The 55,857-nt window shown below is 62.0% G+C and carries 39 protein-coding genes, 1 tRNA gene, 2 pseudogenes and 1 riboswitch; of the genes and pseudogenes, 16 read left to right on the top strand and 26 right to left on the bottom strand.

Translation table 11 applies throughout. The features are described 5' to 3' along the window. Positions 1-146 (bottom strand): annotated as a pseudogene (gene glyA / locus DIE16_RS31280) (serine hydroxymethyltransferase); the annotation flags it as partial. Positions 147-283: 137 nt separating this feature from the next. Continuing rightward, a riboswitch (ZMP/ZTP riboswitch) is annotated at positions 284-384 on the bottom strand. A 180-nt stretch (positions 385-564) separates the two neighbouring features. Between glyA and DIE16_RS31270 the strand changes: the two are divergent. From DIE16_RS31270 to DIE16_RS31230, 9 genes are all read left to right on the top strand, one after another. Further along, positions 565-1,311 carry an SDR family NAD(P)-dependent oxidoreductase gene (locus DIE16_RS31270; protein WP_124551582.1) on the top strand — a complete coding sequence of 249 codons (747 nt, stop codon included), beginning with the start codon at positions 565-567 and terminating at the stop codon, positions 1,309-1,311. Positions 1,312-1,419: 108 nt separating this feature from the next. Further along, positions 1,420-1,908: a tol-pal system-associated acyl-CoA thioesterase gene (gene ybgC / locus DIE16_RS31265; RefSeq protein WP_044844093.1), complete on the top strand. Its 489-nt coding sequence runs from the start codon at positions 1,420-1,422 to the stop codon at positions 1,906-1,908. 144 nt (positions 1,909-2,052) lie between these two features. Then, positions 2,053-2,730, top strand: coding sequence for a protein TolQ (gene tolQ / locus DIE16_RS31260; RefSeq protein ID WP_010091489.1), 678 nt, complete (start codon positions 2,053-2,055; stop codon positions 2,728-2,730). 10 nt (positions 2,731-2,740) lie between these two features. Beyond that, positions 2,741-3,190, top strand: a complete 450-nt coding sequence (gene tolR / locus DIE16_RS31255) for a protein TolR (RefSeq protein WP_124487921.1) — start codon at positions 2,741-2,743, stop codon at positions 3,188-3,190. Next, positions 3,187-4,254 (top strand): cell envelope integrity protein TolA, encoded by a 1,068-nt coding sequence (tolA, locus tag DIE16_RS31250; RefSeq protein WP_124894061.1) that lies wholly within the window; start codon positions 3,187-3,189, stop codon positions 4,252-4,254. Before tolR ends, tolA begins: the two co-directional genes overlap by 4 nt. A gap of 109 nt (positions 4,255-4,363) precedes the next feature. Next, positions 4,364-5,659, top strand: a complete 1,296-nt coding sequence (gene tolB / locus DIE16_RS31245; RefSeq protein ID WP_044844090.1) for a Tol-Pal system beta propeller repeat protein TolB — start codon at positions 4,364-4,366, stop codon at positions 5,657-5,659. Between the two features lie 17 nt (positions 5,660-5,676). Then, the gene (pal, locus tag DIE16_RS31240) at positions 5,677-6,186 is read left to right on the top strand and encodes a peptidoglycan-associated lipoprotein Pal (protein WP_044844089.1); all 510 of its coding nucleotides are present in this window, start codon (positions 5,677-5,679) and stop codon (positions 6,184-6,186) included. 19 nt (positions 6,187-6,205) lie between these two features. Continuing rightward, complete coding sequence (gene ybgF / locus DIE16_RS31235) at positions 6,206-6,955, top strand: tol-pal system protein YbgF (protein WP_124571165.1); 750 nt, start codon at positions 6,206-6,208, stop codon at positions 6,953-6,955. A gap of 109 nt (positions 6,956-7,064) precedes the next feature. Beyond that, positions 7,065-7,141 (top strand) — tRNA-Lys (locus DIE16_RS31230). Positions 7,142-7,328: 187 nt separating this feature from the next. On the opposite strand, the pseudogene DIE16_RS37335 reads toward DIE16_RS31230, so the two are convergent. Further along, positions 7,329-7,539: pseudogene (locus DIE16_RS37335) on the bottom strand (YiaA/YiaB family inner membrane protein); the annotation flags it as partial. Between the two features lie 93 nt (positions 7,540-7,632). Next, complete coding sequence (locus DIE16_RS31220; RefSeq protein WP_124894060.1) at positions 7,633-8,583, bottom strand: AraC family transcriptional regulator; 951 nt, start codon at positions 8,581-8,583, stop codon at positions 7,633-7,635. A gap of 130 nt (positions 8,584-8,713) precedes the next feature. Between DIE16_RS31220 and DIE16_RS31215 the strand changes: the two genes are divergently transcribed. The 6 genes from DIE16_RS31215 to rfbD all read left to right on the top strand — a co-directional run bounded on the left by DIE16_RS31215 (position 8,714) and on the right by rfbD (position 14,022). Continuing rightward, positions 8,714-9,043, top strand: coding sequence for a carboxymuconolactone decarboxylase family protein (locus DIE16_RS31215; RefSeq protein WP_124551367.1), 330 nt, complete (start codon positions 8,714-8,716; stop codon positions 9,041-9,043). Positions 9,044-9,192: 149 nt separating this feature from the next. After that, positions 9,193-10,026: a class II glutamine amidotransferase gene (locus tag DIE16_RS31210; protein ID WP_044844085.1), complete on the top strand. Its 834-nt coding sequence runs from the start codon at positions 9,193-9,195 to the stop codon at positions 10,024-10,026. A 582-nt stretch (positions 10,027-10,608) separates the two neighbouring features. Beyond that, the gene (gene rfbB, locus DIE16_RS31205) at positions 10,609-11,670 is read left to right on the top strand and encodes a dTDP-glucose 4,6-dehydratase (protein WP_124487933.1); all 1,062 of its coding nucleotides are present in this window, start codon (positions 10,609-10,611) and stop codon (positions 11,668-11,670) included. 11 nt (positions 11,671-11,681) lie between these two features. Next, positions 11,682-12,575, top strand: coding sequence for a glucose-1-phosphate thymidylyltransferase RfbA (gene rfbA, locus DIE16_RS31200; RefSeq protein WP_124894059.1), 894 nt, complete (start codon positions 11,682-11,684; stop codon positions 12,573-12,575). Then, the gene (gene rfbC, locus DIE16_RS31195) at positions 12,560-13,111 is read left to right on the top strand and encodes a dTDP-4-dehydrorhamnose 3,5-epimerase (RefSeq protein ID WP_044844082.1); all 552 of its coding nucleotides are present in this window, start codon (positions 12,560-12,562) and stop codon (positions 13,109-13,111) included. The genes rfbA and rfbC overlap by 16 nt, the downstream gene beginning before the upstream one ends. An 8-nt stretch (positions 13,112-13,119) precedes the next feature. Then, positions 13,120-14,022 carry a dTDP-4-dehydrorhamnose reductase gene (rfbD, locus tag DIE16_RS31190; protein ID WP_124894058.1) on the top strand — a complete coding sequence of 301 codons (903 nt, stop codon included), beginning with the start codon at positions 13,120-13,122 and terminating at the stop codon, positions 14,020-14,022. 9 nt (positions 14,023-14,031) lie between these two features. On the opposite strand, the gene DIE16_RS31185 is transcribed toward rfbD, so the two are convergent. From DIE16_RS31185 to DIE16_RS31075, 23 genes are all read right to left on the bottom strand, one after another. After that, positions 14,032-14,709, bottom strand: a complete 678-nt coding sequence (locus tag DIE16_RS31185; RefSeq protein ID WP_124894064.1) for an N-acetyltransferase — start codon at positions 14,707-14,709, stop codon at positions 14,032-14,034. Beyond that, complete coding sequence (locus DIE16_RS31180) at positions 14,709-16,037, bottom strand: aminotransferase class I/II-fold pyridoxal phosphate-dependent enzyme (protein WP_124894057.1); 1,329 nt, start codon at positions 16,035-16,037, stop codon at positions 14,709-14,711. The genes DIE16_RS31185 and DIE16_RS31180 overlap by 1 nt, the downstream gene beginning before the upstream one ends. Before the next feature lie 37 nt (positions 16,038-16,074). After that, a complete protein-coding gene (locus DIE16_RS31175; protein ID WP_124894063.1) occupies positions 16,075-16,989 on the bottom strand; it encodes a UDP-3-O-acyl N-acetylglycosamine deacetylase in 915 nt (304 codons plus the stop codon). Then, positions 16,986-24,599: a type I polyketide synthase gene (locus DIE16_RS31170; protein ID WP_124894056.1), complete on the bottom strand. Its 7,614-nt coding sequence runs from the start codon at positions 24,597-24,599 to the stop codon at positions 16,986-16,988. The genes DIE16_RS31175 and DIE16_RS31170 overlap by 4 nt, the downstream gene beginning before the upstream one ends. A gap of 2 nt (positions 24,600-24,601) precedes the next feature. Next, positions 24,602-26,134 carry an LTA synthase family protein gene (locus DIE16_RS31165; protein ID WP_260434491.1) on the bottom strand — a complete coding sequence of 511 codons (1,533 nt, stop codon included), beginning with the start codon at positions 26,132-26,134 and terminating at the stop codon, positions 24,602-24,604. Position 26,135: 1 nt separating this feature from the next. Next, positions 26,136-26,921 carry an SDR family oxidoreductase gene (locus DIE16_RS31160; RefSeq protein WP_044844076.1) on the bottom strand — a complete coding sequence of 262 codons (786 nt, stop codon included), beginning with the start codon at positions 26,919-26,921 and terminating at the stop codon, positions 26,136-26,138. 1,104 nt (positions 26,922-28,025) lie between these two features. Next, positions 28,026-29,501: a glycosyltransferase gene (locus DIE16_RS31155; protein ID WP_044844075.1), complete on the bottom strand. Its 1,476-nt coding sequence runs from the start codon at positions 29,499-29,501 to the stop codon at positions 28,026-28,028. A gap of 15 nt (positions 29,502-29,516) precedes the next feature. After that, positions 29,517-30,602, bottom strand: a complete 1,086-nt coding sequence (locus DIE16_RS31150) for a glycosyltransferase (protein ID WP_124894054.1) — start codon at positions 30,600-30,602, stop codon at positions 29,517-29,519. Further along, on the bottom strand, positions 30,583-31,923 hold the full coding sequence (locus DIE16_RS31145; RefSeq protein WP_260434489.1) for a glycosyltransferase: 1,341 nt from the start codon (positions 31,921-31,923) through the stop codon (positions 30,583-30,585). Before DIE16_RS31145 ends, DIE16_RS31150 begins: the two co-directional genes overlap by 20 nt. Beyond that, positions 31,920-32,984 carry a polysaccharide deacetylase gene (locus DIE16_RS31140; RefSeq protein WP_235879350.1) on the bottom strand — a complete coding sequence of 355 codons (1,065 nt, stop codon included), beginning with the start codon at positions 32,982-32,984 and terminating at the stop codon, positions 31,920-31,922. Before DIE16_RS31140 ends, DIE16_RS31145 begins: the two co-directional genes overlap by 4 nt. Further along, the gene (locus DIE16_RS31135; RefSeq protein WP_124894053.1) at positions 32,897-33,448 is read right to left on the bottom strand and encodes a hypothetical protein; all 552 of its coding nucleotides are present in this window, start codon (positions 33,446-33,448) and stop codon (positions 32,897-32,899) included. The genes DIE16_RS31140 and DIE16_RS31135 overlap by 88 nt, the downstream gene beginning before the upstream one ends. Then, on the bottom strand, positions 33,445-34,557 hold the full coding sequence (locus tag DIE16_RS31130; protein WP_124894052.1) for a glycosyltransferase: 1,113 nt from the start codon (positions 34,555-34,557) through the stop codon (positions 33,445-33,447). The genes DIE16_RS31135 and DIE16_RS31130 overlap by 4 nt, the downstream gene beginning before the upstream one ends. Beyond that, complete coding sequence (locus DIE16_RS31125; RefSeq protein ID WP_044844069.1) at positions 34,554-35,723, bottom strand: nucleotide sugar dehydrogenase; 1,170 nt, start codon at positions 35,721-35,723, stop codon at positions 34,554-34,556. The genes DIE16_RS31130 and DIE16_RS31125 overlap by 4 nt, the downstream gene beginning before the upstream one ends. Positions 35,724-36,068: 345 nt before the next feature. Beyond that, positions 36,069-37,460 carry a BNR-4 repeat-containing protein gene (locus DIE16_RS31120; protein WP_082088461.1) on the bottom strand — a complete coding sequence of 464 codons (1,392 nt, stop codon included), beginning with the start codon at positions 37,458-37,460 and terminating at the stop codon, positions 36,069-36,071. Between the two features lie 127 nt (positions 37,461-37,587). Beyond that, positions 37,588-43,326 (bottom strand): glycosyltransferase, encoded by a 5,739-nt coding sequence (locus DIE16_RS31115; protein ID WP_124894051.1) that lies wholly within the window; start codon positions 43,324-43,326, stop codon positions 37,588-37,590. A 12-nt stretch (positions 43,327-43,338) separates the two neighbouring features. Then, positions 43,339-45,195, bottom strand: a complete 1,857-nt coding sequence (locus tag DIE16_RS31110) for a BNR repeat-containing protein (RefSeq protein WP_124894050.1) — start codon at positions 45,193-45,195, stop codon at positions 43,339-43,341. Continuing rightward, a complete protein-coding gene (locus DIE16_RS31105) occupies positions 45,192-47,909 on the bottom strand; it encodes a hypothetical protein (protein WP_124894049.1) in 2,718 nt (905 codons plus the stop codon). Before DIE16_RS31105 ends, DIE16_RS31110 begins: the two co-directional genes overlap by 4 nt. 6 nt (positions 47,910-47,915) lie before the next feature. Beyond that, positions 47,916-49,184: a UDP-N-acetyl-D-mannosamine dehydrogenase gene (gene wecC, locus DIE16_RS31100; protein ID WP_044844067.1), complete on the bottom strand. Its 1,269-nt coding sequence runs from the start codon at positions 49,182-49,184 to the stop codon at positions 47,916-47,918. Continuing rightward, positions 49,178-50,296, bottom strand: a complete 1,119-nt coding sequence (gene wecB / locus DIE16_RS31095) for a non-hydrolyzing UDP-N-acetylglucosamine 2-epimerase (RefSeq protein ID WP_124894048.1) — start codon at positions 50,294-50,296, stop codon at positions 49,178-49,180. Before wecB ends, wecC begins: the two co-directional genes overlap by 7 nt. A gap of 15 nt (positions 50,297-50,311) precedes the next feature. Beyond that, entirely contained in the window at positions 50,312-51,484 is a 1,173-nt protein-coding gene (locus DIE16_RS31090) for a chain-length determining protein (protein ID WP_260434487.1), read from the bottom strand. Continuing rightward, positions 51,481-52,143 carry an ABC transporter ATP-binding protein gene (locus DIE16_RS31085; RefSeq protein ID WP_044844064.1) on the bottom strand — a complete coding sequence of 221 codons (663 nt, stop codon included), beginning with the start codon at positions 52,141-52,143 and terminating at the stop codon, positions 51,481-51,483. Before DIE16_RS31085 ends, DIE16_RS31090 begins: the two co-directional genes overlap by 4 nt. Further along, positions 52,140-52,955, bottom strand: a complete 816-nt coding sequence (locus DIE16_RS31080) for an ABC transporter permease (RefSeq protein ID WP_124894047.1) — start codon at positions 52,953-52,955, stop codon at positions 52,140-52,142. Before DIE16_RS31080 ends, DIE16_RS31085 begins: the two co-directional genes overlap by 4 nt. A gap of 6 nt (positions 52,956-52,961) precedes the next feature. Then, complete coding sequence (locus tag DIE16_RS31075; RefSeq protein ID WP_124894046.1) at positions 52,962-54,128, bottom strand: polysaccharide biosynthesis/export family protein; 1,167 nt, start codon at positions 54,126-54,128, stop codon at positions 52,962-52,964. A gap of 715 nt (positions 54,129-54,843) precedes the next feature. Here DIE16_RS31075 and DIE16_RS31070 point away from each other — a divergent pair. Continuing rightward, positions 54,844-55,656 carry a mechanosensitive ion channel family protein gene (locus DIE16_RS31070; RefSeq protein ID WP_124487949.1) on the top strand — a complete coding sequence of 271 codons (813 nt, stop codon included), beginning with the start codon at positions 54,844-54,846 and terminating at the stop codon, positions 55,654-55,656. Positions 55,657-55,857: the final 201 nt, after the last annotated feature.

Genomic DNA, 55,857 nt, shown 5'->3' with positions numbered 1-55,857 from the left:
CCCTGTGCGGCCATCACGGCCGGGCTCGTGTAGTTTTCCGACGCGATCAGCTCGATGTGATCTTCCTGGCGGCGGTTTTCCTGCTCGATAGCTGCAAAGAGTTCGGGATCGACGTTCGCGATGGTGCTTTGGGCTCTGTCAAACATACGGTTTCCGTTAAGTGTGTACAGGTTGACCGGGGCGGCCGAGTACATTGCGCTGCTGGCGGAACCAGCTCGACGTGGCGGAAGAATCCGTATGACGCGAGACAGGACAGCCACCGGCGATGCACGCAACGGCGCACAACGGCTGCCCAGGCGAACGGCAAAAACGGCGCCCCGCGCTTCACGGTGGGATGCTCCACCTTGAACCCGAAGGGTTCTATCGCCAGTCACGCAGGGGTGATGAGCGCGTTAGTTTATTGGATGCGTCATGAATAGGCAACCGCGCGCCCGTGGCCCCGAAACAATAAGGGCCAGACTTTACGCACCCGTGCCGACGCGCTTTGGCGCCTTGCCGCGGTGCGGCAATCTCAGTAGGCTTGCGGGATACTATCCGCTACTTTGTTACCGACCAGGAGCAGCAATGATCGTGTTCGTCACAGGCGCGTCCGCCGGCTTCGGCGCCGCAATCGCCCGAGCCTTCGTCAACGGCGGCCATCGCGTCGTCGCAACCGCGCGCCGCAAGGATCGTCTCGATGCGCTCGCGGCCGAACTCGGCGAGGCACTGCTGCCGCTCGAGCTCGATGTGCGCGACCGCGCCGCAGTAGAAGCCGTGCCGGCCGCCCTTCCCGCCGAATTCGCGGCGCTCGACGTGCTCGTCAACAACGCCGGTCTCGCGCTCGGTGTCGAGCCGGCCCACAAGGCCAGCCTCGACGAGTGGCAAACCATGATCGATACGAACTGCTCGGGCCTCGTGACCGTCACGCACGCGTTACTGCCCGGCATGATCGAGCGCGGCCGCGGCCATATCTTCAACCTCGGTTCGGTGGCCGGCACCTATCCGTATCCGGGCGGGAACGTATACGGTGCAACCAAGGCTTTCGTCAGACAATTCAGCCTGAACCTGCGCGCCGACCTGATCGGCACGCCGTTGCGCGTAACCGACATCGAGCCGGGCCTCTGCGGCGGCACGGAATTCTCGAACGTCCGCTTCCGCGGCGACGATGCGAAGGCGGCGAACGTCTACCAGAACGTCCAGCCGCTCACGGCCGAGGACATCGCCGACACGATCTACTGGATCGCGACGCGCCCCGCGCACGTCAACATCAACACGATCGAGATGATGCCGGTCGCCCAGGCTCCGGCCGGCCTCGCGATCCATCGCGGCTGACACGACGGGCGCAGCCGCGGGCCCGCCTCCGGCCGGCCCGCGGCATGCTGCGCCGTACTACATTCCGTTACGAATCGGTTACGAATCCGGCCTCGGCCTTCCGGTAAAATGCGCGCCATGACTCAGCCTACCCGCTCCCCGGACGCGCACTCCGGCTTCACCTGGCCGGTACGCGTGTACTACGAGGACACCGACGCAGGCGGCATCGTCTTCTATGCCAACTACCTGAAATTCTTCGAGCGCGCTCGCACCGAATGGCTGCGCGCGTGCGGCATCGACCAGCGTCGGCTCGCCGACGACACGGGCGCGATCTTCATCGTCCGCAGCACGTCGCTCGACTACCGCGCGCCGGCGCGACTCGACGACACGCTGACGATCACGAGCCGGCCCGGACGCATCGGCCGCGCCTCGGTGGAATTCACGCAGGAAGCATGGCGCGGCGACACGCTGCTCGTCGCCGGGCACATCCGCCTCGGCTGCGTCGAACAGATCGGCATCCGGCCCGCGGCGATCCCGCCGGTCGTGCTCGACGCGCTGCAACGCGGGCCCGTCATCGACGCCGGGCAGACTGCCGTACTGTCAACGAAGCTCGGATGAGCACCGTTTAGACAAGGCCCATGAACTTGCCTTCCTGAATCGATACTAAGCAAGGTTCGGCGCCAGGCCAGGCCGGCGCGCCGCGCCACACGCATACCGTGCGCCCTCGCCGGACACCCCCGAAGGGACGTTACTCAAACCTCTATGAACACTTCTCAAGACCTGTCGATCATTTCCCTCGTCCTCAACGCGAGCGTGCTGGCCCAGGCCGTGATGGGGCTGCTGTTGCTGCTGTCGCTGATGTCGTGGACCTTCATCTTCCGCAAGTGGTTCGCGATCCGCCGCGCACGCGCGCAGACCGAACGCTTCGAAAGGGATTTCTGGTCGGGCGGCGACCTGCAGGCGCTGTATCAGAGCGCGGCCAACAACCGTCACACGATCGGCGCGCTCGAGCGGATCTTCGAATCGGGGATGCGTGAATTCCTGAAGGCGAAGGAAAAGCGCATCAGCGACCCGGGCCTCGTGCTCGACGGGGCACGCCGCGCGATGCGCGCGTCGTTCCAGCGCGAAATGGACGTACTCGAAGCGAACCTCGCGTTCCTCGCGTCGGTCGGCTCGGTCAGCCCGTACATCGGCCTGTTCGGCACCGTCTGGGGGATCATGAACTCGTTCCGCGGCCTCGCGAACGTGCAGCAGGCGACGCTCGCGAACGTCGCACCGGGCATCGCCGAGGCGCTCGTCGCCACCGCGATCGGCCTGTTCGCCGCGATTCCGGCGGTGGTCGCGTACAACCGCTACGCGCACGACATCGACCGCCTCGCGATCCGCTTCGAGACCTTCATCGAAGAGTTCTCGAACATCCTGCAGCGCCAGGCCCAGTAAGGAGCACGCCATGGCAGGAAGCCCCATTCGATCCAGCATGCGCGGCGGCCGCTCGCGCCGCGCGATGGCCGACATCAACGTCGTGCCGTACATCGACGTGATGCTGGTGCTGCTCGTGATCTTCATGGTCACGGCACCGCTCGTCGCCCCGTCGATCATCAATCTGCCGACCGTCGGCAACGCAGCACCGCAGGAACAGACGCCCCCCGTCGTCGTCAACATCAAGGCCGACCGCACGATGAGCGTCAAGTACAAGAGCGACGCCGGCGCGACGCAGGAAGACACGATGACCAAGGCCGAGCTCGACAGCTTCATCTCGGCCCGGCAGGCCGATCATCCCGACCAGCCCGTCGTGATCGCGGCCGACAAGACCGTGCAGTACGATGCGGTCATGACCGTGATGTCGGATCTGAAGGCGCGCGGCGTCAAGCGCGTCGGCCTCCTCGTCAAATCGCAATGAACCGGCAGCAATCCACGCGCGGCAACGCCTACCCGTCTCAGCCCCCGCGCGAGCGCGGCACCTGGCGCGCGTTCGCGCTCGCCGCGCTGATGCACGTGCTGCTCGCGCTGTTCCTCTATCACGGCGTGCAATGGCAGAACAGCACGCCGGCCGGCTCCGAGGCCGAGCTGTGGACCGAGGTGCCCGACGTGCCCGCGCCGCGGCCCGTCGTCACGCCCGCGCCGCCCGAGAAGCTCGCACCGCCCCCTCCCCCGATCCGGGACGAGCAGGCCGACATCGCGCTGCAGCAGAAGAAGCGACAGCAGGAAGCGGCCGCGCGGGAAGCGCTGCTCGAGCAGCAGCGCCGCGCGCAGCAACTGAAGGCCCAGCAAGAGGAAACCCGGCGCGAGCAGCTCGCGGCCCAGCAGGCTGCCGCGCTCGCCGCGCAGAAGGCCGCCGAGCGCGAACGGCAGAAGCAGGCGGACAAGCTCAAGCAACAACAGCTCGTGGAGCAGCAGAAGCTCGAACAACAGAAACTCCAGCAGCAGAAACAGCAGCAACAGAAGCAGGCGCAGCTGGAAGCGCAGCAGGCAGCGAAGGCCAGGGCCGACGCGGCCGCGAAGGCGAAGGCGGAAGCCCAGGCCAAGGCGAAGGCTGAAGCGACGGCGCGCGCGAAGGCCGACGCGGCAGCGAAGGCGAAGCTCGACCGTGAGCGCAACGCGCGCCTCGCGCAGATGCAGGGCATGTCCGGCGCCGGCGAAGGCGGCGGCGAGGGCCTCGCGAAAAGCGGCACCGGCACGGGCTCCGGCGGCAATGCCGCATCGCCCGGCTATCCCGACAAGGTGCGTCGCCGCGTGAAGCCGAACATCGTCTGGGGCGGCGAGCGCGCGGGTCTGACGACCGTCGTCGCGATCCGCTGCACGCCGTCGGGCGACGTGCTCAGTGTTTCGATCCGCCGTTCGAGCGGAAATTCGGGGTGGGATCAAGCCGTGGTCAATGCGATCCAGTCGTCGGTCCCATTGCCGCCCGATTCTAACGGTCGTACCCCGTCCGACATTACGATTACCTTCAAGGCGGCGGAGTGATCGCAAATGCGCTTACACTCCGTGCGTCGCTGCCGGACGGGAACGAATCGGGTATTTTTACTGTCTCTGCGGTTGCGCAGCGATCTAAGTCACATGGGAAGCAAGAAGCATGAGTTTGATGACGAAACTAGGTTTCAGGGCACTCGTGGCCTCGTGTCTGATTGCGGCCGGCGGCGCCGCTAACGCGCAGGTCAACGTGCTGATCACCGGCGTCGGTTCGACCCAGTTCCCCATCGCCACCGCGAACTTCGCGAACGAGGCAGGCCTGCCGCAGCAGGTCACGTCGATCGTCCGCTCCGACCTCGCCCGTAGCGGCAAATTCACCAACATCGACGCGGGCAGCACGCCCGTGCCCGAGACCGCATCGGTCGATCTCGGCGCATGGAAGGCCAAGGGCGCGAATGCGTTCGTCGCCGGCAGCGTGAACCGCGAAGCGAACGGCCAGTACAAGGTGAACTTCATCCTGTACGACACCGTGAAGCAGCAAAGCCTCGGCGGCCTGTCGCTGACGGCCACCGACACCACGCTGCGCACGGCCGGCCACAAGATCGCCGACTACATCTACCAGAAGCTGCTCGGCGTGCGCGGCGTGTTCGCCACGCGCCTGTCGTACGTGATCAAGACGGGTAACCGCTACCAGCTGCAGATCTCGGATTCGGACGGCCAGAACCCGCGCATCGCGCTGTCGAGCACCGAGCCGATCATCTCGCCGTCGTGGTCGCCGAGCGGCACGAAGGTCGCGTACGTGTCGTTCGAGCGCAAGAAGCCGATCGTCTACATCCATGACCTGCCGACCGGCCGCCGCTACATCGTCTCCGACCAGAAGGGCAACAACAGCGCGCCGGCGTGGTCGCCGGACAGCAACACGCTGGCCGTTGCCCTGTCGCTGACGGGCAATACGCAAATCTATACGGTCAATGCAACCGGTGGCGGTCTGCACCGGCTCACGCAGAGCAGCTCGATCGATACCGAGCCGTTCTACTCGCCGGACGGCCGCTGGATCTATTTCACGAGCGATCGCGGCGGCGCGCCGCAGATCTACCGGATGCCGGCGCAAGGCGAAAGCGCCGGCGCGGCACAACGCGTGACCTTCACCGGCAGCTACAACACCAGCCCGCGCATCAGCCCGGACGGCAAGCTGCTCGCCTACATCTCCCGCACGGGTGGGGGGTTCAAGCTGTACGTTCAGGATCTGCAATCCGGGGCGGCGAACGCCGTCACGAATACCAATCGCGACGAATCGCCGAGCTTCGCGGCAAACGGCCAGTACCTTCTCTACGCGACCCAGTCGGGTGGTCGTAACGTGCTGGCAGCAGTGCCCTCCGACGGCAGCGCGCCGCCGCAAATCCTGTCCGTCCAGGGCGGCTCCGTTCGTGAGCCGTCGTGGGGGCCCTTCATGCAATGACCACAAGGAGAGTAACCATGATGTCGAATAAAGCTCGTCTGGCCCTGGCCGTGATGATGATCAGCGCGCTCGCAGCGTGCAAGTCGGGTGTGAAGCTCGACGACAAGGCCAACGCAGGTGCGATGAGCACGCAGCCGAGCGCCGACAACGTCGCGCAAGTGAACGTCGATCCGCTGAACGACCCGAACAGCCCGCTCGCAAAGCGCAGCATCTACTTCGACTTCGACAGCTATTCGGTGAAGGACGAGTACCAGCCGCTGATGCAGCAACACGCTCAGTACCTGAAGAGCCATCCGCAGCGTCACGTGCTGATCCAGGGCAACACCGACGAGCGCGGCACGAGCGAGTACAACCTCGCGCTGGGCCAGAAGCGTGCGGAAGCTGTCCGCCGCGCGATGGCACTGCTCGGCGTGAACGACTCGCAGATGGAAGCCGTGAGCCTCGGCAAGGAAAAGCCGCAAGCAGCGGGTCACGACGAAGCATCGTGGGCGCAGAACCGTCGCGCCGACCTCGTCTACCAACAGTAAGTAACGGAAGAGTTGCCGTATGACGCACCGTGTATCCTGGCTGCGCATCGCCGCAGCGTTCTGCGTCGTCGGCGCGGCGTGGTCGGCCGCGCCGGCGCACGCCGGCATGTTCGACGACAACGAGGCGCGCCGCGCCGTGCTCGATCTGCGCAGCAAGAGCGACAACCTGTCCAGCCAGCTGTCGGCCGCCCAGCGTACGATCCTCGATCAATCCGGCCGTATCGACCAGCTGAACCAGCAGGTCGCGACGCTGCGCGGCGAGAACGAGGATCTGACGAACCGGCTGACGACGCTCGAGCGGCAGCAGAAGGAGTATTACCAGGATCTCGACACGCGGCTCAAGAAGTTCGAGCCGCAACAGGCGACGATCGATGGTGTCGAAGGCACCGTGCAGCCGGGTGAAACGGATGCGCTCAGCGCGGCGCAGCAGCAATTCCGCAACGGCAACTTCAAGGCGGCCGCGACCTCGTTCCGCAGCTTCATCGCGAAGTACCCGCAGAGCCCGTACCAGCCGACCGCGCAGTACTGGCTCGGCAATGCGCAATACGCGCTGCGCGACTACCGCGGCTCGACCGCGACGTGGCAAGCGATCGTGAGCAAGTATCCGCAGCATCCGCGTGCGGCCGACGCGCTCGTCGCGATCGGGACGAACCAGCTCGAGCAAGGCCAGAAGGCGGCCGCGAAGAAGACGTTCGAGCAGGTCGTGTCGCAGTACGCCGGATCGAACGCTGCGCAGACTGCGCAGGGCAAGATCGAGAGCATCAAATAAATTACCGTGTCGAATTGTTGACAGCCCTTCAATTCGCCGATATAATCTTTTGCTCTTTGGGTCGTTGAGCAAGTTGTCAGCGCAACGGACCAACCGGTTTCAAGAACGTGGGGTGGTAACTCAGTTGGTTAGAGTATCTGACTTTTAATCAGAGAGTCGAGGGTTCGAGTCCCTCCCACCCTACCAACTATCTTTGATAGTGCAATAAAAGCCTCCCGAGTGGAGGCTTTTTTGCGTCTGCTTCCCGCAGTATTGCGCTCGGCATCTCGATGATGCTCGCGCCGCTTTCGACGAAGTCGATCGAACGCGGAGCCGGCGCGTGTCATGCGACACAGGCGGCCCGCTCGGGCGCCCGCTTCGCGTGGCGTCACCGTCACTCCTGAACGGTCGGCGCGGAATCCGCGTCGGTGAAGCGCGGCTTGGCGCGCTGCATGTCACGCGTATTCTTCTGCACAGTCACCGCGCCGAACGAACAGCACCAGCGCGAACGACAATTCGCGTAGAAGCCCTTCTCACTCAGTTGCAGCGTCGCATTGAAGAATGCCGACGACCAGCAGCGCGATCGCGATCAACAGCGCGACCCAGCCGTTGTGTCTTGTTCGAAATCGTTTTCATCGGAATACATTTCGCGCATGGTAGCCGCGTTGCCGCGCCACACGACGATTGCACTGCCGGACTTACGTGCCCCGCTGCGCGCGCCGCCAGCGCCCCGGCGTCGTGCCGAGCACCGCGCGAAACGCCTTGCCGAACGCCGCCTCGGACTGATAGCCGACCGCCTGCCCGATCTCCGCCTGGCCGCGCTGCGTGTCCTGCAGCAGCGCGCATGCATGCATCATCCGGATCTGCGCGACGAACGCGCCGACGCTCATCCCGGCCTTCTCGCGGAAATGCCGCGCATAGGTCGCGCGCGACATCGCGGATGCCGCGCCGAGCGATTCGACCGTCCACGCTTGCGCCGGCGCCTGCAGCACGGCCTGGACCGACGGGCCGAGCCGCGCATCGGCAGCCAGCGCGAGCCAGCCGGCCGGCACGCGCGCATCGCGGCCGTACGCACGCAACGCGTAGGCGAGCAATGCCTGCCCCAGCGCATTCACGATCGCGCGCGCACCCGGCTGCGCGCTCGATGCCTCGGCACGCAGCACGCTCGTCAGCAGTTGCAGCGACGCGGGCCCCGACGCCGCGCGCAGCCCGACATGCAGCACGCGCGGTAACGTACGCATCAGCAATTCACCGGCGCCGCGCGCATAAATGAAGCGCCCGCAGAGCAGGTCGACGCTCGCATCGGCCGGATCCGCGGGATCGCGATTCGACTTGACCGGCAGCACCGCACCGCCGGCCACGCCCGGCTCGCGCAGCGACGCGACCGGCGGCCGCGCGCCGCCACCCCCGACATCGGACAAATCGTGCGCGTCGCCCGCCGGCAGCAGCACGAAGTCGCCGTCGGCCAGCCGCAGCGTGCGCCCGTCGGCCGTGCGCAGCCGGCACGTTCCGGACAGCAGCAGGTGAAACGCCGCCTCGCCGGGCGGCAACGGATCGTGCGGCATCGCGAACGGGCCGTCGAGCAGGCAGCGCACGTCGAGCTCGACATGGCTACGGCCCAGCGACAACAGTTGACTCAATGCGTCCATGAGACGTTTGCGCTAAAAATTGACACTCTAGCGTATCGAAACCCTCAGCGCGAACGCTCAGAATAAGTCCTGCATCGCCCGAGATCGCGGCATCCGCCGCCTGATCCACCTCTTCTCGAAAGGACGCATCATGCTGAACTGGAACGAATACCGGAAGGAACTCTCGACGCGCATCGGCGACATCGCGAAGCTCTCGCCCGACACGCTGGCCGGCTACAAGGCGCTGTCCGGCGCCGGCGCCAAGACAGGCCATCTCGACGCGAAGACGCGCGAACTGATCGCGCTCGCGGTGGCCGTCACGACGCGCTGCGACGGCTGTATCGCGGTGCACACGGCCGAAGCCACGAAGCATGGCGCAACCAAGGAGGAAGTGGCCGAGGCGCTCGGCGTCGCGATCGCGCTGAATGCGGGCGCGGCGCTCGTCTATTCGGCCCGCGTGATGGACGCGCTCGGCGAGTGACGCGCACCTGAAGGGTGTGGCGCCCGCCGCATCCTTCGCGGACGATCGCCGGCGCAGCCGGCCAGCCGGCGGACGCGCCGCGGTCGCGTACGCCGGCGCCGCGAAGTCGGCTACCATGCGCGAGAAGCTTCATCGCGAAGGAGCGCTCCATGTGCCGCTGGCTCGCCTATACGGGTAATCCGATCCATCTCGAGACCGTCCTGTTTCGCGCGAAGCATTCGCTGATCGACCAGAGCCTGCATTCGGAGCTGGGCGCCACGACCACCAACGGCGACGGGTTCGGCATCGGCTGGTACGGCCGCCCCGAGGAACTGCCGTTCCGCTATCGGTCCGTGCATCCCGCATGGAACGACCGCAACCTGCGCGAAGCCGCGCGCGCGATCCGCTCGCGGATGTTCATCGCACATATCCGCGCGGCAACCGACACGCCCGTCCAGGAAACCAACTGCCATCCGTTCCGCCACGGCCGCTGGCTGTTCGCGCACAACGGGCTGATTCGCGATTTCCACAAGCTGCGCCGCGACCTGACGATGAAGGTCGACCCGGCACTGTTCCCGACGATCGAAGGGACGACCGACTCCGAGCTGATGTTCCGTCTCGCGCTGACCTTCGGCCTGGAGCAGACGCCGCTGCCGGCGCTCGAACGGATGGTCGGCATGGTCGAGGAAACCGCCGCGCGATACCGCGTTGCCGAGCCGCTCAACATGACGATCTGCGCGACGGACGGTGAGCGGATCATCGCGGTGCGCTACTCGAGCGAACGGCAATCGCGCTCGCTGTTCCACAGCACGTCATTCAAGCATCTGCACGAACTCTATCCGCACAACCCGCGCATCGCGGAAGCGGGCGACGACGCGTTCATGGTTGTGTCGGAGCCGCTCGTCGACTTGCGCGGCGCATGGGAGGAAGTGCCGGAAAGCATGGCGATCGTCGCGCAGGGGGCGGATGTGCAGCAGCGGCCGTTCAATCCGCGGCATAAGTAGGTTGAAGCTGCGTTTCAACTCCTGCCGCCACGGCGAAATGTGTCCGAATCAAACCGGATTTAGCGAATAAACTGACAGGCGTGCCAACGACCACGGCACCACCAGCCGTGACGGCAAAGCAAAAACACGGCAATGCTAAATCACGATATAAAACGAGTGATTCGCACCGACTGAATCGAGCATGGTATAGTTATCGCCGATTTCAAGTATCGCAAAAACCATCACCGCATTCGACATCCACTCCCGCTTGCCGTTTCTTTGCTGCGGTTCGCGCAAATGTTTGCGCGAGATTGCATGTCTGATGAATTCCCCGCAAGAGCACGGGAAATCGTGATACCCCGTACGCAACCGGCACCGGCCGGGTCCCGCGGTATAGAGAATTAATAGTCTTTCAACGCAGACTGTCCGGTTGGCACATGCGTCGCCCCCGAGGAATATCCTAGAATATGCGTGCAATCCAGCCCGCCACGTCCGCCAGGCTCGCACGATTTCTTGATATTCTTCAACGCGCGTCAACCGAGGGCAGCGCGCGAACGAGAACAAGGCAGGATTCACTGCCATTAACGTAATGAGAGAGGCTACATGATATTGGTTACAGGTGGCGCCGGCTTTATCGGTGCCAACTTTGTGCTTGACTGGCTGCGTCAATCGGACGAATCGGTTCTGAACGTCGACAAATTGACCTATGCGGGCAATCTCGGAACGCTAAAATCGCTGCATGGAAACCCGAAGCACGTGTTCGCGCACGCCGATATCTGCGACCGTGCAGCACTCGACGCGCTGTTCGCGGAATACAAGCCTCGGGCGGTCCTGCATTTCGCTGCGGAAAGCCACGTCGATCGCTCGATTCACGGGCCGGCGGATTTTGTTCAGACCAATGTCGTCGGGACATTTACGCTGCTCGAAGCCGCGCGCCAGTACTGGAATACGCTGCCGGAGGCGGACAAGGCCGCATTCCGTTTTCTGCACGTTTCCACGGACGAGGTATTCGGTTCGCTGTCGCCTGCCGATCCGCAATTCTCCGAAACGACTCCGTACGCACCGAACAGCCCCTATTCGGCGACCAAGGCCGGTTCCGATCATCTCGTGCGCGCGTATCAGCATACGTACGGCCTGCCGACGCTGACCACGAACTGCTCGAACAACTATGGCCAGTACCAGTTCCCCGAGAAGCTCATTCCGCTGATGATCGCCAACGCGCTCGCCGGCAAGCCGCTGCCCGTGTATGGCGATGGCCAGAACGTACGAGACTGGCTGTATGTCGGCGACCACTGCAGTGCGATCCGCGAGGTACTCGCGCGCGGCCAGACCGGCGAAACGTACAACATCGGCGGGTGGAACGAGAAAACGAATCTCGAGGTCGTGCACACGCTGTGCGACCTGCTGGACGAACTGCGACCGAAATCGGCGGGCTCGTACCGCGACCAGATCACTTACGTGACCGACCGGCCGGGCCATGACCGACGCTACGCGATCGATGCGCGCAAGCTCGAGCGCGAACTCGGCTGGAAGCCCGCCGAAACGTTCGAAACCGGTCTCGCGAAAACGGTGCGCTGGTATCTCGACCATCAGGAATGGGTCGACGAAGTCGCTTCGGGCGAGTACCGCAAGTGGGTCGCAACGAACTACGCGCACCGCGCGTAAGGGGAACGGACATGGCGCGCAAGGGCATCATTCTCGCCGGCGGTTCCGGCACACGGCTCTATCCGATCACGCATTCGGTCTCGAAGCAGTTGCTTCCTGTCTACGACAAGCCGATGATCTATTACCCGCTGTCGACGCTGATGGTAGCGGGCATTCGCGACGTGCTGATCATCTCGACGCCGCAGGACACCCCGCGCTTCGAAGCCATGCTCGGCGACGGTAGCCAGTGGGGGATGAACATCCGGTATGCGGTGCAGCCGTCACCGGACGGTCTTGCGCAGGCGTTCGTCATCGGCCGCGATTTCGTGGGCAACGACCCGTCGGCGCTTATCCTCGGCGACAACATCTTCTATGGTCACGACCTGGCCAAGCAGCTCGAGCACGCAGACGCGCAGGACGCGGGCGCAACGGTGTTCGCCTATCACGTACACGATCCGGAGCGTTACGGCGTCGTCGAGTTCGACCAGCACTTCCGTGCCGTATCGATCGAAGAGAAGCCGGCCAAGCCGCGTTCGCACTACGCCGTGACCGGCCTCTACTTCTACGACAACCGCGTGTGCGACATCGCCGCCGACATCGAGCCGTCGCCGCGCGGCGAACTCGAAATCACCGACGTCAATTCCCGCTATCTCGCCGACGGCGCGTTGAACGTCGAGATCATGGGCCGCGGCTATGCATGGCTCGACACCGGCACCCACGATTCGCTGATCGAGGCCGCCAGCTTCATCGCGACGCTGCAGAAGCGGCAAGGTCTGGTCGTCGCCTGCCCCGAGGAGATCGCGTACCGCAGGCACTGGATCGATGCCGAACAGGTACAGAAGCTCGCGCAGCCGCTGTCGAAAAACGGCTACGGCAAATATTTGCTGAACATTCTTACGGATCAGGTTGCATGGCCATCACGGTAACTGCTACGGCGCTCCCCGAAGTCAAGATCGTCGAGCCGAAAGTATTCGGCGACGCGCGTGGCTATTTCTACGAGAGCTTCAACGGGCGCGAATTCGCGGCGCTCGTCGAGGCCGACGTCGAGTTCGTCCAGGACAACCACTCGCGTTCCGCGAAGGGTGTGCTGCGCGGGCTCCACTACCAGATCGAGCACGCGCAGGGCAAGCTCGTGCGCGTGGTCGAAGGCGAGGTGTTCGACGTCGCAGTCGACATCCGGCGCAGTTCGCCGAATTTCGGCAAATGGGTCGGTGTGACGCTGTCGGCCGACAACCATCGCCAGCTGTGGGTGCCGCCCGGCTTCGCGCACGGCTTCGTGGTGCTGTCGGAGTCCGCACAATTCCTCTACAAAACCACCGACTACTGGTTCCCGGAGCACGAGCGCAGCCTGCTGTGGAACGATCCGGAGATCGGCATCGAATGGCCGCTCGACGGCGAACCGCTGCTGGCCGCGAAAGACGCGGCGGGCAAGCGGCTCGCCGAAGCCGAGTGCTTCCAGTGAGGGCCGCCGTGCAAACGCCCGAACCGCGAACCATCCTGGTCACCGGCATCAACGGCCAGGTGGGATTCGAGTTGGCGCGCACGCTGCAAGGGCTCGGTAACGTGGTCGCGCTCGACCGCAACCGGCTCGACCTGTCGCGCCTCGACCAGGTGCGCGAGGTCGTGCGTGAAGTGAAGCCCGACCTGATCGTGAATCCGGCCGCGTACACGGCGGTGGATCAGGCGCAGACCGACGTCGCGCTTGCCGCGCGCCTGAACGCCGAGGCGCCCGCGGTGCTGGCCGAAGAGGCGAAGCGCATCGGCGCGGCGCTGATTCACTACTCGACCGATTACGTCTTTGCCGGGACGAAGGACGGCCCGTACGTCGAGGACGATCCCGTCGATCCGCAAAACGTCTATGGCAAGACCAAGCTCGCGGGCGAACAGGCGATCGCGGCCGCCGGCTGCGCGCATCTGATCTTCCGCACGAGCTGGGTGTACGGCGCGCGCGGCAAGAACTTTCTGCTGACGATGCTGCGCCTGGGCGCCGAGCGCGACGAACTGAAGATCGTCGCGGACCAGATCGGTGCACCGACCTGGTCGAACACGATCGCAACGCTGACCGCCCATGTCGTCGCACAGGCCGCCGCCACCGGCGCGGCCGGTCGGGAAGCATGGTGGAACGCGCATTCAGGCATCTATCACCTGTGCGCGGCGGGTTCGACTTCGTGGCACGGCTTCGCCGAGGCGATTTTCCGTCTCTCGAATCTACCAAGGAAGCCTGCGGTCATGCCGATTCCCGCCAGCGCCTACCCGACACCCGCCAGCCGCCCGGCCAATTCGCGGATGTCGAACGAGAAACTGGCCGAGCACTTCGGCGTGCGCGCGCCGCATTGGGAAGCCGCGCTCGAGCTGTGCATGAAAGAAATTTAACGCGCACCGTCAGCCGCGGCGCGTGAGCCGCATGCGGACCGAATCGAGTTCGGCGGGCAGCCGGCGCGAGCGCTGACGCGACCGCGTCAGCACGGCAAAGCCGAGCCGCTCGTACAGTTCGCGGGCACGTACATTCCGGGTCAGCACGTCGAGCACGATTTCTCGGCTGCGGTCGTCCGGCACCGCACCGGTCTCGAGCGCGTCGCGCAGCAGTGCGGTGAAGATGCCCGTGCCGCGCTGCCGCTCGTCCGTCGCGCAATGCGCGATGAGGATCTGCGCACGTTTCGGCGCCGGAATCTCCGTTTCGAGCACCAGCCCGCGCAGCAACTGGCCGATCGCGCGGCGCACGCCGAAAAAGCGCGCCAGGGCCCACACGACGTGAAGGTCGTCGAACATCGTCCGGCGCCCGTCATGGATGGCCATCACGGCCTGCACCGTGCCGTCGGCGCCGACCGCGACCCGATGTCGGCGCCATGAGAACCGGCCGTGACGCGAGCGGAACGCCTGTTGCAGGAACGCAATGCAGCGCGCGTCGCTTTCACCGAGGAAGAAGCCGAATTCGCCGACACCGGATGCGAACACGAGTGGCGCGCATGCCGCCGCATCGTCCGCGCAAGCGGCGCGAAACGGTGTCGACGCATCGGCATGCGGCGCGTCGAAGGATGGTGCAAGCGCCGCGGCGGACATCACGTTGCCCGCCCCGCCAGGCGGGCCAGCACGGCGACGGTCCTGCTGATCTGCGCCGGCGCGTGCGTCGAGCAGATGAAGAAACGCAGGCGCGCGGCCTTCTCCTCGACGGCCGGATAGAAGATCGGCTGCACGTTGATCCCTTCGTCGAACATCGCGTTGGCCCACTGCGCGGCTCTCAGCGAACTGCCGGTGATCACCGGCACGACCGCATAGCCGGCGCTCGTGCCGGTGTCGAGCCCCGCGGCGCGCGCCTCGGTCAGGAACTGCCGGCCGCGTGCCTGCAATTGCGCCACCCGCTGCGGTTCGGCCTGCAGGCGTTCGAGCGCGGCCAGCGACGCTTCGGCGAGCGTCGGCGCGAGTCCGACGCTATAGAGAAAGCCCGGCGCCAGATGGCGCAGCATGTCAACGAGCGGCTGGCAGCCGGCGATGAAACCACCGCAACCGGCCAGCGTCTTGCTCATCGTGCCCATCCACATGTCGACCTGGTCGGGCGCGACCGTGCAATGCTCGCGGATGCCCTTGCCCGTCGCACCGAGCACGCCGAGCGAATGCGCTTCGTCGACCAGCAGGAACGCGCCGTGGCGCGTCTTCACGTCGACGAAATGCTGCAGGTCCGGAAAATCGCCATCCATGCTGTACAGCCCTTCGATCGCGATCAGCACGTGCCGGTATTCGCGCCGCACGCGCGACAGCAGTGCGTCGAGCGCCTGCCAGTCGTTGTGCGCGAAGCTCAATCGCTTCGCGCCGCTCAGCTGCGCGCCCTGCACGATGCTGTTGTGCGCGAGCGCATCGTGGACGATCAGGTCGCCGGGGCCGAACAGCGCACCGATCACGGTCACGTTGGTCGCGTGGCCGCTCACGAACGCGACGCAATCGTCGGTCTCGTAGAACGCAGCCAGCGCGCGCTCGAGGTCGCGCTGCACCGGACGCTCGCCCGCGACCATCCGGCTCGCGGACGCCGACGTGCCATAGCGATCGATCGCGGCCTTCGCCCGCTCGGATACGGCCGGATCGCCGGCGAGACCGAGATAGTTGTAGTTCGCGAAGTTCACGTATTCGCGACCGCCGATTTGCGTGGTCGCGCCGGCGATGCCGTCATGCACGCGGAAGAACGGCGAGTCGACGCGCAGCTTCTCGCCCATCTCGCGCATGATCCTGACCTGCTGATACTGCGGCATCGATTCGAAACGGCTGCGCGCCGACGCGGCCTGTGCCGCCGGTGCAGCGGGCACGCCGGGCGCCGCGACGGCTTCCGTCGCGCGCTCCAGCTGCCGTTTCAGGGCTTTCGCCGCCAGTTGCTGGCGAAGGTGTTCTCCGAGTGCCATGTCTTTGGTTCCGGGCAATCCGTGCGTTGCGTCCGCATTACGCGGACACGTCGACCCATTCGTACGCGTCGGGCGTACCTAGCAGCGCGCTGAGGAGTCTGTAGTTCATTTCGTGGGTGGGGCGATGTGCGATGACACGCCCGAGCAGCGGCGAACCCGCGAGCGCAAGGTCGCCGACGAGATCGAGCACGCGATGACGCACGAATTCGTCGGGCGCACGCAGCCCGCCGATCACGTGATTGCCGATGATCGACGCCGTGCACGACGGTCGTGCGCCACGCAGGATCGGCGTGCCCGTCAGGTAACCGACCGCGATTGCCGGCACGGCCCACTTGATCCGTCCGTACGAACGCGACGACGAAATCTCGCTGGCAAACGTCCCCGGCGTGAGCTCGCCGTCCCACTGCATATCGCCGAACCCCTTGAGATCGTCGCGCACGCTGAATTCGTAGCGCTCGGCGGGCGCGACGCGCAATTCGCGCCGCGACGCACCTTCGCCGTCGGCCACGCTCACCGGTTTCAGCACCCGGAGGAAGCGCTTCGAACGCTGCAACTCGGCTCGGCCGCCGGCGGCGATCGCGTCGATCCAGGGCCGTGCGCTACCGTCGAGAATCGGCACTTCTTCCGCATCGAGTTCGACGATCGCGTGATCGATCTCACAGGTCAGCAGCGACGCGAGTAGGTGCTCGACCGTACGCACGCCCATGCCGTCGTCCGCTCGCAGCATCGTGCAGAGCGGTTGTGCACGACGCACCGCCGGGCCGGCGGCAAGCCTCCCCAGTTCATGCTCGCCGCGCATGCGGCGAAATACGATCCCGTGCCGTTCGGCCGACGGGGCTGCGGGCAGTATCCGCACCTGGACCCGGCGCCCGGTGTGCAGGCCATGTCCGGTCATCGTCACCGGGCGGGCGACCGTCCCTTCGCTGGCCCGCCATCCTTGCGGCGCTTTCACCCGGCATGCACCGGCGTCGATTTGCATGTTGCTGCCCTCTGGTTTTCGTGATCCTGATTGCGTGCGAGTGTCGCGCGCGCCTCGTCGCCCAGCCCATGCCTCGCGACCAGCGCATCGGCCAGCTCGTCCGCTGCCGCGACGTTCTCGTTGCCGCCCTGCGTATCGAGCAACTCGACGATGCGCTCGGCCAGCGTATGGACCGTCGCGCCTTCCGCGATCGCCATGATCGACAGCTTGACGCCGAAGGTCTCCTCGACGGCCATGCCGAGCTCCATGCCCATCAGCGAGTCCATTCCGAGATCCAGCACCGACCGGCCGGCATCGACGCGCTCCGGCGACATGTGCAGAATCCGCGCGATCTGGCCGCGCAGCGCCGTCTCGACGAGCGCGACGGCCTCGGCCGCCGGCAACGTTCGCAATTGCTCCAGCAACACGCGATCCTCGCTGGACGCCTCGGCCGCCCCACCCGTTTGCAATGCCGCGTAACGGTGCGCGTGTGCGGCCGGCATGCCGCGCGAGATGGCGCCCCAGTCGAGACGCACGACCGCTTCGCCGGCGCTCCCTTGCACAAGCGCGCGTTCGAGTGCGGCCATCGCCTCGTCCGACGTGATCGACGCACCGCCGATCCGCGACTGCAACGCCTCGCGCGTGTCGGCGTTGCGCGCGAGGAAACCGACGTCCTCGATCGGCCCCCATGCCATGAACATCGCCGGCAGCCCCGCCGCGCGACGATGTGCGACCAGCGCCTCGAGGAAGCCGTTGGCGGCCACATATGCACCCTGTCCCGGATTGCCGAGATAGGTCGTCGCTGATGAGTACACGACGAAGAAATCGAGCGCGCATCGCCGCGTCGCGCGATGCAGATTCCATGCACCGGCCACCTTCGGTTCGAGCACGGCCGCAAAGCGCGCGTCATCGACGTTGCGCAGCAGACCGTCGTCGATCTGCATCGCCGAATGCAGCACACCCTTGAGCGGCGTCCCGCGACGCTCGATCTCGTCGATGAGGCTTTCCAGCGCCGCGCTGTCGGTCACGTCGCATCGTGCGACCGACACGTGCGCGCCGAGCGCGTCGCGCCAGCGATCGGCCTCCGCCTGCATCGCGGCGCCCAGTGCGCCACCGCGACTCGCGAGTGTCAGGTGCCGTGCGCCGCGCTCGATCATCCAGCGCGCGGTCGCGAAACCCAGCCCGCCGGTGCCTCCGACGATCAGGTACGCCGCCTGCGGGTCGAGCCGCAGGGTCGGCACCGCAACGCCGCGCGTCGGTACCGGCGTGCCCGACGGATAGGTGACCAGCACCTTGCCGATCTGGCGCGCCTGCTGCATGTAGCGGAACGCTTCCTCCGCACGCGCGGCCGGGAACGCGCGGTACGGCAGCGGATGCAGCACGCCGCCCGAGAACAGGTCCATCACTTCCTCGAACAGTCGCGTCGTCAGCGACGGCAGCACGCCCATCAGCTGATCGGCGTCGATGCCGAAATAGCTGATGTTGTTGCGGAACGGCCGCAGGCCGATCTGGCTGTTCTCGTAGAAGTCGCGCTTGCCAAGTTCGAGGAAACGGCCGAATGGACGCAGCGTATCGATGCTGCGCACCATCGCTTCGCCGGCGAGCGAATTGAGCACGATGTCGACGCCTTCGCCGTGCGTGCGCGCGAGGATCTCGTCGGCGAACGCGAGGCTGCGCGAATCGAACACGCGGTCGACGCCGAGCAGGCGAATGAACTCGCGCTTCTCGTCGCTGCCGGCGGTCGCGAAGACTTCCGCGCCGAGATGCCGCGCGATCTGGATCGCCGCGATACCAACCCCGCCCGCACCGCCGTGCACGAGCACGCGCTCGCCGCGTCGCAGCCGCGCCAGTTCGCACAATGCGTAGTACGCGGTGAAGAATGTCGTCGGGACCGTGGCGGCCTCCTCGAACGACATCGTGTCGGGCTTGCGTGCAATCGCGGTTGCCCGCGTGACCACGCGCGTCGCAAACGATGCCGGCGCGAAACCCAGCACCGCATCGCCCGGCGCAAAACCGTCGACGTCCGGGCCGACCCGGGCGACGCGCCCCGACATTTCCATGCCGATCGTCGCTCCCGCGAAGCCCGTCTCGACGGCCTCGTCGGACAGCAGCCCCATCGCATACATCACGTCGCGGAAATTGAGCCCGGTCGCCATCGGCTCGATCTCGACCTCGCCGGCGGCGAGATCGTGTGCCGGCATCGCGAACCATTCGAGGTTGCGCAACGAACCCGGCATGTCGAATGCGAGCCGTGCTCCCGGGTGGTCCGATGCAGGTGGCAGCGCGTTGTCGCGCTCGGCCGCCTGCGCAGCCGGCAGCATGCGCGGCACGTAGCGGCCCTGCGGCGCCAGCAGCACTTCCTCTTCGCCATCGTCGCCGAGCAGCACCATCGCAAGCTGCAGCGCCGGTCGTTCGACGGCCTGATCGACGTCAATCAAACGGATCGGCAGCGTCGGATACTCGTTCGCCATCACGCGGCCGAGGCCCCATAACGTTCCATGTTCGGGATGTGACGACATACCGGCAGCAAACGGCGCACCGCCGCGCGTCACGACGCACAGCCGACCGCGCGCCGTCGCGCCGGCTGCCTCGAGATCGCGCATGAGCGACGCCAGCGCGAGTGCGCCGCCGTGCTGCGCGCGCATCACGGCCGCACCGTCGGCCGTGTCGAGCGATGCAAGCGGCGCCACGAACACGACATGCGCCGGATGCTCGGCCGGCTGACGCGCCGACCATCCAGCGGCGTCGCGCACTCCTGCCGACTCGACGCGGCAACCCAGTCGCTCGAGTTCGCCCGCCAGGGCGATGCCGAACGCATCGTCATTCTCCTGAACGATCAGCCAGTGCGCGCCATCACGCTCCGCCATGCACCGCATACGATCCTCGTCCCGCGATGCGCCGGCCGTTTGCTCGTCGGCAACCGGCTTGCGCGCGACGACGAACGTCGGCATGCCCTCGAGATCGAGGCCTTGTTCGGTATCGCGCACCACGTCGACCAGTCCGGCGCGTTCGCACATCGACTCGATCGCGGCGGGCGCCAGCGCGCCGTAAGTGCCGGCGGCAACTTCGCCACCTGCCGTGCCGAACACGATGTCGGAGAACCGGCTGCGTCGCGCCTCGGCGACGACGACGAGCCCGCCCGGTGCGAGCCGTTCGGTGATCGCCGTCAGCGCGGCGAGCGGATCCGGGTGATCGCCCAGCATCCGGTTGACGATCACGACGTCGAACGGCGTCGTATCGCAACATTGCGCGAACAACGGCGCGTCGGTCGCAAACGCCAGCGTTCGTACCTGCGCGTGCGCTTCTGCATCGAACCCGGCGAGCTGCTGCTGCGTACCTGCCAGCAGGTATTCGCAGCGACCGGCCGGCACGTCAACGTCGAGCGGTTGCAGCACGTCGCCGCTCGCGGCACCGATCTCCAGCACACGCAAGCGCCGTGCATCCGGCCACGCTGCGATCGCCTGCGTCACGCAGGCGGCGAGCAGCGCACGCGCATGCGCCCAGGTCGGCGAGGCATCGAAGAACTGCTCGACCAGACTGCGCCCGGTCGACGACAGCAGCGCGCCCTCGGACGACGCGTCGCTCAGCACGCGCGGCAACGCCGCGCCGACGTGCGCCAGCAACGTCAGTTCGGCGACATGTGCCGGCGATGCCGCCAGCACGTCGCGCCACAGCGCGTCGCGCGCGGGCATCGCCGCGCAGGCTTCGTCATCGCGAACCAGACGATCGCCGTCGAAACGGGCCAGCCCGTCCTCGACGACGATCTCCGCCAGTCGCGCGACCTGTTGCGGGTGCGTGCCCATCGGCAGCGCCGGCTGGGCGAAGACGCCAAGCGCATCCAGTGCGTCGAGCGCATGCAGACCGGCGAGCACGTCGAGCAGCGGCAGCATTTCGGTCAGATGCTGCGTGCGGCGCGCGTGGTCTTCGCGCGCCGCGACATGCGCGTTCGCACGCTCGACGAGCATACCCGGCTGTGGCAGTGCCGCGGCCGTGTAACCGCCCGGCAGCGGCCGCGCCTCGAGCACGTAGGCAAAGCGCGCCGGCGCGCCGTGACGGCGCCCGGCCAGATCGACGCGACGGAAGCGGCACGCGGCAAGGCGCGCGACGATCCTGCCGTCGGCATCGATGAATTCGAACGATGCGACGATCGAATGCGGGCTGCGGCGGTGAATGCGCGCCAGCACGCGACGAATCGATTCGCCGCTCAGGAAATCGACGCGGCCGATCTGGACCGGAACAAATGCCGCATGCGCATCGTCCGGTGCGGCGCCGGCCTGCCCCAGCACCGCGAACAGCGGATGGAAACCGCTGTCCATCAGCGCGGGATGCAGCAGATAGTCCGACCGCGCACACGCGTCGGCCAGGGCCGTCGGCACCTCAAGCTCGGCAAGCGCGTCGTCGCCCGACACGCACAGCGACCGCACCCAGCGGAACGCTGGGCCGTAGCTGAGGCCGATCGCCGCCGTGCCCGCATACAGCGCGTCGCCGGATAGCGCCGGACGCGATTGCAGCCGGGCGATCACGGACGCCTCCGGCATGCTGTCCGCATCGAGCGTATTGCCGCTTTCGAGCAGGCGCCCCGTCACGTTCAGGTTCCACGGGCCGTCCGTCATCCGGTCGCGCGTCTCGATCGTAAACGACGCGGTGCGCACGTCGATCGCGAACCGGAACAACTTCGCGTGCTGCGGCTGGAACACGACCGGCATGCGGATCTCGACGTTCTCGATGGCCACATCCGGCGTCCCGAAGAACGTGCGCGCCGCCGCGAGCGCCATTTCGACATAACCGGCACCGGGGAACGCGACGCCACCGTCGACGACGTGATCGGCGAGCATCGCCACGCGCTGTGGATCGAGCTGGTTCTCCCAGGCGAACGCATGCTCGTGCAGGCGATAGCCGAGCAGCGGATGATCGACGCGGCGGTTCACGAGCCCGTAACCCTCGACGCTCGGCACCAGCCAGTAACGCTCACGCTGCCACGGATAGGTCGGCAGAGCGGCGTGCGGCGCGTCGGGCACGAAGCGGTCGAGATCGACGCGCGCGCCTTGCGCAACCGCCGACAGGATCGAATGGGCGAGCATCTCCGCGCTATCGTGCTGGCGCTTGAGCGTCGGCACGACGACGCCCGGCGCAACGCGCGCCGCAAGCGTCTGCTTCACGTAGGTGCGCAGGATCGAGTGCGGCGCGATCTCGACGAACACGCGCACGCGATCGTCGGCCAGGCGGGAAATTGCGTCGCCGAAACGCACCGGCTCGCGAATGTTGCGCCACCAGTAGCCCGCGTCGAGCGCGGTGCCCGGCAGCGTGTCGCCGGTCACCGTCGACACGAATCGCGTATGCGTCTCGCGCGGCGCGAGATCGGCCAGCCCGTCGCGCACGACCGGCTCGATCGCGTCCATGCGGCTGCTGTGGAACGCGTAATCAAGGTCGAGCATCTGGTAGAAATGGCCCGCGTCCGCAAGCGCCGCGCCGAGCGCGTCGAGCGCCGCTTGCGAACCCGCGAGCGTGACCGAGTCGGGGCTGTTGGCACCCGCGATTTCGATCGCTGCGGCGAGATCGAGACGCGCGATCCAGTCGCGCGCCGCGGCTTCGCCGACGCCGGCCGCCGCCATCCTGCCTGCGCCACGCGTGAGACCCTGTGCCCCGCTGCGGATCCGGATCACGCGCACGGCCTCAGCGAGCGTGAGTGCGCCCGACGCCCAGGCCGCGGCGATCTCGCCGACACTGTGGCCGACTGCCGCGTCGAAGTGGATGCCCCGCGCGGTCAGCACACGCGTGATGCCGACCTGCATCGCGAACAACAGCGGCTGCGCGTTCTCGGTCGCGGCAAGCCATGCGGCGTCGACACCTTCGCACATGACTTCGACGAGCGACGCGTTGCCGTCTGCACGCCAGAGCGCATCAACTTCGTCGAGTGCCGCGCGAAACACGGCGTCCTCGCCATAGAGCCGCTTGCCCATCCCGGCCCATTGACTGCCGTTGCCCGCATAGACGAACGCGACCGGCGCGTCGCCTTCGACGGCCTGCCCCTGCACCGCGCACGCCGGCAGCCCGCGCGCCGACGGCTCGGCAAGTGCGGCGAGCGCGGCCAGCCCTTCGGCCCGATCTGGCGGCGCGATGACCGCGCGATGCTCGAGCCACTGGCGACGCCGTGCGGCGGCAGCCGCGAGTGCGGCCCAGTCGGCACCCGACTGCAGACGTGCGAGATAGCGCGCAGCGACGGCCGCCAGCGCAGCCGGTGAACGTGCGGTGAGGACGAGCGGCGGCAACGGTGCATCGATCCTTGCCGCCGACTGTACGGTGGGCGCGGGTGCCGCTGCTTCGGTGATGACGACGTGCGCATTCGTGCCGCCGAAGCCGAACGAGTTGATGCCGATCGTCAGCGGTGCTTCGCCGCGCTCGAGCGGCGTGAACCGATCGACCACGCGCAAGCGGCCGCCTTCGAAATCGATCGCGGGATTCGGCGTATCGAAATGCAGCGAGCGCGGCACCGCACGATGCTTCAGGCACAGCACCGCCTTCAGCAGGCCCGCCATTCCGGATGCCGTTTCGAGGTGCCCGATATTGGTCTTGACCGACCCGATCAGCAGCGGATCGGAGTCGGGCCGGCCGCCCGACAGCGCGTCGATCAACGCACGCGCCTCGATCGGATCGCCGACCGCCGTGCCCGTTCCGTGTGCCTCGAGATACGCGAGCGTGCGCGGATCGATGCCAGCGCGCCGATACACGGCGCGCAGCAGGTCCGCCTGCGTCGCCGCGGCCGGCACGTTGATGCCTCCATGCGAATGGCCATCCGAATTCACGCCCGATCCGGCGATGACCGCGTGGATCGTATCGCCGTCGGCCAGCGCCTGATCGAGCGGCTTGAGCAGCACGAACGCACCGCCCTCGGCACGCACGTAGCCGTCGCCGGTCGCGTCGAACGCACGGCAGCGGCCGCGCGGCGACAGCATCGACGCCTTCGAGAAACTGACGAATCCGAACGGGTGCAGCAGCAGGTTCACGCCGCCGGCCAGCGCCATCGCGGTCTCGCCCGACTGCAGCGCCCGGACCGCCTGATGGAGCGCGACGAGCGAAGATGAGCATGCGGTGTCGACCGACATGCTCGGGCCGCGCAGGTCGAACAGGTAGGACACGCGGTTCGACGCAATACTGAGCGTGTTGCCGGTTGCCGAATACGGATCGATCGTGTTCATGTCGTCCATATTGCGGTTGCCGTAATCCATGCCCGCCACACCGACGAACACGCCGCAGTCGCGGCCGCGCATCGCAGCCGGACGCACGCCGGCGTCCTCGAACGCCTCCCACGCGAGTTCGAGCAGCAGCCGCTGCTGCGGATCCATTTGCGCGGCCTCGCGCGGCGAGATGCCGAAGAATTCGGCGTCGAAGCCCGCGACGTCATCGACGACGCCCGCGGCGAACGTGTAGCTCTTTCCCGGCTCGCGCTTCGACGGGTGCTGGTAGAACGCCGTACCGAAACGGTCCGGTGGGATGGCGGTCACGGCATCGCGTTCGTCACACAGCAGTTGCCAGAAGTCGTCCGGTCCCTCGACCCCACCGGGAAAGCGGCACGCTATCCCAATAATTGCAATTCGTTTTTCCATCATCACGCCGGCGTCTGCAGCATCCCGGTCGGCGAAGCGGCGCGAGTGCAATCGACGTGCACCATCGCGCGCTGTATCGCGGCACCGAGACTCTCGACGCGAACGTTTCGTTGCTCGCCGAAATCGTTCGCGAAGTTGCGCCAAATAAAGTAGTCGCTATTGGTCGGTTCGGTTCCGAGCGCGTCGAACACCGAAGTCAAAGCAGGAACGTGATCGCCGTAAAAGCACAGCACGGTCGGTCGTTCCCGCATGCGGAGATAATCAGTCAGCTTGCCGATCATGCCGTCGGCATTCTCGACATGTCGAAGATAGGCGGTCAGGTCGCGCCAGCGCGCGTCGTCGCCGAGCGTATGCCGCGATTCGGACTCACCCGGCCCGACCGATTCCAGATGCAGCGGGCCATGGTTTTCCATCGTGATCGCAAATGCGAATACCGGCCTGTCGCCGTGCGCCTGGAGGGCCGCGATGATCGCATCGGCCACTGGACCGTCGCCGATATACGGCCCGATTCGCGTCGCATCGCCGAAATCCCGAATGTCCAGAAAGCGGTCGAAATGCATGAACCGGAATGCCCGGTCGCGCCCGAAGAAGTCGGCGTGATACGGATGAATCGCGAGCGTGCGATATCCGCCTTGCTTGAACCAGCCCGCCAGCGACGCGCACGCGCGGCGCACGTACATGTACGGATAAAAGCGCGAATAGCCGAGCGCCGCCGACGGCAAACCCGTCAGCATCGCGAATTCGCTGCGCATCGTATTGGCGCCCCAGGCGGGAACGTCCAGGCTACCCTGCATGAATGCTTCGCTGCGGGCGCGATCGAGATTCGCGTAAGGCTCCGACAGCACGCTTGCGCCGAGACGGCGCGCGTCGAAATAGGATTCGCTCTGGATGACGATCACGTCCGGCGTGCTGTCCGGACGGCCGCCGGAGAATGGCCCGGCATCGACCGCGCGAAAGAACGCATTGCGTTCCGCGCGCCGCAGCCCGTTGACGAGGTAAGCGACGAATGTCGCGAAGAACCCCGTGCGGCGCTGGTCCGCCATCGGGTCGAGCGTCAGCGGCATGCGACGCGACAGCGCGACGCAAACCGGGACGCAAGCGGCCGCGATCAGTGCGGCGGCGCTACGCGCCGTCGAGCCGGCCGATTGTTCGAGCAGAAACCCGGCCGTCGCGACCGCAACGGCGGCAGCGATGCCGAGCACCTTGCCGGCACTCAGAAACGGCAGATAGAGACGCGGATGTGCGAATACCTGGCTGAACAGGCTCAGGTCCGTAAAGACGAAGGGCTCGCGCAGGGATTCGTATTTTGCGTTGCTGATGACCGCCAGCAAGGCGATCAGCACGAGAGCGACGGAGGCGGAGAAAAGCGGCCGTGCCGTCACGGCGAAAGTCGCGCCCGCCACGATCGCGAACGCGCAGACATGCAGTGCGATCGCCGCCGGCGAACGGGCGAGCGACGCGCGCGGATACGCGATGGCCTCTACGAGAAATGAGAGTGCGGCTGCGGCAGCCGCGAACGCGAATCCGGGCAGCACGTCACGCCTTCCCGCGCGGGAGGTAGGACAGACGACCGAGAATGGCATCCGCCAGCGTGGCCGGCAGCAGGCGCAGCAACTTGATGCCGAAGGCAAGACTGAACGGAAAGGCGATTTCCACGCGGCGTCGCGCGAGGCGCTTCTTGATGTATCCGGCGGCCTTGTCCGCACTCCACATGAATGGCTTGCTGCCCGGGAAGACGTCGCTCATTGCCGTGCGGACAAAACCCGGCATCACGACCGACAGGCCGATGCCCTCGCGTGCGAGGATCGGGCGCACGGAATCGCAGTAGGCGACCAGCGCCGCCTTGCTCGCGCAATAGGCGGGCGAGATGGCCATGCCCCGCAATGCGGCGAGCGAGCTGACGACCGCGATCTGTCCGCGCCCGCGCATGCGCATCCGGTCGATGGCCGGCAGCACCGCATGGAGTGCGCCGTACAGGTTGGTATCGACGACGTCGGCGGTACGCGCCATGTGCTCCCAGTCGTCGGCGGACTGCAGCGTGCTGGCGACGCCTGCATTCGCAATCATCAATTCGATCGGGTATCGCGTATCGAAATCGATCATCCAGTCCTGGACGGCGGCCGAATCGCGCACGTCCATGCAGCCGATCACGACGCGGGCGCCGCGCGCGCGGCATTCTGCAGCGACGGATTCCAGCCGTGCCGAATTTCTGCCAATCAACCCCAGCGTGATATCGGGCGCGGCATAACTCAATGCCAGCGCGCGCCCAAGCCCGGCACTACTGCCGGTTATCACGATTGCTCGTGGCCCGTTTGCGCTCACCCGCCCTCCCCGGTTGCGAATATTGCTGTTTTTCCATCGTTTTAAACGAACATTGTTTTTCAGCGGCCGTCTGGTTATCGATCTCCAAGCGCCAAGCGCTGCCTGATATTTCGACCAAGCAGCGGACAACATTGTCGATTTATTGCGTTTGATTATTTCGTATGATTTGACTACGCCCGCAACATGCCACGCACTGATATCGCACATCGACGTGACGACGTGCGACCGCCCGAATCAGGGTTGCGAAAAATGTGCGGACCATGCAGCGAACGCAACCACATGGAAATTTGCGCGGCGCGAAAGGCAGTTGGCCACAAGCTTACAACGCGCCGACGCGATCATACATCAATATTAATATTCGAGTAAAACCTTACGTGTTACAACCGCTTACATCAGACATGCGCCGGCGGTCCTGCTCCATGCAAAGGTAGAAACTCGCGCTGCCTGCAATCCTCAAGTACCGGCCGCACACCGGTTCCCGAAGTACAAATATCGGAAAAAAATGCCGAACCGCTCTCCTGACCGTCCGGTCGCGACCGATCCTCAGGATGCTTTAATCGCGCAGATAACCGATGCGCGCGGCACCGCGCGGCGGACAGCATGCGGGCATCCCGCAAGCAATTCTTAAAGTTCTTCCGGCTATTTGTCAGACATACCCTCCGACCTGGCGAGTTCGACGAAAGGCTGTCTGGTGGCATTCTGCTCCGTCCAATTGGGTCGGATAGAATTCCTCGAATGTTCTTTGCAAATCTTGATGATCCTTCGACTCGCTTGGTTCGCTGAACTATGTATGGAGATCGTCAGGCAGCGTCTTCGACCGGCGCCAGACCGGCGAAGCGAGCGCAACCGGACGGCCACGCCCTCGGTAAAAATGTATGGGCCGCCCTCGGCGGATCGAGCGGCCGGTCAGTGCATCAGCGGTCTGCGGAACTCGTCTTACGGTATCGATTGTTATTGCGCGTTCCCTCGTCGCGCAAACATTGGGGTTGCTTTCGATGCTGACAATTTCTTTACGACGGCCACATGGAAGAAAGGAAGGTACCCTTAACGAATCGGCAATTCTCGCCCGTCAATTGGACCGATTCGACTGCGCGCACCTTGAAATCACGATTGCTCACGGGCACGGCGCTCTCGCCACGACCAATAGAGAACCATCCCGAAGCCGACGCAAACCGTTACGTTGAGCGGAATCAGAACGTAGTTCTTCTTCTGAATCGCCAGCAAAATCGTCACGAGCGAATAGGAAAACGTGGCGATTTCTCCGGCCAGCAGGACTGCATTGATACGCGGCATCGTGGAACGATAGGCTTCCTTTCCTTTTGGTGTGCGATGAAAACCGCTATACACGCCGAAAACGGCGCGCACGCCCCCCGCAAAGTAATACCAGGCCATCGGCAAGAACATCGCGATATAAAGGTAGGTATCCCATACGGTTTTCAGAACACTCGGTTTGTCGTCGAATCTCGCGCCCTTGCGTGAACCGAACGCATTCGCAAGCGCCCAGATTGCCACCAGTACAAAAAAGACGAATGCGCCGAGATGAATACCTTCGCCGTCGAAATGCACCAGGCAGGTCAACGGCAGGCTGAGCAGGATCAGCACATAGATCGAAGCCAGCAGCACGGACGAGAACATCACCGAGATCGCGTGCATCCGCTTCATCAGCGGCATGCTTTGCGACAACATTTGCCCGACATGCTTGAACCCGCTGTGGATCAGGCCGCGCCCCCAGCGTTCCCGTTGAATGCGAAACGCGCTGATGGTCTCCGGCAGCACCGACATGGAAACGACCTCTCGCAGATACGCGTATTTCCATTCACCGAACTGCGCGCGATAGCCGAGGTCCACGTCTTCGGTGACCGTCGACGCATTCCAGCCGCCCAGTGCATCGACGCACTCCTTGCGCCACACACACGAGCTGCCGCTCAGCGAAGCCATGTCGCCGTCCTCGCTCAGCCCTACCGTCACGTACTGCTGGTGACCCATTTCCATGGCCTGGAAGCGCGTCAAAAACGACGCGTCGCGATTCTCGTAGCCGATACCGGTCTGAAGGAAACCGAGCTTCGGATCGGTGAAGCACGGAATGGTCTTCAGCAGGAAATCCGCCGGCGGCACGAAGTCCGCATCGAAGATCGCAAAGAACTCGCCGCACGACTGCTGGATGCCGTTGACCAGATTGCCGGCCTTGTAGCCCGTTCGCGACTGGCGCTTGACGAGCCGGATGTTGATTCCGTCGGCGGCGTAGCGATCGACTTTGGCCCGTGCCAGTTTCGTCGTCGCATCCGACGAGTCGTCGAGCACCAGGATCTCGATCTCGTTCGGCGGATAGGTCAGCCGGCAGGCCGCGTCGATCAGCCGCTCGACCACCTCGGACTCGTTGCAGATCGGCAGCAGCACACTGACCCGAGGATGAAACCCGTTTTCGGAAATCCGGACGGGCTGCGCCAGGTCGGTCAGCTTGCGCCGTTCGACCTTGCGGGAAATCAGCAGCACGCGCAGTTCGAGCAGCACGTACAGCGCAAAGTAGAGCACCACCAGCAGGAACACCAGCTGGGCAGCATAGGAAAGCAGCGCGAGCATCGTGACCGCTTCCCCTCAGATCTTCACGACGGCGAAGATTTCCTCCAGCCGGTGCGCCCACGTATGGTTTTGCCGTACGTAGCGTGCGCCTGCCTCGGCTCGGTCCAGATCGTCCTGCGACGGACCGTGCCGAAGCCGCGAAAACAACTCCCGCGCCTCGTCAGGCGTATCGATCACGTGGCAGAACCCGCGGAAGTACCGGTCGACCGAGCGGCTCGCGTTGGTCACGGCGATGCCGCCGCACGCGAGGATTTCGACCAGGCGCCGCGAGAACATCGTCTCGGAGCCCGTCACGGAATTCACGTTGATCGAGATCGCATGGGATTTGTACACATGCGCCGTTTCCCGATGCGGCACCTTGCCATGCACGCGCAGCCCGCTCTTCTTCGGATAGCGAAACTCGAAGAAGCGCGACAGGCGATCGTGATTGCGGTCGAATACGTTGAGCGGCAGATTGCTCTGCTCGCAGGTGTCGAACACCATGTCGAGAAAGCGGCGGCGTTCGTTCAGGATGCGCCGGTAATAGCTGCCCGTGAAGCACGCCTCGTTGAGCACGAAATTGAAGCCCGAGAAGTTGTGTGACGCCGGCTGATACGGCATCACGAGCGTATTCACCGGCACATGCGCGGGCACCTGCTGCCGATACCGATCGAGACACTCCTCGTCGGTCGTGAATACGTAGTCGAATACCTTCGCCACGTCGATGAACGTGTCGAAGAACGCGCCGTCGTCCTTGTTCCAGAATACGGTCGGCACACCCGCGCGCCTGGCGAAGTCGACCAGGCGAAAGATCGCCGTCGGCTTGCCCAGGCGCATCGGCGGCGACTGTCGCGCCAGCTCGTAGCGCCAGCTTCCGTCCACGCCATGAAACGCCGATTCCACGAACACGAGATCGGGCTTCCAGTTGCCGATCACGTCCGCGTAGTTGGCAGGCGTCATGGTGCGCACGCGGCATTCCGCCGACAGGCAATCCGCCGTGAAGTAATCCGTGACGAGCGCGATCTTCAAGCGCCCGAAGCGCCCGGCCTGCTCCACGTCCTCCGCAACCGTCGGGTAGTCGTAGACCAACGAACCCAGTTTTCTAATGACCCTGCCGACCATTTAACCCCTCACCCTGCGACATTGGCAGTGCGTTCATGACAAATTCGCGCCAGCGGCGCTGCGTGGCCGCGTATTCTCTCGCCTGGCCGCGCAACGCCGCGAGCGTGCCGCGATCGGACAGCGCCGCGTCGATAACCCGCGCCAGGTCGACCGCATCGCCGGCCTTGAAAAACCAGCCGGCCGGACTCGGGCCCAGTTCGTCGCGAAACACCGGCAAATCCGGCACGATCACCGGCTTGCCCATCGCGAGCGCCTCCACGAGTTTGATCGGCGGCACGATCTCGCAAACCTTGAACGGTTTGCGCGGAATGCACACCAGCGCGCAACGGCCGAGCGTCCTGCGCGCCTGCTCGGGCGAGGTCCGGCCCAGAAAGCGAACCTGCTCCGCCAATCCGAGGCGTCGGACCTGTGCCTCCAGCGCCGGCCGTGCCTCGCCTTCTCCGACGATCTCGACCCGCACCGTGCGCCCTTCCCCGATCAACCGCCCGACCGCATCGATCAACGTATCGAGCCCTTCATAGCCGATCAGCGAACCCGCATAGCCGATCGTGTCCGCGTCGATCTCATCGGGTGTCGACGGCGTAAACCGCTCGGGGTCCACGCAATTCGGCAGCAGATGCATCCGCTCGCCGGCAATCCCCCAGCGGTCCCGCGCGAACCGCCCCAGCTGCGCCGAGATCACGAACAGCTTGTCCGCGTGACGGGCCACCAGGCCCTCCAGTTGCAGCCCCTGCGCGAACCCCTGGCGCCCTTCGTATTCCGGCATGCGCGAGATACGCGTCAACTCCCACAACCCGCGCATCTCGTACTGGAACGGGATGCCCAGTTGCCGCGCCGCCAGCAGGGCCGGCAGCGCGTTCACGTGATTCGACGCCGCGTGGATCACGGACACGCGATGCTGCATGGCCACGCGCGCGATGACCGGCGCTGCCTGCAACGCATACATCAGCACCGGCCGGTTGTTCAACGGTGCGCTCGCATGCAGATACCGGACCTCGCTGACCTGCGTGTCGCTTCCCGCGACATCCATCAGGCGATCCACGCGATCGCCGGGATAACCGGGCCGCGTCAGCGGATGCACGCGACCGCCCGCAGCGGCCAAGGCGCGAACGACTTCGTGCGTGCGCGTCGTATAGCCGCTCGTGTGATACGGCAACGCGCTAGCCGCCACGTACAGCATGCTGTCCGGATCACCGACGAACGACACGCCGCGCGAACGCTGCTTCACCTTGCGCTCGAGCACATGCGCCGTCAGTCGACGGCTCATCGCGAGAAGCGGCTCGGTCAACGCCGTCTGCAACGAATCGAGCATCGTGCTCATGCTTTCACCGCCCCGGCCGCCTTCAGTTCGGCATGGGCGAGATCGGTCGTATGCGTGGTCCGGATCTTTCCTCGGGCCTGCAGGTCCAGGAATTCCGCCGTGGTGATCACGTCGTAGTCCTTCGTCAGCCGCGACAGCAGCTTCCGGTAGCCTTCGACGCGCTGGTCGTCCCGGTAGGTCGCGTGCCCGTTTTCGTCCCAATACAGCAGCGACCACGAATGGAGCAGGAAGATCGAGAACGTCGGACTGCCGCTGAACGCGTCGAGCAGCAGCTTGCCCCACCACGGACGGAACCGGAAATACGGCGACTCAGGGTAAGTCAGGCGTGCCCACCATTCTTCCTTGCCCACCTTCGGCAGGATTTTCTTTTCCGTCATCGGCACCTCGATCACGCCGTTCGACCACTGGAACGGCAGATTCGTGGGCTCGCTGTAATTGCACTGCCCGGCATGGACGGCGCACAGGGAATTGTTGAACGACAGTTGTACGCCGGTGGACTTCAGCGCCCGGATCGTCGACGCGTTCCAGCGGAACGAACCTGCACGGTGCGCCAGCACCGGCTTGCCCGTTTCCGCCGAAATCAGCCCGCCGAAGTGGCGAATCACGAACTCCGCGCGCGCATCGTCCGTGTATTGGTTCATGTATTGCGGACGCCGCGCGAGGCCGTGCTCGGCCCAGAACGCGTCCGGCAGGTATTCGGGATGCGTGTGCAGTTGCACGTCCTGCCCTGCGGCATCCAGTCGGCGCACGACGTCCTTCGTCTCGTCGAGATACGCATATGCGCCGCACTGGTCCACGAAGAACACGTGCTTGACGCCGAACTCGTCGCCGATGGAAGCCATTTCACCGACCCCCGCCCGCCCCTTTTCGTGCACACCCCACATCAGCCGTTTGACGTGATCCTCCGTGGCGCGCTTGGGCAGCGCCTCGGTATCCACCGTCAACATGGCATAGCGATTTCTATCCATCATGTTCAGTTCACTTCCACCAGTGCCTTCCAGTCGGCGTCGTTGGCCTGCGCCGCGGCCGGCGGAACGATCCGCGCATCGCGATAGCGCCACGCAAGGTACGCGCGCTTTCTCTCGCGATAGGAACGGTCCTCACCGCTCAATTCCGGCAGGTATTCCACCAGCCAGCCCAGCCGCGAATAGAAGGCGAAATCGGCCACGTCGGTCACCAGTACCGGCGCCAGCGCATCGTTACCTCTCAGCCGCGCGGAAAATCCTTCGCACGCACGGCGCAGTGCATCGCGCTCCGTACCCGGCGCCCAGATCAGCAGCGTGTTCGCTTCGGCCGAAACCGGTGCGTGCTTCAGGGTCGACAGCCACGGATATTTCGTCACGTGAGGCGGAATCACGCCCAACGTGGCCAGCAAGCGCCTGGCACCGCGCCACGCGCGCTCCTTCAACGTGGCAGGCGGTTTCCCGGCGAGCAGGTCGTGGCGCGTCAGCAACGTCCAGTCGGGCTTCGCCGCCAACGCACGCAACTCACGCCTCAAGGTCCGGGTTTGGTCGATGATGCTCAATGCGTTCGCCTCTTGTCGGCAATCCTGGCGATGATCTCGTCCGCCGCGAGCGACGCGCCGTTCATCGGCACCACGCGCTGCGCCGGTCCTGCATCGGGCAACAGGCCCAGCAGCGCGTCGACGGCCGTCTTGCGCTCCTGTTCAGTCTCGCACGCCGAAACGACAGCCGGCATCACGTCGGCGACCATCAGTGCGCGACGCACCTGATCGTCCACCAGTTGTGCGTTGGGCACCAGCAGCGCGGGAACGCCCGACTGCACCAGTTCGCAGCAAGTGTTGTAGCCCGCTGCGCCGACAAATGCATCGAACGCACGCAGATAGCGCGCCAACGGATAGACCGAGACCGGCAACACGCCGGCCGGCAATTCGACGTCACGCACCGAAATGGGCGCACGTGCCCAGACCACCTGGAAACCGGCCGCCTCGAAGGAGGCGATCAGTCCGTGCCCGATGCCGGCGACATCCTTCAGATTGCCCGGGCCGAGCGAAAAGAGGACGAAGCGGCCCGCCCGCGGCAGGCCAAGCGCGTCTCTCGCCGCTCCTCGGTCGAGCAACTCGTCGTTCTCCAGCAGGCAGACCGGCGGAACCGTCAGCCGCGTGCCGCCGTTCGTCAGGGACGCGCGTGCTTCGGTCGCACCCAGTTCACCGGGCTGGATCACGAGATCGAACAACGATTCGTCCACCGGCACCGCTTTGGTATCGGCTTTGAGCAGCCCGCGATTGGACCACACGAGGACGGGCGATCCATACATTTCGCAGGCCGTCAGTAAACCCTTGAACGGCCACGTGCCGTCGAATACGACCGCATCCGGACGTACCCGCTCCAGCATCAGGCCCAATCGGACGGCCAGTTCACTGTTCCAGCCGAACGTCGAACTCGACGACCAGTAATGCGAAACGAAGTAGTCCGCTTCGAATCCCATCTCCTCGATGATTTCGATCGCCGACGCCAGCGAAAAGAAATACGGGCGAGCGCGGCCCCGCAGGCGACGCGCGTATGCGAGGCAACGGTTCAGATGGCCCATGCCCGAGCCGTTCACGTTGAAGAACAGGATGCGCGGCAACGCGCTCTCCGCGCCTACCGCATGACCGGACTGCTGGTCGATCATGCGTCCCCGCCGAACAGGTCGCGCGTGTAGACCTTGGCTGCGACGTCGGTCAGATCGTCGGTCAGCCGGTTTGCAACGATCACGTCGGCGGAGTGCTTGAATTCGGCCAGATCGTGCACGACCGACGAATTGAAGAACGTCGATTCGTGCAATGCCGGCTCGTAGACGATGACCTCGACGCCCTTGGCCTTGATACGCTTCATGACGCCCTGGATGCTCGACGCGCGGAAATTGTCGGACCCCGCCTTCATCACGAGACGGTAAATGCCGACAACCTTCGGCTTGCGCTTGAGAATGCTCTCGGCGATGAAGTCCTTGCGCGTGCTGTTCGACTCGACGATCGCGCGGATGAGGTTCTGCGGCACGTCGCGATAGTTGGCCAGCAGCTGCTTCGTGTCCTTCGGCAGACAGTAGCCGCCGTAGCCGAAGCTCGGGTTGTTGTAGTGCGCGCCGATGCGTGGATCGAGACAGACGCCGTCGACGATCTGATGCGTATCGAGACCGTGCTGCGCGGCATAGGTGTCCAGTTCGTTGAAATACGCCACGCGCATCGCCAGATACGTATTCGCGAAGAGCTTGATCGCCTCGGCTTCCGTGCTGCCGGTGAACAGCGTCGGAATGTCCTGCTTGATCGCCCCCTGCTTCAGCAGATCGGCGAACGCCTCGGCTCGCCGCGAACGCTCGCCGATCACGATCCGCGAAGGGTGCAGGTTGTCGTACAGCGCCTTGCCTTCGCGAAGGAATTCCGGCGAGAAGATCAGGTTGTCGGTGCCGAGTGCCGCACGCGTGCGCTCGGTGTAGCCGACCGGAATGGTCGACTTGATCACCATTACCGCGCGCGGGTTGATCGCCATCACGTCGCGGATGACGACCTCGATCGAGCGGGTGTTGAAGTAGTTCGTATCCGGATCGTAGTCGGTCGGCGTGGCGATCACCACGTAGTCGGCCCCGGCGTACGCGTCTTCCTTGTCCAGGGTCGCGCGGAAGTTCAGATCCTTGTGGCGCAGGTAGTCCTCGATCTCGGCATCCTCGATCGGCGACTCCTTGCGGTTGAGCATCGCCACCTTCTCGGGGACGATGTCCAGAGCAACGACTTCATTGTGCTGCGACAGCAGGACGGCGTTGGACAGGCCGACGTAGCCTGTGCCGGCGATAGCGATTTTCATGCAAACATCTCTCAGACAGATAAAGAAATCCGCTGCCTTCCTTCCGGCCAGGACAAGCGCACCCATAGGCGATCCGTGCCACGAAAAGCAACTTCATTCCATTGCAAACATCCCCCAAACGGCCGAGGCCAATGGGCCGTCGTCCAGGGGAAGTCTGTTCAAATTCAGCGGTGCCCGAAATTGCGTTTCAATGCCGCGCTTTCAGAGCCAGGCTCCAGTGCCAACAGGATCAAACCGATCACATCGTCACACTCAACCGCGAAACGGGAGCCCTCTGACATGCGGCAACGCACTAGCTTCCGTGACATGATCCGCAACCTCCACAATCCGTGGCCGCTTCACTCGCTAGTTCGAGGCGTCACTTGACGTCCGAATCACTTTCAACACCAGATCAGAGACGAAGTTACACGGCACCTCAGACTTGCAGTCCCTCGGGCGATCTCTATTGTCCGCAGGTAAGCTAAACCACGAAATCGCATAATTGGCGTCGGCGCTATCAGGTGCCGCGTCCCCAATGGCGACAGGACGAATATTCAGCTCGGCGCCCTTCGGGGCCTGACGATCCTTGATGGCAATTGTCGGCGCCCATACGCTTGCACCAAGCACTTGTCGAGCCTTGAGTGAATCGTCATCGTACACAAACGTCTTCGTACCGATATCCCGTTGATGAACCTGTTCGATCAGGCGACCGTTTCTCATCTTCACGCCTGAGAAATTGATCTCACTCGGAATCGTCCCGCCGCCCCTCGGGTCCCACCGATAGGTCCATTGGGTCGCTGGCACTGACTTCCACCCGTTGTTTTCTCGTCTGGCGTGGAACAACTGTGTAGCACCGGTCGAATCGAATTTCAGGTATGAGATGACCGGGCGGCCTGTTGCATCGAACCCGATCCGCACATTGTTGATCAGTCCGCTACCCTTCGGAATGGCGTCCACAACTTCAGCTGTGGCTGGCGTAATAGGCAATGGTACAACCTCTCCTCGACTATTCCTCCAGGTGCGCAGATCAGAGCTCTTCGCATAACTGACGTTAAAGTTGGTTTCGACTCTGTAGGTCTCCCGCCAAACCCAAGCTACGTGGAAGAAGCCGTCCGGCCCTAACTGGTAATCCGAATGGTACGCGTTGACTGTGCTCTTTCCCGAGTTCGGAGCGAAGATCGGCTGGTCTGTCCAGCGGACCCACCGCGAACCTTCCAGCCGGTTGATCAATTCAATACCGTTGCCACTCCGGCCAGATCGGTATGAATATCCGAGCGCGCCATCAGCGAAGCGAAAAAAATACGGATAGGTTGTTCGGGCCTCGTCCGTTCCGGTCATCGGTCGTAGCGCATCAAGTCCAGTCAATCGATCCGGGCCGTCTGTTCGGGCATAAATCAACGGAGACACATGCATATTCCCCGATACATGCAGTCGGTTCTTGTCGTCCAGCACGAGGGAAATATAGTTGTGCTCGTCCCATCCCTCGAAGCGAGACGGAACCCTGACTTTCTCCTTGTCACCGGTGCATTTATTGATTTGCGCAACGGTGAGCCAGCGATCAGCGTCGTAGTAGGCAACGTAGACGAATTTCTTGCTTTCGAGCGAAGCGAACTCGACGTGCGCGCTCCCCCAGACCTGATCGATCGGCAGTTCTCGCGGCAGACCCTTGCAAGTATCGATGTCGCTGCCCGCAAACGACGAGGTTGAAAAAGCCATCGCCGCTGCAACAGCAAGACATTCGATCAAATATCTCGGCATCTCAACCCCTCTTTTGAGCAAAATCCACTTTTTCCATCGTTCAAGAACTCTTCAAACTGACGCTACAAATTTCGCAAGAGTTCCACTCACCACCCCAGCGACTTGCCTGTACCGATCCTTGCGTTTCCTACATTTGACTAAGTTCCGCAGCTCTCACATCGTATTCACGAACCGCCGCCTGAACAGCGCTATGCAGATCTTTGATTGCAGAAGACGAGAATGCTTCCCGAACTCGCCCCGGATAATCAGGATGCAATTTTTCGAGCGCGGCATTACCTTCGGCAACCAACTTGGCTTTCTCACCCTTGAAGCTGGCAGTTCGTACGTGGAATACGAACGACCACGGAGACAGAAGATTTTTATAACCAGCCTTCAGTCCACGCATGCAGAAGTCATTTTCCTCTCCATAGCCTCGCGGAAATGCTTCCTCATCAAATGCTCCAATCTTGTCGACAAGTTCCCGCTTGATATACATACAGAAGCCATTGCCGGTCGGAAGTTCGATCGGATCTTTAGGCGTACTCCCCGACAGAACCACGGACGCATATTCGTCATACGACATGCTGTCCGGTTTCGGATTCGCTCGACCTGGAACAGGAAACGAAAATGCGCCTGCGTTGTCACTCATGGCAGTCACCGTGCCGACCGAGTCGGGCCCATACGCTGCGATTCTCAGTCCAAGTAACCAATTCGACGTCACCACCGTATCGCTGTTCAACAGAACGACGTCATCCGTACCGGCGAGCTTCAGCCCTCTATTGACCGTTTTCGTATAACCGATGTTTCGCTCGTTACGAACGACGGTCACATTGCCCACGCCGTCGAATTTCGAGAGAGCGGGAAACACTTGCTGATCCGGACTTCCATCATCGATAACGAGCAAGCGCGTATGTTGCGGGTCCGTATTTGCGATGACGCTTTCGATGCACGCTATCGACTCGTTCAGTGCGTTATATACAGGAACGATTACCGTGACATCCCGACTAACTGCGTGTGACGGAAAACGCCCGTATCTTTCCGTCGCGAGCTTGAGCATCTGCTTGGCTTGGTCTGCAGCCCGCGATACTTCATTCACGACCTGCTCTCGTCGGAGAATTTTCGAGAACGCCTTGCCGAGGTTGCCTTGAAGCGTTGCAGGGGTGTATTTCTCGAGGACAAATTGCCGCCCTGCCTCGCCGAAGGTGTCTATCAGTGCCGGGTTCGCACAGAGCGCCCTGACCTTCTGTGCAACCTGTGCAACATCCCGATATGGAACCAAGAATCCTGTTTTCCCAGATTGGACGAGCTCGCCCAATGCACCCCAGTCGTACGCGATAACGGGGCGTCCTGCCGATAGCGCTTCGGCTACCGTTCGTCCGAACGATTCGGCAAACAACGACAGGTTGAGGACCACATTGACACCCACTAGCGCCTCACGAGGCGTTTGTTTGTATCCTGCAAAAACCACATTTCGTGGAATCCGTCCACTCTCCTGAAGCGCCATGAGCTCGCTTATTTCCTTTCGCTCTGGCCCAACCAACCAGAATCTCGCCGCCGGGGCGATTCTTTCGCAAATTCGAGCCACCTCGACAAGATCATAGATCCCCTTTTTCGGGATATTGCTGCTGATCAGCGCGAATGTGATCTCCCCCGGATAAATGGGGTTGGGCACATCAAGGCACGTCAGATCGACGACGTTTGGTGCTACAAACGTGCGATCCGGGTGTCCCAGCGCCTGAGCAGTCGTCCTCGAGTTCGCCACGACGTAGTCGGCGCTCGCATACACGTGGCGGGCGATGTCCTCGGGCGACATCCCGATAGCCTTCGAAAGATGCTCATCATTCGAAATCATTTCCCGCACGTGAACGACGCTGGGCACGCCACACTCCCGAGCAGCCAGCAACGGCTCCCGGATAACGATCGTGTTGACGTAGACGGCATCGATCGAATGCTTTTTAACGATGGCAGAGAATCGTTCCACGGCAGATCGCGACATCGGTACTTCTTTTTGCCAGTGGTGATACTCGAAAACATATAGCGCATGGACGTACTGTAGAACCTCTGCCAGATACTCCTCATTGCCGAAACCCGGAAAGGTTGCAACGACGTTGAAACCGCATCCGTTCAACGCGACGAGCATATCCAGGAAGCTTCGCTCACCTCCGAACAACTGCGTTCCGGCCGCGTGCGCACACAGGAGCAGCCACGGCGCATCCGGCCGGATCGACCGCTTTCCGCCGACAAACGTATCTCGCTTAGGCACAACAGCGTCACCCGATACGTCCGTAATAGGCCAGGACACGGCGTGCTCCCGGTCAAGGGGGGGCCGTGTCTCGGCGCGAGCGACCACAGGACGATAGACCGCAATACCCCTCTCCAGATTTCTTTCCGAATCGACTCGCCACTCCTTCACGACGTACCCATCCTCCGCATAGTAGGAGAAGTCGTCAGGCGTGTGCTTTTCCGACCATCGCGCAATAAATTTTGCTCGATTGTGCGCAATATATTTTCCGCGGCCGGGCGTCTTGCCTTCATAGTGAATCACCGTGGCGTCTGCGGCGTACCAACAATGTCCATGAAAGCGCTCTCTGAGCCTGAGGCATAGATCGATGTCCTCTTGCCCGTTGATGAATACAGGATCGAATCCTTCGATTTCCGCAAAATCCTCGCTGCGCAGCGCTATACAGGCAGCCGTAATGGCCTGGAACGGCCGACTCTTGTTGATGCACTCGGCATCCCCCGGAAATTCCACGTATATCGGATAGCCGAGGGCACTCCATCGCGAAAACACCACCCCGCCACATTGCAGCGTTCCGTCCGGGAACAGGAGCTTGGGCTGGACGGCCATGACCTTTGCATCCGCAAGGGGCTGTACCAATTTTTCCAGCCATCCATTCGTGACCGTCGTATCGTTGTTCAGAAACACGACTGACTTCCCGCTTGCGTGCGCAAAGCCGACGTTGCAGCCAAGGGCAAAATTCAGGTTCTCCCAATTTCGCACGACTTTGACCCGCGTACCGCTCTTGAGCTTTTCGACCTGCGCCGCCGTAACTGGGTCGCTGCCATTGTCGACGAGAATGACTTCCCATGACAGCGTAGAATCCGCGTCCAATATCGATTGCACGCATTTCACGGTGAGCTCGGGTTGGCCATACACAGGAATCACGATAGACACGTCGAGCGTGCGAGGCTTCCGAGATTCCGCGGCGAGCCGATTCCAGTCGATCAGCGTCCTGTTCAGTACTTCGAACCGAAACTGCGGCTCCCTCTCAGGCTCGCTGAACAGCAACCTGCCCTCTCGCGCACCGCTGGACAGATAATGGAACAACGGCTCAACCCTGTGTCGCCTGACATCCTGATTCTGAGACAGATATTGTGTCGGACTGAATGACTTGACCGGACGCTTTCCGCTGAAGCAACCGATCAGAATGTAATGCGCCAACGCATCGACATCCATCGGCAGTTCTTCGGAATACTGAAATCTGTAAAGCGCTTCGTCAAAGACCCCCGCCTTCCGGATCGCGTCCACATATCGCGCAAGACTAGCTCGATGCGCAAGAGCGGCACCTACGTCAGCCTTGCCGACGAAAGCGGAATTGTTCGTCAACTGAAGCGTGCAATTTCCTTCGCCGCTGCTCGAGCCGTGCAGCAGGCCGACGCTGCCTCCGTAAATGGTCGGCAGTAGCCCGAATGCGCGCTCTAATGCGTGTTCGAGTTTTCCGTCCTTATTATTCGCAGCCTGCTGGTCCGCGATATGAAAGGTTGCATACTCGCAAATTTTTTCGAGCAGTTCGGGGCGAACCCAAAACATCGTTCCAGCAAAAAATCCCCAGTCCGTCTCGGGAATGTCCCTCCCATAGCTCTCCCTCAAGATGCGCGAAACGTTCGTCTTGTTCTCGTACATCAGTCTGGGCGCCGATTGATACAGCATCGCTGGTCCTGCCAGGCAGAGTTCCGGATGCTCATCGAATGCGCGAACCACAGAGGAAAAGGAGTCGTCGGAACCCAGCAAGCTGTCGAGCATCACATTTCGCCACACCACCGCAGATTCGTCATAGCCGCGCTTGGTGTGAATCTTGCACACAGCCATGTATCGCTCGTTGATCAACGTAGGAATCACCGAGAGAAATGGGAGGATGTCCATCCCGCGATTGGGACCAAAGGCGAATCGCGCATTCGGGAAACTGCGAAGAACATTTTCGTGCGCGCTCGACGCGAGTTCAACAGGCGCCGTCACAAAAAGGTCGAAAGCGGTACCGATTCGCTCCAATCGCCCACAAATTTCCGGCCAGATCTCCGGATAAAAATAGTGGACGACGACGGCAATTCGACCGGACACGCCACTGCGCCCTGCGTTCGCCCACGGACGAGCGCCTGCCGATCCAGCGGCGCCCCCAGTCGCAAGCTGGCGTGCGTCTACACCTCCCCGGTCATTCGTTGTCTCAGATCCCGGATGGCGTGCGTCTGCGGTGTTCAACAGGTATTGCAGCGTCTCGCGAACATTTGCGTCCAAGCTGTTGAGAAGGAGTTCACCGCCTTTCGACAGGGGTAAATTGCGGTATTGCTCGACAGCCTGACGCAGGCGAAGCACATTTGTGTCGTGGCCAAGCTCGGTATGAAAATAGGCACGCCCGGCCTCGCTCAAGCGGTCAGCAGTACCGGAATCACTCAATACCTGCCCCAGCTTGGCACTCAACGTTTCTGGCGTAACCGCCAGAAGCGCGCCTCGCGCAAAGACATCGACCAGCGCCTGGGTCTCGCTTGCCAGAACAGGCATGCCGACGGCCAACGCGTCAGAGAGCTTGGCCGGAATCTGACGCTGTGCAACAGCCGAACCGACATCCTGCAACAGAACGCAGACGTCCCCTACCGCAGCGATTTCTGGAGCACTTTCGATGGGTTGATTGCCGATGAAAAGGTATTCGACACCGGCAATCGCTTGCAATCTCGCCTTCAGTGCCGCATCGGAGAATTCGCCGACTATGACGAACACCAAGTCATTCCGCTTGAGTGCCGCTATGGCCTCGGCTGTTTCAAGCAACCCCTTGTGCGTCCTCGGCGTACCGAAAAACAGTACGACCTTCTTCTCTTGCGGCACACCGTGCTTTTCCCGGCACTTTCGCTTGAACTCCGGAGATGCATCAAAGAGCTTTTCATTCCGCGCATGCTGAATGACTTGGCCGCCGTAGCGCTGCTTGAGAACGGTGTTCGAAACAGTAACGCCGTCGAAAGATTCTGCAAGCCCGACGGCCAGACGCGTCCAGTTCTTCCCCGCAAGGTCTGCTAGAGCAGGCAGTTGATGGTGTTTCTGGATGTATTCGTCAATGCCGACAGACGCGTCGTCGCCAAAAAAGGCAAGTTCGTCGTCGTCGACGTCAACGATGACCTTGGCACCCCAAATCAGCTTGTAGAGAATCCCCAGGAAGATATTCGGGGCTCGCGGCTTGGACAGATGCACGATGTCGCAAGGATGGTCCGCAACCAGTTCGATCGCCTGATCGATATAGCGCGACTCGTCGTCCGCCACGAAGCAGTGCTTCGCGATCCGACTTCCTCGAATAGGCTCCCAGATCTGTCGCCCGTACTTCGGAAATATGCTGCCGACGATTTCCACGTCCGCGAAGTCTTCGTACAACATTGCCAGCGTGTACGCACGCCCGGCGGGATTGCGCCCGAGATCCCAACCACACACGCCTACACGCGGTTTTTTGACACATTGGCGCTCTCTCAGGTACTTCCTCCGCGCCAAAACGAAATTCGCCGAGATGTGCTTGGCCAACCCCGGAGCCTTGAGCAACACCCGTGCGTAGTGGCGAATAGCGTCTTCGAAGTTTCCCGCCCGCATCGATGCGTTGCCAAGTGCGAGAGACGTATCCAGATTTTTCATATTTTTTTGGACTTAGTTTTTAAATTTGAATTGAATGTCCAGCAGTGTGACGGGCCCATTCGTCTGCCGCCAGCCGATGTCATGACTGGGTTGCTCGTTGTACTGCAGCAACATACTCAATACGTTTTCCTGCTCCCACCGCAATCGGTCGATTACGGGTTCCGCGAACCCGAGATCCTCATCCCACAGAACCCGGGTGTTGTCTTGATGCCAGGTGTACTCGGGGGCGGCCAGTACTGTCGCAACCATTCTTCCGTCGCTGTGATCTCCGCGAGTAATGATGTACGCGTTGTCCAGGCGGTCGATAACGATTTCCGGCCGACTGATCGGGATCTGCAGCGTTCCACCACCTTGCAACGCAAATGGCTCAACGCGTTGCGATACGATCTGGTGATGCCATTGCTTACCGTCGTACCGCAAGTGTTGATACTGCGGGATGCCGTTTGAATCATCGGCATAAAAAACGATATGCGGACGATTGCAGCTATCGAGCGCCATGCTGCATTGATTAATGAGGTTGCTGCCCGGAGACACCGGATGAACCGTTTCAGCATTTACCGGCGTAATCGGAAGCTGGTAGCCTCGCCCTTTGGACGTTACCCAACTGACCCCATTGTCTAGCGAGCAGGCGTAGCCGATATTGATGTTGTTGACTCGCTCCTCCACACCGAGCGTATGTGTACGCCAGACAAAGCTCAGGTGAAGGCTGCCGTTCCGACCGATAGCCGGGTGGTTCCAATAGGCGTTACTGGTCCACGGTTTCGACTCGCTACCGCTCAAAACAGGTGTCGGATGGTCCGTCCAACCCGCGGATGCCTCGTCGTAGGTCTTGAGACGCGCGGTGCCATTGTTGTGTACGCCATCGCGATATAGCAGCGTCAACGGAAAGCCATGATGCGGCTGCATGAAAGTCGGGTAGGTTACCTTCGTTTCAGCCTCTCCAGTCATGGGCAGTTCGTCGGTCCAACTCGATATATCGTTGGGTCGAGTGCTTCTGCGATATCGCAACTGCGTAGCGTGGTGATCGTAACAAATGTGCAGATGGTCAGCGCGATCGATACCGAGACTGATGCTGTTGTGAGCGTCTGCCAAATTGTATTCACCATACAGGTCAAACGTCTGCAGATCATCTGTCTCCAGATCACGGCGCACGACGCGCAGCGTATGCGCATCGACATAAAAGGCCGTGATTTGCTTTCCCTGATGAGTCAGAACACCGTGGTGGCGAAAGATAACCGTATTGATCGTATTTCCGGCCCAAGCATCACCTAGATCGAACTCAGCCAGCTTGACGACATGAAAACGTCGTGTGGATGAGTGCGAGAAAGGTCGATCCGATCGCGCAACGCTTTCCAGCTCTCTTTCAAGATGACCGGGCGCTACGCCAAGTTCGCTGCACTGCTGGTGGATTCGTGCCTTGGTCAATAGCGATCGGTCGGCCTCCGGTGTACCGACAGCAATGGAAGATTCGAAATGAGCGAGCGCCCGCGGCAGATTACCGGCCACAGCGGCGGCACGCCCCAAGCTGTTATGAACGCCTGCTGCAAGAATCTGGCAAAGGAGCTTCTGGCTGATCCCCCAATCCTGGGCGAGTCGAATGAACTGTTTGGCTTCGGCGATTTGCCCGGTTTGCAGGCGGCCTGCCGCTGCAAGCAGGGCCAGCTTGGCTCGATCCGGATGGTGCTGCAAGACACCGCGCCCGAGTTGGGCGAGGCTGTGCCAGTCGCCGAACTGCCATTGCGTGCGCGCACGCTCCAGCAGATTCTCGTCGTAAGGAACAACGGCGGAATCGATCTCGACTACCGTGACGGGCTGTGCAGATTCCTTCGCCGCCGTCGTATAGCGAACGGACGCGGATTTCTTTCTCATAACCCGGACTCTCGAAGCAGAATATCCTTGATCAGGTCGAGTTGAGCTTCGGCCCGAACCATCTCCTCTTGCACAATCTTCTGACGCGCCGCCAGCTCCGCCTCGTACACCTGACGACTTTGAATCAGTTGTTCCAATACGTTGACTCGCGCGAGGCGTTCAGTTGCCTGCCTGGCAGAGTCATTATGTTGCCCAGCGAGCACCGACTTCTCCTGCTCCAGCTGTGCCCTGGCTTGCTTCAAGGCTTCGATTTCGTGACTGCGTTCGGCCATCTGCTTAGCGGCCTCTTCGTACCGACCAGTGAGCGCTGCCTTATCCTGCTCCAGTTGTGCCTTGGCCTGCTTGAGAGATTCAACCTCTCGGCTGCGCTCTCCAGATTGCTTCGCGGCCTCTTCGTACTGCCTTGCCAGCAGGAGCTTGCTCTGCTCCAGTTGCGCCCTGGCTTGTTTCAGCAATTCGACCTCCTGATACCGCTCGGCAGCCTGCTGCGCAAGTTCCTGATGTCGGCTCGCAAGTGCCACCTTGTCCTGTTCCAGAAGTGCATTCGCCTGCTTCAGCGCTTCGACCTCACGACTTTGCTCGGCCGCTTGCTTCGCCGCTTCTTCTTGCTGCCCCACCAGCATCAGTTTGTCCTGCTCCAACCGGGCGTTGGCAGTTTGCAGTGCTTCGACCTCCTGACTGCGCTCGGCCACCTGTCTAGTAGCGTCATCATGCTGGCCGATCAGGGCCGCTCGGTCTTGTTCCAATTGCGCATTGGCCTGTTTTAACGCATCGACTTCCCGGGCACGTTCAACCGACTGCTTGGTCGCATCTTCACGTTGCCTCGCCAGCGTCGCCTTGTCCCGCTCCAACTGCGTTGCGAGTTGCTTGAGTGAGTCGATCTCGCGGCTACGCTCGACCATCTGCTTCGCGGCCTCCTCACGTTGAGCCACCAGCTTCGCCTTGTCCTGCTCAAGCTGCACGTTAAGTTGTTTCAGCGTGTCGATCTCGCGGCTACGCTCGACCATTCGCTGCGTCGCTTCTTCGCGCTGCTGCGCGAGTACCAGCCCTTCTTGCTCCAGTTGAGTGTTGGCACTCTTCAACGCATTGGTTTCCTGAACACGTTCAGCGACTTGCTTCGCGACATCTTCATGCCGCCCCATCAAGACCGCATGGTCCTCTACCAATTGCATGTTGACCTGTTTCAATGCATCGACTTCACTGCCGCGCTCAGCCAGCAGTTTCTCGGCCGCCTGATGCAGACCGGCCAAAGTCGTCTTGTCCTGCTCAAGCTGCGCGTTGAGTCGCCTCAGTGCTTCGACTTCGCGGTCGCGCTCGGACGCATGCTTCGCTGCAGCATCGTGCAAATCGGCCAGTACAATCTTGTCTTTCTTGAGCTGCGCCATGATGCGCTCCAGCGCATCGACTTTCCGCATCTGCTCAGTCGCCTGTTTTGCGACCTTTGCGTACCGCATCTCCAGCGCCGACTTTTCCTGCTTGAGTTGCACCTTGGCTTGCTTCAGCACTTCGACCGCACGAGTACGGTCCGCCGCTTGCTTTGCAGCCTCGCGGTGCTGCCAAGTCAATGCCACCTGTTCTTGCCCAAACTGGGCGTTGGCTTGCTTCAGGCTCCTGATTTCCAGGGCATATTCATGCACCTGCCTAATGGCCTCGTCATGCCGGGCCGTAAGCGCCAATTGGTCCTGCTTGAATCGAGTATTGAGCTGCTTCAATTCCTCGACTTCGCTCGCCCGTTCACGAACCTGCCGAGCGACCTCTCCGTAGAGATCTGTCAACGACTGCTTGTCCTGTTCGAGCCGGGCGTTCGCCTGCTTGAGCGTCTCGTTTTCGTCGCGAAGCGAATCGAGCTGCTTCGATAGCTCGTCCCTTTCCTGTACCAGGCCGCTCAACTGACGCTCAATCTCGGCGCGGCGCTCCGAAAACCCGATCTTCTGCTTGGCCTCGCGCTGCAGCGCGTGCCGTGCCTCATGGCGCAATTGGGCAGCCTGCCGGCCTTCCGACTCGCTAAACTGAATGTCAGAAGGCAGGACGTCCAGCATGGCACTCGCTTCGATGACGTCACCCGCTTCATGAAGTCGGAACGCGAGCCATTTCAATCGGTAAGGCTTCGGATCCAGTGCATACGCGCGACGTGCAGCTTCAGCCGCGCACAGGCGATCACCTTTCATCAGATACCGCGCCAACGCAGTGTATCCGTCGGCCTGCATGGCGGGCGAACTCGACGTCTGCGACATAAGCTTGTCGACCGCGTCGAAACTCCCCGCACCGTACGCGTCGATGATCTTGTCGAATCCTTTTCCACCGAGCGATTCCGGAGGTGTCTGCCGACTATATGACCGCCAGATCCTCCAGAGCTTTCCAGGCAACGTCGCAATCGAGCCCGGGGAATCCGCGCCCTCGATCAGCAAGTCCCCCAGCTTCGAATTCAATGCATTGCGAGACTCGGTCTGATGGACTTGCCGCTGAACGTCCACCAACGCATGTAAACGCCGGCTTTCCGCCAACGCTTCGGGCAGTTCATCGTCCACCCAGCCCCAACCGGTCGCACCACCAGCTTGCGGCTCGGCTGCAAGGTCGCCCGAAAACGGCTTATTCTGCAGATGGTGATGCTCGAGCGCCTCCTGAACCTGATGGAGTTGCAGGAGTAACAGCTCGTTTTCTTCTCCCATCTCGTGGAGACGAGACTCGAGATCATCCTGAATATTCTGGTTCATTATCATTTATTTTGCGTTTTTCCAGACACCACGCGTGTCGACAAGCAATTGCCTGCCGCCAAGCTCGGGCTTCAAGTTTTTGAACTCTGCATGATCGACAAGCAGGACGAGGACGTGAGCCTCCGCAATCGCATCATCCAGTGCGGACAATGTTGCTCTTCCCGCTGCAAGCTCATCGGGTAACGTTTGAAGGTTCGGTTCCACGATCGCGATTTTTCCGCGATGGCAATTCGCGAGCGCCTGCGCAACTTCAAGGGCCGGGCTTTCGCGCAAATCGTCGATATCCGCCTTGTATGTGATACCGAGGCAAGCAACACAAATTTCCTCGGCCGGGACACCCGAACGGGACAGCACTTCGACAGCCTCACCGACCTTGCGAATAACCCAGTCCGGCTTCGCGTCGTTGACACTGCGTGCAGCACGGATAAGCGTCGCGTCCTGCGGTGCGCCGTCCACGATGAACCACGGGTCGACCGCAATGCAGTGCCCCCCCACCCCGCACCCCGGTTGCAAGATATTGACGCGGGGATGCCGGTTTGCCAGCTTGATCAGTTCCCAAACGTCGATACCTTGCTTGTCGCAAATCATCGACAGTTCATTCGCAAAGGCGATATTGACGTCACGGAAACTGTTTTCGGCGAGCTTGCACATTTCAGCAGTGCGAACATCCGTGACAATGCAGTCGCCTTGTACCACTAAGCTGTAAAGCGCAATCGCCGCCTTGGAGCAACTCGCGGTCATCCCGCCGATCACACGGTCGTTAACGACCAGTTCATGCACGATGCGGCCAGGTAAGACGCGCTCGGGACAGTGAGCGATCCGAATATCGGATGCTTCTCCAGTCTGTTGCGGAAAAGTAAGATCCGGGCGGATTTCTGCCAACCAGTTCGCCAGCAATTCGGTCGCACCGACCGACGATGTCGATTCGAGAATGACCAAGTTGCCCTTGGCCAGCACGGGCGCAATCGATTTGGCCGCAGCCTTGATGTAGCTCAAATCCGGCCTTCGGTCTGCCGTCAGCGGCGTCGGCACGGCAATGATGAACGCATCGGCAGGCTCGACGTGAGTCGTCGCGCGCAGGTAACCGGCACCCACCGCGGCGTGAACCAGAATGTCGAGTTCTGGTTCGACAATATGGATATTCCCTCGGTTAATGGTATCGACGACATGCGAAGACACATCGACGCCAATAACCCGAATCTTGCGCGACGCGAATAACGTAGCAGTCGGCAGGCCTATGTAGCCGAGGCCAATTATGGAAATCGTATTCAACATGCGTTCACCAAAATATCGCGGATGCGCTGGGCAGCATTGCCATCGCCGTAGGGGTTGGCCGCCCGGGCCATGGCGGCATATCCAATCGGATCGTCGAGAAGTCTGCACGCCTCCGCAACTATTGCCGCTTGGCTAGTGCCGACGATCCGCACCGTGCCGGCGGCCACCGCTTCCGGACGCTCCGTCGTCTCACGTGTCACAAGCACCGGCTTGCCCAAGGCCGGCGCCTCCTCCTGAATTCCACCCGAATCCGAAATCAGCAGCGTGGCTCTGTCCATCAGGTAAACAAAGGGCAGATAGTCCTGCGGCCCCATCAGATACACGCCCGGAACGTCGCCGAGAAGGCGATATACGGACTGTCGGACCCGAGGATTGAGATGGACCGGAAAGACGATTTCCACGTCGCCACGCCGGACAATTTCCCGCAATGCGTAGCACACGGAGTCGAGGCCACCGTCCAAATTCTCTCTGCGATGTCCGGTGACAAGAATCAAACGCTTCTTCGGATCGAGAAAACCGAAACGCGAATCAAGCTCGCTGCGCTGTGCAGTGTCGTCACGCATCTTTGCTGCCGTGGCCAGAAGGGCATCGATAACTGTATTTCCGGTTATGTGGATACTCGATTCAGCAATGCCTTCCCGCAGCAGATTGTCACGAGCGCTGGATGTCGGCGCGAAATGGTATTTGGCCAGAACGCTCGTCAACCTGCGATTTGCCTCCTCCGGCCAAGGAGCTAGCATGTCACCGGTCCGCAGACCGGCCTCGACGTGCCCGACTTCGATCTGTCGATAGTGTGCGGACAGAGCGGCGGCAAGCGTGGTCGACGTGTCTCCCTGCACCAGAACCAGATCCGGCCGAGCCTCACTCAATACGATGTCGAGGCCAGCCAGCGCTCTGCTCGTCATCCCGGTCAGCGTTTGATCCGGTGCCATGACGTCAAGATCGTAGTCGGGACAGATGCCGAAAAAATCGAGCATGGAGTCGAGCATCTGACGATGCTGTGCCGTTACGCAGACTTTCGTCTCGATCTCAGGTTCATTCCTCAGTACACCGACCAATGGTGCCATTTTTATCGCTTCTGGCCGGGTTCCAAGGATAATCAAGGCCCTCATTGAATCCCCCGAAACTCAATCTACGTGATCACGAATGATGCTTTCCAACAATTTCAAAACCCCAATCAAGGAGGTAGCAAGCAGCAGAGTCAGAAATGCGTTATAGAGTCGCTTCGGCTGCAATGGATAACTCGGTCTCGTTGGTGCTTGCAGGATTGAAACCATCTTGAGCGTGCGGGCTGCGTCCATCCGCCCTTTCTCAAGCGCCGAAAGCGCAGTTTTGTACAAGTCCTGTGCAAAACTCACCTGCATCTGTAGGCGCTGGAACTCCTCTACGGTGTAGTTGAGCGTCCCTTTCGACGGTGACGCCAGTTCAGCCCGCTTTTGCGCGATCTGCTTTTGAAGCGCGTTGAGGTTGTTCCGGAGCATCACCACGGTGGGCTGATCCGGGCTCAACGTTGGAGGCAATGAAGCAATTTGCGTCTGCACATCAACTTTTTGCGCTTCGAGCTTGTCAATCAGCGCATTCTGGCTCTCGGCCGTTGCCTGTGGAGCCATTAACCCCTTGCGGTTCTGAAAATCGATCAGCGTATGCGTCGCATCTAGAAGACCGCCATGCGCCAGCGTCACCTGCCGCTCGAGGAAGCGCACCTGTGACAAAGCCAATTCATGATCAATCTGATTCATGTGTGCTTCACCTTCGCGAACCATGAAATTGACGATTTCCTGCGCAGTCTTCGAATCATAGGCTTGTGCCTGGATGCGCAATACACCGCTGTAGTCGTCGTACTCGACATCGATACGCGACAGCCAGTAGCGATAGAACCACTCCATCGGTGCGTTTTTGAACCACATCCGCGAAATAGGATCTCGATGTCCATCGCTGAAATGAGAGCGCAAATCCAAAGCGGCATCCAGCTTCTTAAGAACATCTTCCGACAGAAGATATTCGCGCAACAGCAGCTGATCACCGCGATTGGGACCACCAGCACCGGGAACGAGCGTTGATACATCGACACTCGGACTGCTGATCTGATCGGTGGATCGGATGATCACATTCGCATCCGATACAAATCGATCGGAAGCGATGAACAGCCAATACACGGTGGCAAGAACCGCATAAATCAAGATCACCTTGATAATCAGCCGAAATACTTCCATCGAGAAAAGCGTCGACTTCCCTCTTCCATATACCGCAGCCAGCTTGGCACCAATGCGCCCACTTCTGCTCACTGTTAGTTCTTTCATACCAAGATAGCGTCCTTATAAGCCCTCAATGCCTCATCAAGTTCGTCGAACCAATATGCCTTACCGCCATTGATCCAGATACCGGACTGGCAAAACTGTTTTAGCGTACCTTCGTCATGGGACACCATGATCACGCTAGCCCGATCAACCTTATTCTTGAAAGCATCAGCGGCTTTTTTTCTAAATCTAGCATCGCCCGCAGCCGTCACTTCGTCTGAAATATATACATCGAACTCGAAAGCAATCGACAGCGCAAACTGGAGACGCGACCGCATCCCAGACGAATACGTCTGCACGGGCTCATCAAATGAATCACCCAGTTCGGTGAAGTCCTGAATAAACGAGAGTCGATCCTTCAATTCTTCTTCACGACCGTACACCCTGCAAACGAACTTCGCATTCTGACGCCCGGTCAGCGTCCCTTCCAACCCCCCTCCACCTACTGGCCAGGATACGCGACAGCGTCGCTCAACTCGTCCCTTTGTCGGGTAATCAACGTTCCCAATAATACGCAGCAGCGTCGACTTGCCCGCACCGTTCACACCGATCAGGGCAATATTCCGTTTCGGCGGGATCGTCATACTAATACCCTGCAGCACCCACTTGCCGGCTCCGTGCTCTGTCAGATATCGCTTATGAACATCTTCGATAATGATCATTTCATCACCAGCTTTTTTGCAAATCGCCGATAGAGCATCAGACCCACAAGCATAAATATAATCCCGCCTTCATATAGATAGGCAAGACTCACTTCGGGGAGCGTATGATATGAGGACAAAAATCCGAGCCGCAGCAACTCAACGCCATGCACAACCGGATTAATTAGCAATATTTCACGATACGGCGTTGGTACCAGCGCAATCGGAAACATCGCCCCGGAGATATAAAACAATGGCAAAAAAAGTATTTTGAAAACGTGGTCGAGCTCCGGCACGAATTTCATCGCAACCGAAGTAATCAAACCAAAGCCTAGCGCAAACAGCCACAGTCCAAAAATACTGGCTATCATCAGCAACGGATCTGCCGGCAGAAAAACCGGATTCAGCATACCCGGCGTGATCATCCGACCCGCAGCGACAGCGATGAAGAAGATGACGATTGAAATCGGAATCATCAAAAACAACTCGAGAACAGCCCGCATGAGCGCCGCATCGAATGGCTTGACCTGCCGGTATACGAAGAAGGCCTTATTGCAGTCGATCCCATGCAATACCTGAACCCAAGTACGCCGCCAAAGCAGAAATCCAATGAAGCCGGCGATGATCCACATGGTTATCTCGATTCCGCCAATCTGGTGAATGTGGAACGTGATATATCCAAAGGCGTGGATCGCAATATAGAACACGGGCTCGATCAGCAGCCAGAGCCAAGCCGCCCGTGCTTCAAAGAGGCGATCCAACGCCTCGCGCAGAAACATCGCGCGCCAGACCGAAACCGTAATCTCCATCGGAGTACGCACGTTTCCGTCCATGGCGCGTTACTCCAGTTCCCGGTTAATGGTAGCCGCCGGGCTGGCGACCATCACAACGAGCGTAAGGAACTTCTTGAACTCAACCTCGGGCGAGTTCGAGACGTAAATCACGTCATGATTCTGAATCGGGAAGTTCTGTGTCACGAAGAACGCTGCTGGATCCCGCAGGTTGATCTCGTAGACCACCGGCACGGTGCCGTTGATGGCCCTGACCGCCTTGTCCTGCGCATCGACCAGCTTCGCGTCTTCGAACCGGAACACGAACACGCCGCGCGCGTCGGCGCGGTTGTCGTTGAGGCCACCCGAACGCGCGAGCGCCTGGGCCAGCGAAATGCCTTGTGCTTCGAAAGGAATCTCGTCGTTCTTGCCCGTTGCACCTAACACCGAAAAGCTCTGCGACTGGAAGAGTGCCGTCACGACATCGCCCGGCTTGAGCACGACGTTCTGGTGCGGATCACGAATGACCGAATCGAGCGGCATCGTCGCGGTGACACTGCCTCGCGAAAGCTGCACGGCCATGCGGTTGACCGACTGCTTCACGCCGCCCGCAAATGCCAGCGCATCGAGCAGACGCTCGCCCTTCGGGGTCAGCGGCATCAGCGCGCTCGTGTTGACTTCGCCCACGACCGTGATGTTCGACGCATTGTTCTTGGTGACGCTGACGAGAACCTGCGGCAGGTTCGCCTTGCCCTTGAGATGGCTGACGATGCTCGACTCGATCTGCTCCGTCGTGCGCCCTTTGACCGGGATCCGCCCCGCGAACGGGATGGTGATCGTGCCGTCCGAGGCCACCATCTGGTTGGGCAGCGTGACGCTGTTGGCCGTGCTCGTCGTCATCGGCTGCGCGGGCGCCAGCGTGCTGAACAGCATCGCCGGCGGCGCCTCCCAGATCGTCACTTCGATGACGTCGCCCGGGCCGATCAGGTAGTTGTTGGTAACCGCACTCGGAAAGATGTTCGCGAATTGGCCCAGCTTCTTGCTGTCGGCAAGTTTCCGCGCCAACGTATCGTTGACGTCCACCAGTTGAATGCCTTCGATCCGTCCGCCGGTTTCCGGCACTTCCTGCACTTTCTGGCGCGACGCACCGGAAGCAGGTATCCAGTCCGGATAGGTTGCACACCCCGAAAGCGCCACAGCGGCAAGAACGGAAATTGCCAATACACTCTTTTTCATGGATCTTGAGGCCAAGACTTTTTACTATTGATTTGCAAGCGTCATTTCCCGGGCGTTCAATCAACGCATCCCCCGAACACCCGAACGCTCATTCCTCAGCCGATTGACTCGATCAGGCCACCGGCGTCTCAAAAATTCTTCACTTAAATTTGCACTCTTTCGGACATTGACGACCGAAAAAGCAACAAATCCCCCCTCTGTGACAACAGAAGAAATGGTTACTGCACGTCGAATCCCGCCACGGATACCTGGCCAGTTAGCGAACGAACGTCGGAAAACCACGGAAAATAACCAACACGACGGCACACCTGCAAAGCACGTCCGGCATTGGCAGCCGGCCGATTGCGCCTGTTATCAGGGGTGTTCGACCGTCTCATGCAATCGAACTGCCCGCTCAGGTTCTTGCGACTTACAGCGCAGGGTCTCCCGACGCCGGCATTATCGCATGGAAGTCGGACACACCCGAAATCACTCTGTAAGTTATAGAATCAGTCCGCATCACGATCGACCGGTAATAAGCGGTAATTAATACGGACTGCATACCCGATTTAACAATGTTCGTGTCGGTGGCAAACGGCATGCGACACGCGGATTGAAACGTTTTACATGCCGCTGCTCCGGCAAGTGCGGTGGTTGTCTCGGTCATGCAGGTCGGTTATAACCGTGCGACGAAAATCGGCCGCAGGCCATTCTTTAAACCCGCCATGGAGCCCCCATGCCGAACCTGGAATCCACCCAACAATTCCTGATGACCCGCGGCCTCGACTTCGGCCTCAACCTCCTCGCCGCGATCGTCCTGTGGTTCATCGGCCGCTGGGCGATCCGCCTCGGCACGCGCCTGCTGGGCAAGGTGGTACGCCGCAGCGGCAAGGTCGACCCGACGCTCACCGACTACCTGACCTCCGTAGTCAGCGTGCTGCTGACGATCCTGCTGATCCTCGCGATCCTGCAGATCTTCGGTGTTCAGACCACGTCGTTCGCCGCCCTGCTCGCCGGCCTCGGCCTCGCGATCGGCACGGCCTGGGGCGGCCTGCTCGCGCACTTCGCCGCCGGCGTGTTCATGCAGGTACTGCGTCCGTTCAAGATCGGCGACGTGATCAGCGCGGGCGGCGTCACGGGCACGGTGAAGGAACTCGGCCTGTTCGGCACGACGATCATCACCGCCGACAACGTCGTGACGATCGTCGGCAACAACAAGATCTTCTCGGACAACATCGCGAACTACAGCGCGACGCCGCATCGCCGCGTGGACCTGACCGCGAAGATCGCGAACGGCGTCGACGCGGCCGATGCGATCAACCGCCTGAAGACGCAGATCCAGTTGATCCCGAACGTGATGAAGGTGCCTGCGCCGGACGTCGGCGTGCTCCAGTTCACGCCGGAAGGCCCGCTGCTGTTCGTGCGTCCGTCGACGCAGCCGGAGAACTACTGGCAGGTGTACTGCGACACCAACCGCGTGATCCTCGAGACGTTCCGCGACGCGCAATACCCGACGCCCGAAACGCCGATCTTCCATCGCACGACCTGACGGTACGGTACGCCCAGCGGTTCGCGGGATTCCGACTGAAGCAGCCGGCGTCAAGCAGCCGGATCGGCCGATACCGCACATCGGCAATCGATCGGACCGCACGAACCGCACGGACGAAAAAAAAGGTTCATCGCAGGAAACCGTGGAGGGTTTGGGAGCGATTGCGTAACCTGACGCCTGACTTTAAGGACGTCAGGAGAG

The sequence above is a fragment of the Burkholderia sp. Bp9090 genome (genome assembly GCF_003857985.1).
Classification (GTDB): domain Bacteria; phylum Pseudomonadota; class Gammaproteobacteria; order Burkholderiales; family Burkholderiaceae; genus Burkholderia.
This window is presented reverse-complemented; position numbering and strand designations above follow the sequence as displayed.

Bases quoted from the DNA above. Each gene is read 5' to 3' on its own strand.
- DIE16_RS31270 (WP_124551582.1), top strand. From the start codon at position 565: ATGATCGTGTTCGTCACAGGCGCGTCCGCCGGCTTCGGCGCCGCAATC.
- DIE16_RS31180 (WP_124894057.1), bottom strand. From the start codon at position 16,037: ATGGCACTCGGAGAACACCTTCGCCAGCAACTGGCGGCGAAAGCCCTG.
- rfbC (WP_044844082.1), top strand. From the start codon at position 12,560: ATGGCCATCACGGTAACTGCTACGGCGCTCCCCGAAGTCAAGATCGTC.
- DIE16_RS31220 (WP_124894060.1), bottom strand. From the start codon at position 8,583: ATGGACGCATTGAGTCAACTGTTGTCGCTGGGCCGTAGCCATGTCGAG.
- DIE16_RS31150 (WP_124894054.1), bottom strand. From the start codon at position 30,602: ATGGTCGGCAGGGTCATTAGAAAACTGGGTTCGTTGGTCTACGACTAC.
- DIE16_RS31115 (WP_124894051.1), bottom strand. From the start codon at position 43,326: ATGAAAAATCTGGATACGTCTCTCGCACTTGGCAACGCATCGATGCGG.
- DIE16_RS31155 (WP_044844075.1), bottom strand. From the start codon at position 29,501: ATGCTCGCGCTGCTTTCCTATGCTGCCCAGCTGGTGTTCCTGCTGGTG.
- pal (WP_044844089.1), top strand. From the start codon at position 5,677: ATGATGTCGAATAAAGCTCGTCTGGCCCTGGCCGTGATGATGATCAGC.
- rfbA (WP_124894059.1), top strand. From the start codon at position 11,682: ATGGCGCGCAAGGGCATCATTCTCGCCGGCGGTTCCGGCACACGGCTC.
- ybgF (WP_124571165.1), top strand. From the start codon at position 6,206: ATGACGCACCGTGTATCCTGGCTGCGCATCGCCGCAGCGTTCTGCGTC.
- DIE16_RS31070 (WP_124487949.1), top strand. From the start codon at position 54,844: ATGCCGAACCTGGAATCCACCCAACAATTCCTGATGACCCGCGGCCTC.
- wecB (WP_124894048.1), bottom strand. From the start codon at position 50,296: ATGAGGGCCTTGATTATCCTTGGAACCCGGCCAGAAGCGATAAAAATG.
- ybgC (WP_044844093.1), top strand. From the start codon at position 1,420: ATGCGCGCCATGACTCAGCCTACCCGCTCCCCGGACGCGCACTCCGGC.
- tolA (WP_124894061.1), top strand. From the start codon at position 3,187: ATGAACCGGCAGCAATCCACGCGCGGCAACGCCTACCCGTCTCAGCCC.
- DIE16_RS31125 (WP_044844069.1), bottom strand. From the start codon at position 35,723: ATGAAAATCGCTATCGCCGGCACAGGCTACGTCGGCCTGTCCAACGCC.
- tolB (WP_044844090.1), top strand. From the start codon at position 4,364: ATGAGTTTGATGACGAAACTAGGTTTCAGGGCACTCGTGGCCTCGTGT.
- DIE16_RS31215 (WP_124551367.1), top strand. From the start codon at position 8,714: ATGCTGAACTGGAACGAATACCGGAAGGAACTCTCGACGCGCATCGGC.
- DIE16_RS31090 (WP_260434487.1), bottom strand. From the start codon at position 51,484: ATGAAAGAACTAACAGTGAGCAGAAGTGGGCGCATTGGTGCCAAGCTG.
- DIE16_RS31170 (WP_124894056.1), bottom strand. From the start codon at position 24,599: ATGGAAAAACGAATTGCAATTATTGGGATAGCGTGCCGCTTTCCCGGT.
- DIE16_RS31130 (WP_124894052.1), bottom strand. From the start codon at position 34,557: ATGATCGACCAGCAGTCCGGTCATGCGGTAGGCGCGGAGAGCGCGTTG.
- DIE16_RS31145 (WP_260434489.1), bottom strand. From the start codon at position 31,923: ATGAGCACGATGCTCGATTCGTTGCAGACGGCGTTGACCGAGCCGCTT.
- DIE16_RS31105 (WP_124894049.1), bottom strand. From the start codon at position 47,909: ATGAACCAGAATATTCAGGATGATCTCGAGTCTCGTCTCCACGAGATG.
- DIE16_RS31120 (WP_082088461.1), bottom strand. From the start codon at position 37,460: ATGCCGAGATATTTGATCGAATGTCTTGCTGTTGCAGCGGCGATGGCT.
- DIE16_RS31080 (WP_124894047.1), bottom strand. From the start codon at position 52,955: ATGGACGGAAACGTGCGTACTCCGATGGAGATTACGGTTTCGGTCTGG.
- DIE16_RS31075 (WP_124894046.1), bottom strand. From the start codon at position 54,128: ATGAAAAAGAGTGTATTGGCAATTTCCGTTCTTGCCGCTGTGGCGCTT.
- DIE16_RS31210 (WP_044844085.1), top strand. From the start codon at position 9,193: ATGTGCCGCTGGCTCGCCTATACGGGTAATCCGATCCATCTCGAGACC.
- DIE16_RS31185 (WP_124894064.1), bottom strand. From the start codon at position 14,709: ATGTCCGCCGCGGCGCTTGCACCATCCTTCGACGCGCCGCATGCCGAT.
- tolQ (WP_010091489.1), top strand. From the start codon at position 2,053: ATGAACACTTCTCAAGACCTGTCGATCATTTCCCTCGTCCTCAACGCG.
- tolR (WP_124487921.1), top strand. From the start codon at position 2,741: ATGGCAGGAAGCCCCATTCGATCCAGCATGCGCGGCGGCCGCTCGCGC.
- DIE16_RS31085 (WP_044844064.1), bottom strand. From the start codon at position 52,143: ATGATCATTATCGAAGATGTTCATAAGCGATATCTGACAGAGCACGGA.
- DIE16_RS31110 (WP_124894050.1), bottom strand. From the start codon at position 45,195: ATGAGAAAGAAATCCGCGTCCGTTCGCTATACGACGGCGGCGAAGGAA.
- wecC (WP_044844067.1), bottom strand. From the start codon at position 49,184: ATGTTGAATACGATTTCCATAATTGGCCTCGGCTACATAGGCCTGCCG.
- rfbB (WP_124487933.1), top strand. From the start codon at position 10,609: ATGATATTGGTTACAGGTGGCGCCGGCTTTATCGGTGCCAACTTTGTG.